The organism is Trichocoleus sp. AS-A1 (assembly GCF_039962015.1).
In the GTDB taxonomy this organism is placed as follows: domain Bacteria; phylum Cyanobacteriota; class Cyanobacteriia; order Cyanobacteriales; family FACHB-T130; genus FACHB-T130.
This window is the reverse complement of the sequence record NZ_JAMPKG010000014.1, coordinates 57,672-115,342: the sequence shown is the minus strand read 5'-3', so window position 1 is coordinate 115,342 and position 57,671 is coordinate 57,672. Positions and strand designations below refer to the sequence as shown.

Below are 57,671 nucleotides of genomic sequence, written 5' to 3'. Positions count from 1 at the left end.
GCAATTCTTTTATACATACAATTTGACTTGTTCTAAATTAAAAGTATTTTTTAAGCTAATTGCTCAAATTTTAAGTTTAAAATAAACAATCCATTTTTGCATATATTCTCTGTTTAGAGTTTTCTCGCTGAGTGTACTCAAAAGCACTTTTACGTAGGCGTTGTTGCAAATCTGAGTCAAGCCTTAACTTCTCTATGAGTGGTGCAAAGTCATATATGTCTTGAGCTATCAATACATCCAAATCAGTTTTAACAGCTAGACCACGAACTCCTTGTGGAGTTGAAATAACGGGTTTACCATAACTTAAAGCTTCTACTGCTTTTATTGAAACACCACTCCCATAGAATATAGGTAAGATAACAGCTTCAACAGAGGAATATAGTTTATCTATATCATCTACAAATCCTAGAAGGGTAACTTGAGGGTTTGTGATAAAGTCTAACTTTAGCGATACTCCGCCTGCGATTATAAGTTTTACATTAGGGCTTAATAAAGGTAATACATTAAAATAGAACTGGCTTATACCATGCACATTGGGATCGTATTGAGAACCAAAAAACAGTATGTCAAATTTATTCCACGTAGTTATGTCAATAATAGAATTTTGGGTGTTTATACTTGGATTGGCCTTGAGAGAGGATGCACTAGCTTTAGGAATTAGGGATAGTTTCTCGGAGATATCTGGGTACTGGCTTAAAATTTCAAGCTCTTCATAGGAAATAGTAATTATCTGATCGAACTTTTTAAGAAGTTTTATTTCTTTATTTAAACTAGCTTCATAATCGAATTTAGGGACTTTTTTTCTTATACTGCGTTGTATTTTACTTCCAGAAGACTTTATTCTCAAGTCTAAACTTTGAAGCGCGATTACCTCTTTGATTAAGTTGGAGTATATATCATGAGTATCAATATAAGTTTTACAGAAAGGTATACCAGCGCCTTCTATAAGCGCATTAGATACATAAGTATGGTTAAAGAAAATAAAGTCATATGAGTTTTTTTTCACTATTTTCCGAAACTTTCGGATCATGTTTGGTAAGGCATGAATTATAGATGCAACATCTGGAACTTGGTTACTAATTCTATAGAAACGCGACAACCATTTGTAATATAGTGAGTCGATATCTTTGCCCAATACTTCATGTATAAATATACTTTCGGCTCTGCTATTAACAAGATATAGAATTCCTGTATCATTCCATTGACTGTAATTGTAAAACCTATCAATCAAAAATAGGTCATATTTTATTCCTCGCGAATGGAAGTAATCAAGGTGATCTAAGGCTCTAGCTTCAGCCCCTCCGCGAACAGGGTAAAATGGACGATCAAACACAAAAAGACCTTTCATTTATGTCCGTTTTTTAACGTAGTACTTACAATATCAGTACGGGAAGCCAGTAATCAGTACGGTTAGATATTATGATGACTGCATGGCATCTAGATCATATAAATCCAAAGGATAGCGGTTTTGTACTCCGCTTACCTTTGTTCCAATGGCAAATATTGTATCTTCTCTATCTGTTACTGGTAAACCCCATTCTTCAAGGGTATTTATTAGCTTTTTTGAACTAGCTGTGTGATACACGTTCTTTGTCCAAACAGAACTTTGAAATCCAGCACTTTCTAAGAGAATGCTTACATCACGAGGTACATATTCATGTATGTGTCTTCCGTGTGGAACTCCGGGAATATACTTTCCATATGTATATGGGCTGTAATGAGTCAAAAGAGCAGTTAAAGACCTCCAAGAGGCTAAGTTAGGAGTTGATATAAGTACTTTACCTCCATCAACCAAAACTCTATTAACCTCTGACATAACGAACATTGGATCTTGACCAAAATGTTCAATAACCTCAAGAAGAATAACTAGGCTAGCAGAACCATCAGCTAATGGAATCGGATCAATTTCTAAATCAAAGGCACCATAGTCTACATTATTGAGATTCAAATTTAACCGATCGGCTTGGGTATTTAGATCGTCAGACATACACAAAAAAAACTTATTCCCGGGAAAAATACTTCTTAAAACTGGAACATAAGCTATCCAAGAGCCTAGGTCTACAATGGTTTTGTCTGTTGCTGACGATGTTAAGTTTTCTAGCAGTTCAAAGGTATATAGGAACCGCTTTTTATGGACTTTCATGTAGGGTAATTCGGAGATACCATTAATGAATTCATCCATCATTCTTAAATACTGAGAGTCGTCATTTGAGCTAATTTCTCGTAGTAACTCACAATCTGCCTGAATGGTCTTAAAAAAATCTCCAGCATTATTTATATCCTGCCTTATTGACAAATTATTTTTTGACTCGCTAATACCCAAAAAATCCCTAATGCGAATTTTTAGAATTTCCTTTAACTGTTGAATCGGTTTGACTTTGGACACTTTAAAGCTCTCCCTTCTATATGGATACTATGTTAACGTTATAAACCAAATTTTCAAGCAATGATTTTTTCTATAAGGCGCTCACATTTCAACTCACTCTGTTTAAACCAAGAATCTGTATTATATTCTTTCCATAGACCAAATGTATTATTTTTAGGCTTTATTATTTTCTTATCTTCTATTTTTAAAGTAACACCTGCAATTTTGGCAGTTATTTTCTCTAAAATTTTATAAGGAGCAGCTACTAATTCTTCATAATCAATAATCATATCTGCAAGAGAATCAGACCATAAATTACTAAGCCGATTCAGAATATAAATTTTTTCGTATTCATTTAACTCCTGTATAGCCAACTGGGGTCTTAAACGTCGGGATATTGCATTTATTTGATCCCGATCGCCAAAAAGGCAGTCGAATCCACTACCTTCTGGTAAGTTAGCTTTCTGGCTAACCTTACAGTAAGAAGCAAAAATATCTCTAGGGTTACGCCTTAAGTTTAGGATTAGAGCATTAGGGAAATTTGCTTTTAACCACCCTAACCTAAAGTCAACTCTATTAAACTGAAACACATTTAGTTGCTCAATATTACTCGAAATAAGAAATAAGAGATATTCTTTCAGCTCATTAAAAATATCTTCAGAAGTCATGATAATGTTTTTAGTGCTGAAATCTTTTTTATGAAGCAAACTTAAAATTGAGCGATCTAATGCCTTGTATTCCTCAAAATAGTTGTTTGAAATCGTATGCGACAGTAACTCTCGCTGTTGCTTATGCCATTTATCCTCCCTTGCTTCGGTTTCTAGTAAATGAGGATGTAGTGGCTCCAGAAAAGAGTTGGTATTTTGAATACTGGCAAATAGTGAATAAAGGTAAGTTGAGCCAGTTCTATACCTAGCAGTAATAAATATATATTTTTTTTCAGTATTTTTGCAATCTAGTTTTCTTAACTCTTCTTGAAAGTAAGCCGCTAAACTCAAAATTTTTCTGCTATTTATATGGTTTTCGTAAAAATTTAATTTTTCTTCAAGCGCTGAGTTTTGTTTACTTAAATTTGATACAACTGCTTGCAAACACTCCTGCTGAACGCTCAATTTTGATATGTGTTCTTTTAAGTTGTGAACTTCCAAAACAGCTTTTAAACGGCTTTTAATTATTTCTTTTAACTTGTTCATGTTCATGGGTTTCCTTGTTTTTACCTATTTTTGCCGATAAATAAATTTAATTTTCTTTAAAAAATTATGCTATGTTTGAGCAATAAGGTTAATGATTTTTTCTGGTTTCGTTGCTTAACTTAGATTTAATGATGATTCACAATCTCATGGTTTTGAATCCCTAACCTCTGCTTCTCTTCATTCAACTTTTTTTAGGCAATGTTTTTCTCGATAGGCAATATTTTTCTCGTGGATATTAATTTGAGTTGAGTAATTACCCATCACTTCCTAAATAATTTTAATTGGATAGTTTCATTGAATAAATATACATGAATCTTAGTTTTGCGAATAACACATTGCAGAATTCTAAACACCTATTAGTTCATTTATATAGTAATAAAGTTTTTCCAAGATTGCAATACCATCTCTTAGTTAGGTTAACTTTTATGGCTTTAGTGAAAATTTAGGCTCAATGATGATTTCATGGAGCTGGCACATAAACCTTGCTTCTGGGCTACAATACCTTCTAAATTGAGTTAAAGTTTAATCAAAATATTAAAACTTTAAGAATCAGCTTAGATTTTAATTAAATAACTTCTAAAAACCGCTCTAATGCTTTCCTACCTCTAAGTTCTACCGTACACATGAAAGATAATCACCCACAATTTTACCCGCATCCCCTGCCAATCTTATCTTCCCCTTATCTAACCAAATCACTTTTTTACAAGATTGTCTAACAAAATTTAGGTCATGTGATACAACTATAATCGTTGCATTAGCATGCCAAAACTTTTCAATCCGCTGCTTGCACTTATTCTTAAAACTCTCATCTCCTACAGATAGCACCTCATCCAAGATTAAAATATCCGGCTGCCTGTCTGTCGCAATAGAAAATCCTAACCGTGCAACCATTCCCGAAGACAACGCCTTTACCGGCACCAGCGCATACTCGTGCAACTCTGCAAAATCTAAAATTGACTGGGATCTTTCCGCCATTTCTGCTCTTGAAAATCCCAGTAGCACTCCGTAAAGAGCTATATTATCCATAACTGATATCTCTGGATCAAACCCTGCCCCCAGCTCAATTAACGGTGCAATTTGTCCTCGCACCCTTACAGAGCCACTTGTTGGTTGTAAAATCCCACAAACAACCTTCAAGAGCGTTGATTTTCCCGCTCCATTGGCTCCAATAATACCGATCTTTTCACCAGGCTCTACTACCAAATCAATTTCACTTAACACTAATTTTTTAGCAGGCTGACGGTATTTTCCCTCTAAGAAAGACAGTACTGTCTTCTTCAAATCATAAGAAAACTCCTCCTGCGTCCGTCTCCACAGTGAAACCCGATCCAGGCGAATTACTTCCATTTACAACAAATCCATAAACTGCGAACGCCAACTTTGAAAACATATCCATCCTATAGCCAAAAGTATGACGCCACTTAACAAAGCTCCCCAAATCAAGCTTAAATCAGGTACAGAGCCTGACAAGACAATCTGGCGAATGCTTTCAATAATTGGCGACAAAGGATTTAGACCCAAAAAAGGCTTTACTTGGTCTGGCACAATCGCTGCTGGATAAAATATAGGACTACTAATCCAAGATACAAATACAACGAATTCATAGAAATAAGGCAAATCTCGAAAAAATACATATAATGCGCTAACCAAAAAACCAACCCCTGTACATACTAAAGCCAAAGCCAAACAGGGTAATAATAAGGCGACTACATTCAATAAACTACTGGAAGTTAACAAAGCTACAGTCGCCAACAGCGGGAAAACTCCAACTGCGAATTGAAAGACATTTGCCGCAACCATTGACACGGGAAAAACACTTACAGGCAGACAAATCTTATTTAACAATGCTCCATTCCCTACTACGCTGCTTAATGCTTGGGCAGTTGCAGAAGAGAAAAAGTTGATCACGACTAAACCCGTAAACGCTGCCAACACATAATTGATAATCGAGTTACCATAATAAGACGCAAACGCTTTACCAAAAATTGCCCCATACAACCCCGTCATCATTAACGGATTCAACAACGACCAATACACTCCCAAAAATGAACCACGATAGCGCACCTTCAAATTTCGTCCTACCAATACGTATAGCAACTCCCAGTAACGCTGCACTTGCAACAAAGTTGGGTTAGCTTTGAGGGAAAGGGTCATATCCAAAAGCCGCTATAGGTGTAAGTCAATTTAACCAAGAATTGTACAACACAGATGCGTTACTGCCGCAACTACCGACAGTCGTTCCTGTTGAAGCAGTGACTGTACTTAATCAAGCGTTGTTCCTGAGCTGGTATGTAGTTTCTCCGAGGTTTTGCCCTAAACTGTGGAATGATTCGGAATGGTTCATTTGCATCGGAGCAGTAATGGAGATCGGTCAAAAAGTTAAAGTATACCGCCTCAGAGACAGGGTTTCTCCCGCCGTTGTTAATAAACTGGGGAAAGTCGGCACCATCAAAGGCTACAAAATGACGGATGGTAGTGGCGTTGGGGTCGTCGTGCAATTTGACGACAACTCGACCACTTGGTTTTTTGAAGATGAACTGAAACCCGCACAATAAGAACAGATGGCCCTGATTTTAACGTTTTTGGGCAAAGGCGGCACGGGTCGCACCACAGTCGCGATCGCAGCCGCCAAACAACTGGCAAGCAAGGGAGCGCGAGTGCTACTTGCCGGACAAGACCCCGGCCCCACTCTCGGATTGCTCCTAGGGGCGTCCCCTAGCGTTGACCCCCAGGAACTGGAGCAAAACTTACAGGTAGTCCAGTTCCAGTCTGCCGTGCTACTCGAACGCAGCTGGGAAGAAGTCAAAAAACTGGAAGCGCAGTATCTACGGACGCCTCTGCTGAAAAATGTCTACGGTCAGGAGTTGGGCGTTCTGCCAGGGATGGACAGCGCCCTGGCTCTCAACGCCATCCGCGAGTACGAAGCCAGTGGCAAGTATGACGTAATCATCTACGACGGCAGCGGCGACCAGACTACCCTACGGATGCTGGGGATGCCAGAGATACTCAGCTGGTATATTCGCCGGTTCCGAAAAGTCGTGGAAGATTCCGATCTGTGGAGAACTGTTTCGCCGTTCATTCAACCCATTAGCAGCGCTGTTCTCAATGTGTCATGGAGTGGGGATAACTTTGCCCAACAGCCCACCAATGAGGTGAACAATCTGCTGGAGCGAGGGAGAGCAGCCGTTGCTGATCCTAACCGCGTTGCTGCCTATTTGGTGACGACGAGTGCGCCAACTGCTGTTGCGACTGCCCAGTATTTTTGGGGCAGTGCCCAACAAGTCGGATTGACCGTGGGAGGCGTTCTGCTTAACCAAGAGTCGGACACAGAAGCCATTTCGGCAAACTTTACCCCTCTTGCAGTCAGCTCCCTTCCCAGCTCACCACCGGGTGACTGGCAACCGCTAATCGACGCCCTCCCGGATTTGCGTCAAGTATCGGGGCTGCCCAAACCTATCGAGATTGACATTCCAGCTCGTCAGGTACGTCTATTCTTGCCTGGTTTTGATAAAAAGCAGGTAAAACTCACCCAATACGGCCCTGAAGTTACTATCGAAGCCGGAGATCAGCGGCGCAATATCTCCTTACCCCCCCAGTTGAGCGGTCAACCCGTCAAAGGCGCTAAATTTCAAAATAGTTACTTGGCGATTTCGTTCTAATTGGTCATTGAGAATTGGTAATGGGTAATGGGTACTTGATAATGACCATTACCCGTTACCCATTACCTATTACCTATTACCCATTAGCAAATGACAACCGACAAACAACAAACAACCGATAACAACCCATCTGAGCGGAGTGCGAAAACTCGGCAACTGCTGGGCATGAAAGGTGCGGCTCCTGGCGAGACTTCTATCTGGAAAATTCGCTTGCAGTTGATGAAGCCGATTACCTGGATTCCCTTGATTTGGGGCGTTGTCTGCGGTGCGGCTTCTTCGGGTGAATACACTTGGACGTTGGAAAATGTCCTGAAAGCCGCTACTTGTATGCTGCTGTCGGGACCTATTTTAGTTGGGTATACCCAAACTTTAAATGACTTTTACGATCGCGATATCGACGCGATTAACGAACCCTACCGTCCGATTCCCTCTGGTGCCATTTCTGTTCCCCAAGTGGTGACGCAAATTTTCGTACTGTTATTTGCAGGATTAGGACTTTCCTACGTTTTAGATAAATGGGCGGGACATAATTTTCCTACCATCACCTGCATTGCCTTGGGCGGTACGTTTCTCGCCTATATTTACTCTGCGCCACCGCTGAAGCTGAAGAAAAATGGCTGGCTGGGCAATTACGCCCTTGGTGCGAGTTACATTGCTCTCCCTTGGTGGACAGGTCACGCGCTGTTTGGGGAGTTAAACCCTACGATTATGCTTCTGACGCTGTTCTACAGTTTGGCGGGGTTAGGAATTGCCGTAGTGAATGACTTCAAGAGTGTTGAAGGCGATCGCCAACTCGGTCTACAATCGCTTCCGGTGATGTTTGGCGTTAGTACGGCTGCATGGATATGCGTGCTGATGATCGATATCTTTCAAGCTGGAATTGCCGCGTATTTAATTAGCATCCACCAAAATCTTTATGCGGCAATCTTGATATTACTCATCATCCCCCAAATCACTTTTCAAGATATGTATTTTCTGCGCGATCCCTTGAAAAATGATGTGAAATATCAGGCAAGCGCTCAACCTTTCCTAGTTCTAGGAATGCTTGTTGCTGGTTTGGCATTAGGTCACGCCGCTTATTAGTAGTAGCGCGTCTAGGCTAGAATGCTTGGTTAAACAAATGTCTGAAAACTTACATTTCAAGCTTTTTAGGTCTGAGTAAGCCCACTAAATTAGACTGGACGCGCTACTACTTTTGCTTGTAAGAATTTGTTTGTAAGCTTTAATGGTTGTTTGAGCGATCGCTTTCCAACTGTAATTTTTCAAAGCGTACTCTTGGGCATTGATTCCCCGTCGCTGTCGTTCCGAAGCATCAACAAGTGAATCGCGCAATTGTTTAGTTAAACTATCCACATCACAGGTGCAAACCCAGCCAGCTTCCGCTTGTTGAATTTCCTCCCAGATATAAACTTGGTCAGAAATTACCACTGGGGTTCCGTTACACATCGCCTCGGCTACAGCAATGCCAAAGTTTTCGTAGTAAGAAGGGAGGACGAATAAATCGGCATCTTGTAGCAAAGCAGTTTTCGACTCACCAGTTACAAATCCGGTTATAGTGGTGCGATCGCGTAAAGGTGACGCTTGCAACTGTTCTCGAATTTTGTTCTCATAAGCTGGATCTTGCGGATTTCCACCTGCCAGCACAAAGTGAAAATCAGCACCCTCTTCTAAAAGTTTTTCCAAGGCTGGAATCAGTAAATTTAGCCCTTTTTTCGGGTCAATCCGAGACATAAACAGCAGCAAAGGCTGAGTCTCCGGAATGCCTAATTTCCTTCTAGCTTGACCTTTCGGGAGGATTGCTGGCTGCTTTACGCCCAAGGGAATCACCACGTCCGGCGTTGAAGTTCCGAAGCGTTCGGAAATCTTAGCTTCTTGGGGGCTGGTGAAGTGAATTCCCGCCGCGCCTGCTAAATTGGGACGTTCCAGCAACGCCGCATAAATCTGCTTGATTCTCTTCTTCTTGCGTAAGTCTGCGGGGTCTAGCGTCCCCAGAGGACGCATTAAATAGGGTAAATGACGCGATCTCGCCACCGTCGCCGCTGCTGTGGTTACAGGCGAAAATAAAGCATGAATATGAGCTAAATCAAATTCAGCCGCGTGTCCTGCTAACCAGCGCAACAAATCTAGGGAAAACTTATAGCGTCGGAACGGGGAACAGGGGAAATAACGCACTTGATAGCCGTTTTGTTCCACCGGACGGTCGAGAGGCACATCCAAGGGTGGCTGACCGACATCACCGTTGCTATTTGTTGTTAGTACCGTCACCTCTACCCCTTCAGACGCCAGTGCCTCTGATAGCCCCAGAACCATCTGACTGGGACCCCCATAAACTAAAGAAATTGAAGGGACAATTTGTAAAATTTTCATTTTGTTTGTCAGCTGTCAGTTGTCAGTTGTAAGCACTACTGACAACTGACTAACTGTTTATAAAAATCTAATTGCTGCTTAGCTAATGCAGTATTTGTATATTGCGCGATCGCTCGTTCATAACCCAGCTTACCCAACTTCTGGGCTAAATCTGGTTGTTCCATTAATTGCCGCAGGCAATTTTGCAAAGCTGCTACATCTTTCTCTGGAAAGATTAACCCCGCATCTCCAATGACGTGCGGAATTTCCCCGGAATCAGAACCAATTACAGGAACTTGGCAAGCCATCGCTTCAATCAGCACATGACCAAACTGTTCCTTCCAACCAGCGGCAGTCAAAGTTTTAAACTTATAAGTTGTTTCTGAAGGTAACACTAGCGTATTCATCAGGTTGATATAGCAGGGAACTGCGTCATGAGGAACGCTTTCCACCAAAATCAATTTATCTTTAATCCCCGCCTCAGCGGCTTGTTCTAGTAGTACCGATTGCAAGGGGCCGCGACCGAGTAAAAGCAATTTCCAGGGGCGTGACTGCAAGCCTTTCAACGCTTGCAACAGCGTCAGCAGACCTTTTTCTTCCACAAACCGCCCCACAAACCCGACTACAAATTCATCCGGTTGAATCCCCAGTTTTGCTGCCAATTCTGGCTGCGGTGTTGGTGAGAACAATCTCTCATCTACACCCAGCTGCGGCATCACCTTGCTAGGGCCGTCGTAGCCACGCTGCCGCAATATATCCACACCATCTTGATTTCCAGCAATCAGTCCGTGAGTGTGTCGTAGGTTATAAGCTTCTAGCAAGGAAACCGGAAATTTTAGTTCGTAGGGTAAGTTCCACCAGGTAAAAAACACATTTTTTGCCTTCAGCCCCAACAGTCGATTGAGCGTAATCAGCTGAGCATACCCTAAAGCTTTTGAACCCTGTTCCACTTGAATAATCTGGGGTCGAAACTGGCGCAACAATGAAATCAAGTCAGCCCCAAAGGTAAGCATTCCCTGGTTGTTCTGGCTGAAATTAGAAACTGGCACGATTTGAAAAGAGCCTTCTTGACGCAGCTGAGTTTCAATCGTCTTATTTTGGACACCCCCAGGCTGCCACTGGCGCGGCACAACGACAGTTACTTCAATTCCGGGTTCCAGTTGAGCTAACGCCCTTAGTTTCTCGCAGTTGAGGTCAACGATATAAGTGTGACTGGCAACCAAAATCCTCATCGCGCAACTCCTAGTAGCGAAAATCTTTTTTTAACGCAAAGGAGCGCCAAAAAGGTTCGCAGAGAAAATTTTTCTTTGCGTTTACTTTGCGTTCTTTACGTTGAAATTCCATCTTGACGAGTATAAACTTGACCGTCTTCCCAACTTGACTGGATAACTGTACCAAGTGCGTTGAAAAAGCCTAAAGTGTAGGAGACAAAGCGAGTCAAAATTTTTAACGGGGAGCCGCTTTTGTTGCATGGAGGATGCCCCAGTACGTGACAGTCAAAAAGCTTAGCGAAGAATCGCAGGCATTGACTTGGGGTAAGGTTTTTAAGTCCCAGCAGGAAGTGGTTGTGATAGAAGGTAAGTTGGTACTGGAGCGATCGCGTACTAATATCGTGACAGCCGCCAGTTTCTTCTCCTAGGTGAACTAAATCAGCATCAGGGTCATACCAAATCTGATACCCTGTCTGCCGCAACCTTAGGCAAAAATCTGACTCTTCGCGCACCGCACTCCCTCGAAACCGCTCATCAAAATGCAGTCCGTGCTTCGTAAAGATTTCTCGTCGGAAAGACATATTGCAGCCTCTGGCAGTGAGAACGCGCTGCGGCTTCACGGTATGCACTAAGTCAATGTGGTACCAAGCAATTCCAGGGTCCATTGCTTCTGGGGGCAAATCCTCAATCGTCAACTTATTCCCGGAATCTTCCAACTTCATCCGGTCAAATACTCGCCCTGCCACCGCACCCACTTCCGGGCGCTCTAAATAATTGCGAGCATGAGCCTCTAAATATCCAGGCTTTAGCTGAACATCATCATCCAGAAATAACACAATTTCCCCAACTGCCCGCCGTACCGCATAATTTCGGGCACCCGGTAAACTTGCCCAATCTACGCGAAACAGGCGAATTTTACCGCTGTTTGCCAACTCCTCAAGATACGCTTGAGTTTCTGGCTGGTGCGTGGCGGTTTGATCGACCACCAGCACTTCAAAGGCTGGGTAGTTTTGCAGCAAGACATCTTTGAGCGTGTCTCGCAAAGGTTCTTCACGTCCGTAAGTGGGGATAATTACCGAAATCAAAGGCTTCACGGTTTACTGCTCCGAAATGCAATTGAATACTGAGCGATCGCTGCCTTAATTATGTGGCAGGTACCGGGCTTGTTTTGCCGACAGTACGCCTTCCAGATGATTTGCGGCGTCCTTTCTTCTTCGTTTTAGCCTCATCATTTTCCTCCTCTGCCAATCGCTTCTCTTGTTCCTGCTTATCTATTTCCGGTAATTTAAAAATAACACCGGCAAAAAACCAGTAATAAATTGCCACCTCTGTATCCAAGGGATACCAGTAGGTGTTATAACTCAGTACTAAAACCAAAACCCAAAAACTGGCACCAAAACTGTGTAAACTTTTGTCTTTCACCGAGCGGTAAATTTTGAAAGTAATCGCTGTCAAGCAAGTCACGAAAACTAAGAACGCCAGCGTGCCTAACGGGCCAATTTCGTATAGAACCTTGGGGTAGTAAGTTTCAACCAGTGCTGTATCACCAAAAATCCGGGTGGAATTGGTAGCGGTTCCCAAACCGCGTCCCAAAAATCCCGCCTGTTTCTTCATTGCCCAATTAAATTGCTCAACGATAAAGGCTTGGGGGGGTGAAGCATTCCAACGGCTGACAAAACTATCGACCCGCTCCTGAATTAAAGCTGGGTTGGCGGCGGCGGCGATGCTCAACACTACACCTAGCCCGACGCCAACGGGGATAAACCGTTTGAGGTTCGCTACTTGTCCTGTAAGCACCAGCAGCAGTACGAAGACGACGGGAACCAGCGACAGGGCAATTCTTTGACCAGAGATCACCGCATTGGCAAAGACGAGTGCCATACCTACCAAACCGCCAATCCGCCAGAAAAACGAGGTGTCACAGAAGGCAGTCGCAAAGGTAAAAAAGGCGTTGGAAATCAGGAACCATGCCCAGTGCCAGGGGGATACAAACGTACCTGGTAAGCGAATCATCCCGACTTCTGGGCTGTAAACCAAAGCACCACCGACAAAACACTTGGCCTCCAGGGTTGCCTTAAACAAAGCATCCGCGACCAGTCCTCTGGTGCCAGCACACTTACCGCTGGTCAGCATCGAGTACTGAATAAAGCCAAGGATACAGCAGATGATGGCGAGAACCAGATGCATTCGCGTCAGGAAGAGCAATTCCTTTTTTGTACGGATTAGGTAATAGCCACAAAAAGCTAGGGGAACATACCCCAGAAAGACTTTGAAGCCCAAAATGCCCTGCAAAAAGGGTTGTCCCGATCTACCGCCGGAAAATTGCAGGAAGCCGTTAACAAACAGCAGCGTGAGTCCTGAAAAGGCCAACACAAGATACAAACTTGGCTTGATATCTTTGGAAATTAGGATGGGGAGCTTTTTCCGTTGGCAGTCCTTTACTAGAGCAATCAATGCGGGAATATAGATTCCATCTTTAGCCAGCTGGAATACAGGATTCCCGCCGCCAATCCAGTAGGTGACGGTGCCATTAATCGGTAGGTAAAGGAGGAATGCCCATAGGGCTTTGCGGGGATATTTGTAGGAAAATCCCAGAGCCGGAATTGCTAAAGAGGCTAAGGCGGCTTTTGGTCCAGCGGCAAGAAACAGGAAGATAGCAAGAACGGCGGCAATCCCCACGCTGGCAAAGGCAAATTGAGTGAATTCTTTTCGCGCCTGCTGCGCCTTGCGCTTTTGGGCTAACTGCTCCTTAAGACTTAGAGTTGGCGTTTGAGATTGCTGTTTTGAATTTTTGGACTTTTTGGATTTTAGCTTTGATTTCGGCATGGGGGAGCTTGAGCTGCCGGTACCCATCGATTTTGGCATACATGATTTGAGATAGGTGGATTAGCGATCGCATCCACCTATCCACGCATCTCTTTCTCAAAATCACGCCAGATGTTGTTCGACGGCGAGAACCAGCTGTTCTGTCCAGTGATTTGTTAAGTCGGCACTGGCGGCTTCCACCATAACTCGGATGACGGGTTCGGTGCCAGAGGCGCGAACTAAAATTCTTCCTTGGTCTCCCATCGCTGCTTCCGCTTGAGCGATCGCATTTGTCACAGCGTCGCACTCTTGCCAACGCCGTCTCTTTTCACGGTCTTCCACCCGCACATTCCGCAGCAGCTGCGGATAAGTCTGAAAGCTTCCATCGATCAGTTCCGAGAGGGATTGCCCAGTGCTATGCACCAGTGCCGCTATATGTAAAGCGGTCAGCAAGCCATCTCCAGTGAGACTGTAATGGTGGCAGAGGATGTGTCCCGATTGCTCGCCGCCCAGCTTTCCTCCAGTCCGGAGCATTTCCGCCTGTACGTACTGATCGCCGACGGCTGTCCGCACGAAAGAACCGCCTAGCTGTTTCCAGGCGCGTTCAAAGCCCAAATTCGCCATAACGGTCGCCACGATCAAATCTCCAGGCAACTGTCCAGCTTGCCTCAGGGTATTGCCCCAAAAATAGAGGATATAGTCGCCGTCAACGACGCGACCTTGGGCATCGACTGCCATGACTCGGTCGGCATCTCCATCAAAAGCAAAGCCTAAGTCGGCACCGTGCTGCTTGACGGCTGACTGGAGGGAGCTGAGGTGAGTCGAACCGCAATTTACATTGATGCGATCGCCGTCGGGACGATCGTGCAAGCAGATGACTTCTGCCCCCATCTCTTGAAACACCGCTGGTGCTAGATGAACCGCTGCGCCCCAAGCCAGATCCAGCACGACTCGCAACCCTTTTAGCCCGATCCCTGGTGCGAGCGATCGCTTCAGCAAGTCCAGATAATTTGTCACTAACTCCGGTCGATGATAATGCTGTCCCCAGCTACCATTCAACGTGGCGAAATTCGCCCTTCCTCTTAAAGCCGCTTCAATGTCCTGCTGCAACGCGGGGGGTAGCTTTGTACCATCCGATCCAAAAAACTTGATTCCGTTATCTTCTGGCGGATTGTGGCTAGCAGAGATCATCACCCCGCCTACGGCTTGGGAGGCGCTGGTGAGATGAGCCACGCAGGGAGTCGGGCATAGCCCTAGATTCCACACTTCCAGTCCCGCTGACGTTAAACCAGCGGCAAGCGCCATTGCTAGCATATCGCTGGAGTTTCTAGAATCCTGCCCTAAAATCACCGGCCCTGAGGTGGTTGCCGATGCCCGCAGCACTTGACCTGCCCAAAAGCCCACTTGCAAGGCTAGGGATGCACTCAGCAATTCTCCAGCTTTTCCGCGAATGCCATCGGTGCCAAACAGGGGAGTCGTTGGCAACGCGAGGAAACTGGAAGCAGGATTATTACCAATCCGGATGCCTGGTTGCTCTACCTCAGTCACAGGACTAGAGAGCTGAGGACGGCTTGGGGATGAAACCATATTTTTAAACCACTCCAACACACAACACACTTACAGTGGAGGATAGCACCTTCCGGAATAACCCAAACCTCTCTTAGGGTCTGCCGTTGGCTTGCTCTAGCTCAAGGCGGCTGCTGAGTGCGATCGCATTCGGATGTTTGCTGGGCAAGACCAGTGCAAACTCAGTTCCCTTCCCCGGCTGCGAATTCACCTCAATTTTGCCTTGATGCTTTTCCATAATTTGGGCGCAAATTGCCAGTCCTAGCCCGGTACCTTTTCCCGCAGGCTTAGTCGTGAAGAAGGGATCGAACAGTTTGTTTTGAATATCTCGGGGAATACCGAGACCGTTATCTCTAATCCGCACTCGTACAAACCCGGGATTTTCTGTTTCTATTTCCGTCTGAATCAAAATCTGCGGGCTGGTTTGCTGGCTTTGCTCAAGCAAGGCGTCAATTCCATTGCTCAAGATATTCATAAATACTTGGTTAAGTTGCGCTGGATAACACTCAACTAAAGGCAACTCTCCATATTGCTTAGTTACTTCAATGCCGCGTTTAAGTCGATGATTGAGAATCAATAAAGTGCTGTCAATTCCTTCATGAATATCAACAGGTTTCATTTCCGCTTCGTCTAAGCGAGAGAAATTTCGCAAAGACAGCACGATTTGACGGATGCGCTCAGTTCCCATCTTCATCGAAGAGAGTATTTTCGGCAAATCATCAGCGACAAAATCTATGTCAAATGCTTGAATTTGAGCTTGGATTTCTGGGGCGCTATTGGGATAATGTTGCTGGTAAAGATCGATCAGCGCGAGTAAATCCTGCGTGTACTCGCTGACATGGCTCAAGTTGCCGTAGATAAAGTTAACTGGATTATTAATTTCATGGGCGACTCCTGCTACCATTTGACCCAAGCTAGACATTTTTTCCGTTTGAATCAAACGGGCTTGAGTTTGCCGGAGATCGTGTAAAGTGTGGCTGAGTTCGGTAGCTTGAGACACTAACTCAGTATTCAGTTCTTGTAAATGAGCGCGAGCTACTTCTAGCTGCTGATTTTTGCCCTCAAGTTCTTCAGTCCGTTCTGCTACCCGTCGTTCCAAAGTCTGGCGAGCGAACTCCAATTCTTGAGTATAATTTGCAACTCGTTGAATGAGGGTGTTGAAGGAAATCGCTAATACTCCAACTTCATCTTGAGTAAGGACAGGAGCTTGCAGGTCAAAATTAGCTTCCTCATTCGCTTGAGTCACTACTTTAGTAACTGCTTCAATCGGATGAGCGATCGCGCGACTGGTATAAATGGCGATCGCGGTTGCGATCGCACTCGACACTAGCATGGCAGCGATCGTAACCTGGGTTCCTACCTTTTCTGCCTCTTCTAGACCCTCATAGGCTTCTTCTTCTGCCTTGTGAGCGTTTGTAATTAAGATTTCTACGTCTTCTGAAAAGTTGTCAAACTCAGTAGCTACTTTATTATTCGTAAAAGCGATCAGTACCTGCTGTGCGGCTGAAACATCCTGCGTTTTTAAATTCAACTCATTAATTTTTTTAAGGAGAAATTCTACTTGCTGAAAGTAACTTTCTACCGGATTCTGGTTATTTTGAAGAAATTGCTTCAAATCCCGGCGATTAGTCCTATCTGCTAAAGCTCTGATTTCAGATAGCCGATTCTCAACCTCCGCTTTATGCTCAATGAAATGAGCATAGTGTTCCCTAAATACCTCTGGTTGCGATATTAAAGAAATAAATTGTTGCTGGTGGTTTCGTGCCTCTAGGACGTTAAACCTCAAGTCATTGAAAAGAAGTGTTTCCTTATGTACCCTCTCTAGATTCTCCCTAGATTGATCTTCATAGTAATAATCTCCTACCGTACGTCCTATGGCGGTTCCTACAATCGCCACAGCAAGAGTTAGGGCATATCCAAAACCAATTTTCTTTCGGATACTGAGACGATGGAGCAATCGGTTTGCCCAGTCTGGAGAAGGTTCTGGGGGTCTGAGTTGGCTTTGTGGCTCAGACTTAGCAGCAACGACCCGTTCGTGTGGGGTAAAGCTAGCGTCTGGAGATGGCATAGTCGAAATTCCAGTGGGATACTCAATGATAGTTTTCCCTTGAAAATATTTAATCTAACAATAGATAAATATTAGATTTTGTCTGACCTAAGCCGCTAATGTTTATTTCTTACCTACTTTCTTAGCTTTCGCAAACCTAAACTAACTGGTTGATTAAACTCCCGCCTCTAACAACAAGGGTTGGATTGTCTCCCAAGTTAATCCTTGCTCTAGATAATGGGGAGCTTCCGGATTGTAAGGGGAAAGAATTCTATCAATAGAGATAATCGATGCCTTATCTGGTAGCACCGGCACATCCGGATCGAACGCTGTTGGGCGCATCAAAGAACTAGAATATCCTTTAAAGATGGCAATTTTGTCTTCTTCACCAGCAATTTCAGCCGTGACAACCAGGACTTCATGAGGGCGCTTGGCGGTGTATCGCTCTAGACGCTGCCCAACAGTATTACTCATATTTGATGCGGGGTGTAAAAGGTTAAGGACAAACAATTAAAAAGCCAAAATTAAAAATTAAAAAATATTGATTTTTTAATTTTTAATTTTTAATTGTTTTTACTGTTCCATTGCTGAGCGTCCCTCTTTGCCCAGCCGGATCAAGACAAAATAACTCAAGTAAAGTACATAAATCACCAATCCCACCATCGCCAAAAAGCCTAAAAATCGAGGTGTATAACTGGGATGGAAATACTGTTTGTACATCCTAGGTGCTTCTAACCAAACGCCACAAAATGGTTTCTGGATTGCTCCTGGGGAAAATGCACAAGACAGGAAAGGAAGGAAAGCTAAAGCGCCCAATGTTAAATAAACACTGACAGCCCAACGCCACGCTGTTAGCACTAGCTTTAGAGGACGCAGTGGTTGATCGTCAATTTCATCGTTGATATCTACCCAAAACCAGAGTGATATGGGAATCAACAGGCGGGCAAAGAAAGAAGACACGTAGGAAATAGGCCATCCAGCAATCATCAAGTAAATTGTAATCGCCAGTAGACTAGAAACCCGCCAGTAGATGATTAACAAGCGCACCATTGCATCCGCTTTCTGGATAAAAGCCCAGATCAGCAGAATCAGCGGAATGATAACAGTAAATAGTAGCGCTAGCCGGTAGTCCATCCAAACTAACGGTCGAAACCAGAGGTTGTCATTGTCCATTGGCTGTGTATGGCAGAAAGGGAAATTTTACCCACTCATTTTAACTGTCTAGGTGCGACTGCCACTCAACGAATCTCATTACTCTAATTGTCTGTAACAGCTCCCTACACTTGAGGAAAGGGAAATTTTACCTCTTTCCCTTATCTTTACTTTCCCGCTCCAAAACTGCTTCTCTTTTACTTGTGGGGGCAGGCAGCTTAGATTCGTTTCCCGATTGCTCAGTAGGGGCAGGGAAACCCCTCCGCTACTTTTTTGGCTTACGCGAGAAGCCGCTTCAGAGCGATCGCATCTGTCGCATCAAAACAAATATCGGTATAGATAGCTACGCAAAACGAAAAAACAAGCAACTCGAACGACTTCAATCAGGTTCTTGTTGCTTGTAAGTGCCAGAAATTTATCCGGTGAATTCGTGCAGCGAAAACCAGCTTGAACTGGCGGCATTTAGCACTCAATTAAGTTTATTCTTCGTAGACCCGGCACTCATCGGCTCCTGGATTAGCGTCACAATACCGCTCCAGAGAATTCTTCGGCTTGGTTTCCCGCTGATGGGATGCTTCTGCTTGCAATTCTTCAACGGCATCCCAGGCAGCCGCACACTCACCGGAACCTGCGCCCTTTGTATCGCACACAGTCCGGGCTTGCTCGCGCTCTTGTTCAATTTGGTCTTGGATGTTGCTCATAATTCTCGTCCCCGTTTCTTGTTTTAATTCAGGAAACCTGGTGAATTTCGACCGTTATCGGTAATCTCCAATCAGGTGTTCTGCTCGCTGACTCTAAGTTTTCAGTCGTTCTTTCTTTGTCATATCAGCAAGTGACAGCACCTGAACAGGATCGATCTTTATCTTTTAAGATTTGGTCGTTTCTGACTCACCGAGGTGCCAGTATACACTTAACCGGCTAATCTATGGTTATCTTCACCATATTAACTAATGTTAAGGCGCTACTGCCACTCGCCAACTCCTCCCCTAGGGTTGAAGTAAGGGACTCTACAACCTGTGCCTTGCGAGTGTTAGGGTAATGATAAGGCTTTGATACCCTGCCAATCCGCCCAAGAGCATTGGCTTACAAAAGCGCATTTTTGTGTAATCCCTATGGCTAAGCAGATCAAGTGGACGAACGCCTTATCAACCCGTCCGTCTTTAGAAGCGGCAGTGGCAGAAGTGGTTGAACGTACGACTCTGGCGTTGCAGGCACCGGCTGACTTGGGGCTGGTGTTCATCTCGTCTGCCTATGCGAGTGAATATTCACGGCTGATGCCATTGTTACAAGAACAACTTAATATCAAAGCGCTGATTGGCTGTGGTGGCGGCGGCATTATTGGCATGAATTCGCAGGACGAGGTGGAAGAAGTCGAACAAGAACCCGCATTAAGCCTTAGCTTGGCTCATCTTCCTGGAGTCAATGTTCGCGCATTTGAGATTTCTAGTGATGCTCTGCCTGACCTGGATAGCTCACCGGATAATTGGGTTGACCTGATTGGCGTATCACCCGCTGATGAACCCCAGTTCATCTTGTTAGCCGATCCTTTCTCTTCCAAGATTAATGACTTACTTCAAGGACTGGATTTTGCTTATCCAGGCTCGGTGAAAGTGGGGGGACTGGCTAGCACTGGCAGTTTGGGTAACAACACGGGTTTATTTTGTAACTACCAGCTCTACCGCGAAGGAACGGTTGGCGTCGCTTTAAGTGGCAATATTGTACTGGAAACAATTGTGGCACAGGGCTGTCGCCCGATTGGGAAGCCTTATCGAATCACGAAAGGAGAACGGAATATTCTTTTGGAACTGGCTCCCCAAGAGGATAGTGCCGAGGTGAATGACTGTGTCGGAAAGTCTGGGACGCCTCTGGAAATCTTACAGGATTTAATCGAGAATTTGAGCGAGGCAGACCGACAGTTAGCACAGCATTCGCTGTTTGTAGGCTTGGTGAGGGATGAATTTAAGTTAAACCTGGAGCCGGGAGATTTTTTGATCCGCAATTTACTGGGCGTAGATCCTAGAGTGGGGGCGATCGCAATTGGCGATCGCGTCCGCCCCGGTCAGCGCATCCAATTCCACCTCCGAGACGCCCTAACCTCCGCAGAAGACTTAGAACTCCTCCTCCAGCGCTATCAAAAACAGGCACCTAACGATTCTCCATCTGCCGGTGCTTTGATGTTCTCCTGCCTGGGGCGAGGAGAAGGGCTTTATGGGGAGCCTAACTTTGACTCCGAGCTATTTCGTCGCTATCTAAAAGACATCCCCCTGGCGGGTTTCTTCTGTAATGGTGAAATTGGCCCTGTAGGAGGAAGTACCTTCCTGCATGGATACACTTCAGTCTTTGGTATTTGTCGCCAAAAATAAATTGATTACAGTTTGGAAACTTTATACCTCAAGACGGGGAACAGGTAATTCCTGAAAAAACAATTACCGATTACCAGTTCCCAAACTATTTGTTTCACAATTCCGGCACAGTTAGATTAAATGTTGCTGGAATCGGTAAGTTTAAGACCCCCAACTTTTACTAAATTCTCAGCCGTACCATTGCGTTTGGAAACAACCTTAGCCGGTACACCTACAGCAACCGAATAAGGAGGAATATCTTTAGTTACGACTGCGCCTGCACCGATGACACTACCCTTACCAATCGTGACTCCATCCACGACGGTTACTTTGCTTCCCAGCCAACAATCATCTTCAATCACAATTCCCTTGGAGGTATCACCTTGGCTGACAATCGGACTTGTGGCATCGGCAAAGTTATGATTGCTAGCATAAATGGTGGTATGCGAAGAAATTAAACAGTCTCTGCCAACTTTGATTTGACTGCCAGATAAACAAGTGTATGGACCAACATATGTATTGTTTCCAATTTCAATACAACCTCCGGGCATAACTTTGATATCAACGCCACGGTCGAGCCTAACCCGCTTTTTCAGACAAATTTTACTGTTTTGATCACCAGCATATAAATAAATATTTCTTCCTAGGGACACCTCCTCTTCAAGATAAATTCGACTATTCTGGTCGCCGCTTTCTAAGAGAGTTCCCCGAAAAATTTTAACTTTATCTCCAATTTCAATACAACAAGCGCGAATAAACTCAACACCTGGTTGAATCAAAACAGACGTACCTATGCGTCCTAAAATACTCCGGTAAAAAAAGTTTCGCAGTTTTAAACCGATTGATAAGGGGAACCACCCAAAAAATGTAATGAATAAAGATTCTTTCTGACGGTTCCATTGGGAAGGATAACGGTAATTTTGAATGTCCATTGCTGTTTCTGTCAAATCTGATTTGGGTAATAACAGATATCAAGCGATCTGTAACAGGAATTGAGTTTTGCTCAGCAGCAGGAAGGCTATTTAAAATAGCCTTCTCTATTCAATTGTTAAGATTCTGCAACTAAAATTCCCTGTTTTATTTCGCGTTCGCAAACGCTATTTCGCTGAGAAATAACCCTAGCAGGAACGCCAACTGCAACTGAGTAAGGGGGAATATCTTTGGTTACAACCGCGCCTGCGCCGATGACGCTTCCCTTCCCAATGGTGACTCCATCGAGGACTTTGACTCCACTGCCTAGCCAACAGTCATCTTCAATCACAATTCCTTTGCAAGTGATACCTTGCTTCCAGATATAAACTGTAGGATCTGCAAAGTTATGATTGTTGGCATAAATTCCTACGTGTGATGCGATTAAACAGAATTTGCCAATTTTGATATGACCTGGGCCACCTAAACAGGTGTAGGGAGAAATATGCGTTCGTTCCCCAATTACAATATTGCAGTTACCTCGTTCGGTAACATTAATATCAACGCCTCGATCGAGGCATACTAAATCTCCCAGAGAAATCTTACTGTTTTCGCCGCTAGCGTTTAGGCGAACGTCTCGAAGAATTTTGACATTGTCTCCAACTTCAATAGAAGAAGCATTCAACAATTCAACTCCACTTTGAATGTATAGAGCTTTACCTACCCGACCTAAAATTGTTGGGTAGAGTAGTCTTCGCAGCATCGTACCCAACGGTCGCCGAATTCCTCCTATTAAGGTAATTAAGAGGAATTCGTTCACCCGCGACCACCGGGAATGTGATAAAGATTGAAATTTTTCAGCACTTATGTTGTTAGTCATGGTAAATGCACTCCAAAATCATCCTAAGGAAAACTAACATTTGATGATTTGTAGGAGTAACTATCTCTTGAGCGAAATCAGTACAGCTTCAGCAAGCTTGTCTTTGACTTCAAGCCATCAACCTAAGGCAACGATTAGAGGCAAGATTCTCCAAAAAAGCTGGAGTTGTTGTTAACTTACAGCCATTTCAAAAGTAATACCTGCTCGATACAACAGACTCTTACTCGTGTTGGTTTCAATGCCTCCAAACCCAAGGAAGCTTAGAAGCCTAAGCTATAGGCTTTAAAGATAGTTACTATGAGCAAGCAAAATTTTTACCTATGCTTGCCAAAATCCTGAAAATTTTAGGAAACTAGCTTAGTTTCTTTTCACTGCGATCGCCCACTCGTCTGGCTTCGCCTCTAAACCGCCTTAACTAAGGAGGAGTATCTCCAACTTCAGCCATCACATTAAATTCCACCATCGGTGCAAACAACATGGCACTTCCGCGATGGCTATGACGACTTTCTTCTATCCAGTTTCGTTGGTCTACTACTAAGGTCACGATGTAGAGCGTGGATTTAGAGACTTGTATCTAGACTGAGAATGAGCTTAAGCAATGCTATGGCACTTTAGAGACACTTTACTGAAGGTAAAGATTGAACAGCATCTTACTAAAGATAGATCAAAGAGCTGATGAATTAGGTTATAGAGATAAAGTTGTGTAATTGTCAATGAGGGCGGGGGTGCCATCGGGAGCGATCGCGCCAAATGACTCGAAATAGCGCTTTGCGACTGGGGGGAAGTGGGAGAAATCAAATAAAACATCCCCCTTGGCAACATCTGCCCAGAAATAGCGTAAATTGGGGGCGAGTCCCTCTGCCTCTGTAATCGGGATATTTAAGGGTGGCTCAGTCAGCAACTTGAGCATGAAGGGAAGCGAGCGATCGCCCATCCAATCTCGTGAGAATTGTGGCAGCGTTGGGAAATGGGGGACAGATTCCACCCGATGCGACTCAATCTGCAAGGATTTTTTGCCTTGGTTATCGGTGCGGAAGTTCAAGATCCGGTAGGGATGAGGATAGCTAACCAGAGAACCTGTGGTGATCTCGTAAACACCGCGATCGCAAGCAATATCCTGAATATGCAAATGCCCTGTAAAAATTAGATTTACCCCCGCCTCGCGGAGCATTTGCAGCAGCACTGGCGCATTCTCTAACATATACCGACGCCCTAGCTGGTGGGTGGATTGTCCGGGTAGATGCTCGACGACGTTGTGATGCACCATCACCATCACTAACTCATCATTAATCTCTTTCAGATGTTGTTGCAGCCATGCCAACTGAGCATCATCCAAACGCCCTATCTGTTTCCCGCGATCGCTAAAATTATTGGAATTCAGCCCAATTAAACGCACTCCGGGTAGAATTTGAGTCGTGTAATACAGTTGCTCCGGATGCTCGTAGCCAAACTGTTCGTAATAGCGGGGAAACTCTTGGAGTCCAATGGCGCTATCAGTGGGGAGTAAACTGGGTACATCATGATTCCCCGGTACCACGTAGGCTGGGAAAGGGAGCTTCAAGAGGCGTTTTTGCAGCCAAGCATGATTTTCTGGTTCCCCATCCTGCGTTAAGTCTCCCGGTATCAACAGAAAATCTAAGTTGAGTTGTTCCAGATGTCTCAGTACAATCTCCAATGCTGGGATGCTGACTTCTACCATGTGAAAACGGCTGGGATGATCCGTAATCGTGTCCGGAAGTGCAATGTGTAAGTCGCTGATGACAGCAAAACGAAAATTGAGACTCATAGCGCCAACGCAAAAATGGATGAGGGAATGTGATAATAGCAATCCCCGTCGATCATAACCTTTGGTACATTCTCTTCCGCACGCGAAGCAGTTAGTGCGCCAAGTTCGCATCAAAACCTAACCCCCAACCTCCTTCCCTACCAGGAAAGGGAGCGAAATGCGCTCTGGAGGCTAAAATATGCCTGTTTCTTCTCCTTGTAGGAGAGAGTTAGGGAGAGGGAAAAACTTTGTGTTGAATGATATTAGTTACTAAATCGCTAACATCCAAAAAAGGAGTTTCATATTGTCACCCGTCCGAGTTCGCCAACACGTTAATCCACTTTCCGCCAAGTATCAAACGCCGGTAAATCCTCCCGACTGGCAGACTATTTATGTCGATCCGACAAAGCCGCTGCATTTAGATATTGGGTGTGCTAAAGGGCGGTTTTTATTGAAAATGGCGACGGTAGAACCCGATTGGAATTATCTGGGTTTGGAAATTCGAGAAACCTTAGTAGAAGAAGCCAATGAATGGAAACAGCAGGCGCAATTAGAAAATCTTCACTACTTATTTTGTAATGCCAATAACTCATTAAATCCTATTTTGAGTTCTTTGCCAGTCGGCACCTTGCAGCGCGTCACCATTCAATTTCCCGATCCGTGGTTTAAAAATCGACACGCCAAACGCCGCGTGGTGCAGCCAGAAATGCTCGAAGTTTTGGCAAAGTACCTGGTTACTGGAGGAGTGGTTTTTGTTCAGTCAGATGTTGAGGCGATCGCAGTGGAAATGCGCGATCGCTTCTCCTGTTCCCCAGCCTTTCAAAGACAGGGAGGCGATGACTGGTTAGACACGAATCCCCTGCCAGTGCCAACTGAGCGCGAAATCAGTACCCTTTCTCGCGGCGAACCCGTTTATCGCGCTTTATTTATCAGGAGTTGAATTTTGAGGGTTGAGTTTTTAATGATGAGATTAATGGCGAGAAAATGAGGAAATTTTCAAAACTCATCACTCAACCCTCAACCCGCAAAACTTTCCTAAATCCAATTCGGCATCCACTGGCGTAACCAAGGTGGCACAGACCGAACATTGAAGCGCGGTATCAAGATTTGATAATCCCTTGGAGATAAGGGCAAACCTAAATAGATTGGCATCCAGAACACAAAAGCTGCCAAAATCGCAAAAATTACTGTCAGCGCGATCGCTCTTAATTCACGCGCCGGACTTTGCAGCCACCTATCAACAATCCAGGCAAGCGCCAACCCCGCAAACACAGACGCTCCCATGTAATGGTACAAAAACGTGCAGCGAGTTACCCGCACCCAAGGCAGCACATTCGCCAACCAGTTTAGAACCAAGTACAAGGCAATCCAAGTTGAAACGCTTGGAGTAAATTTCCACCCTTTCCCAGTCAAGAAGTATTGAGCTAGCAAAAACAGCAGCAGTAAAATTGCCGCCGTTGAAAGAATCCACAGCACTGGATTTCCCATCGCGTGGACATCGTAAATCACGTTACCCACCCCTTTCGGTAAAGGCGGAAGTGCGGGTACCGCCGTATTCGTATTTTGAGCCGTTTGGTAAAAGTACGCCACCGGGCGCAGCATCAACAGCCAGGTATACCATCTGGAGCAGTAAGGATGAATTTTCGGCCCATCACCCACTCGTTGATGGTATGCCAGAATTTGCCTTTGCACCTCCCAAAATCCAAATTCTGGGTTGAGTTGAATGTGAGGAATCCAGATAACGGCGTAAAAAAGGAATGGGATGATTGCTAAATTCACTAATATGTGCAGTAAATTTAGCTGGGTCAGGTTTTGTAACGGGGTCAGAGTCAGGGCTGAGGAGCTAGGATTTAGGACTGAGGAGCTAGGATTTAGGACTGAGGAATCAGGAGTCAGGACTGAGGAATCAGGAAAAAATCGCCTCTGCTCCTCCGATCCTTGAGTCCCAGGTTCTCCGGTTTTTTTGCTCCTTTTATCGAATACCTGTTGCGCCCATTGCAGCGCCCAGGCAAAACCCCACATAAAGTAGGCACCTAACAGAAACCACAAGCCATTCCACTTGATAGCCACGGACGCCCCGAAAAAAATACCGGCGAGCGCTAGCCAAAACCAGCGTCGCATCGCTTGATTCGCGAGACTTAATAAGAAAAACCACTGCCCTAGCAGTCCAAAAATAACCAGATAAACGTTATTCAGGGCATAGCGTGACTCTACCAGAAATAAACCATCAGCGGCAGCAAAGATAGCAGCGATTAACGCATAGCTGCGCCGATAAGTGAGTTGATAGGCAATTCCCCCTAGCACTAAGGGAATAAATGAGCCAGTCAGCGCATTTAGCCAACGGTAACTCCAAGGCGAATGCAGAGAACCCGTCAGCCCGTTCATCGTATCTTTCCCGAAGGGTAAGCGATCGCCTATCCACATCCCCACGGCGATGATGTACTTGCTCAAAGGGGGATGCCCATCAAAAAAGGGAGTCCGGGTTAAATAGTTGTTGGCAAACTTCGCATAGTAAACTTCATCAAACACTAAAGTATTAAATCGTTCCAGCCCCCAAAAACGCAGGGCAAGCGAAACCAAGAATACGCCAGCCATTCCAATCCAGAACCACCGTTGGCTGATAGAACGTTTGTTAAACAAGAACATAAAAACCTGCTCAAACGCTTCAAGGCATTTCCAAACTGTGTAGCATCATCCCAAAAATTTCTCAATAAAACTTTACTCTGAGTAGAGTGCGTGTCAGACAAAAAAATGAACAAGGATGAGTTGAGCAAAACTGAAGTCGTTGCCAGTCAAGGATCTTCGCCCCCGCCGACCGGGTGGCAGGGTGCGATCGCGCGATTTTTTAAATTTGAGGAATTCCACACCAACTTTCGCACCGAAGTGTTAGCAGGCGTGACCACGTTTATGACAATGGCATATATTCTGGCAGTCAATCCGGGAATTTTGTCAAATGCCATTTTTCTGGAAAAACCGCAAGATTTATTTGGGGAGTTGGCGATCGCAACCGCGATTTCCAGCGCGATCGCTACCTTAATGATGGGATTAACCGCAAATTATCCGTTTGCCCTGGCACCGGGAATGGGACTCAATGCCTTTTTTGCCTTTTCTGTCGTTTTGGCACTGAAAATTGATTGGCGAGTTGCCCTCAGCGCCGTCTTGATTGAGGGGCTAATTTTCATTGCTTTGACGCTATCAAGTATTCGCAGCCAAATTATCCGCGCAATTCCCGAATGTCTCAAACAAGCGACAGCGGCGGGAATTGGTTTATTTATTGCTTATATTGGCTTGGCTGGCGATCCGAAAACGGGGGGTGCGGGGATTATTGTGGCGAACCCAGTCACGAAAACAGCCTTGGGCAACTTGCAACAGCCGCAAACACTGGTAGCGATCGCGGGGATTCTCATCACCTTTGCTTTTGTCGCTCGCCGTGTCAAAGGAGCGCTATTATGGGGAATTCTCGCCACTGCCTTGTTGGGATGGATTCTTCGCATCGTACCCCCGCCCTCTGGAATTATCGCACTGCCCCAATGGCCTGGAGATTTGCTCGGTCAAGCTTTTCAGGGGTTAAGTCAGATTAACCAAACCAACATCTGGAATTTGCTCGCTGTCACCTTTGTTTTTCTGTTCATCGATCTCTTCGACACCATCGGCACTCTCGCCGGTGTTGGCATCCAGGCAGGCTACATTGATGAAAATGGGGAACTGCCCCGCGCAAGTGAAGCGCTGATGGCAGACGCCGTGGGAACCACCGTAGGGGCAATTCTGGGAACTTCCACCGTCACCACCTATATCGAGTCAGCCGCTGGCGTCTCGGAAGGGGGACGCACCGGGTTTACTGCCGTTGTCGTCGCCGCCTTATTTACTCTGTCAATATTTTTTATCCCTTTGTTGGCAGCAATTCCCGCCTTTGCTACAGCACCCGCACTGCTCGTTGTTGGCGTCTTGATGGCAGGAAATGTCCGTCTAATTCGTTGGGACGATCCTGCCGAATCAATTCCCTCTTTTTTGACGATTCTCCTGATGCCTTTGACTTACTCAATTGCCGAAGGTTTATCAATTGGTTTTATGACTTATCCACTGGTAAAAACATTTCAAGGAAAAGCGCACGAAGTCAGTTTAGCTGTGTGGATTTTAGCTGGAGTATTTGTACTGAGATTTGTATTTATGGCGGTAAACTCTGCTACGTAAAGTAACGACTTAGAAGCGAGCAGAAACTCCATTTCTAAATCCTTTTGCCAAAAAATTGCTTTTTTAAACCACAAAGGCACTCAGACACCAAGATGAAGAACTTCGTGTTTCCTGAATGTCTGAGTAGCTTTATGGTTCATCTTATCCAATCCCTTGCGTCATCAAGCTGGGTAGTGTGGAAATACTAACTTGTATGTCTGAATATTGAGCTTTATTTAGGATTCGAGAATTTGTAGGGGGGTTTGGGAACGATAAATCGACTGGCGAATTATCCTTATTTTTAGGGATTCCCATAAATTTATTCCCAATTAACGCTACCCACACTCTTATAAAAATGATTCTTCCCCTTCCCGGTTACGAACTCGTTGAAGCCCTCCATGAAGGCACCGATACCGTTATTTATCGTGCTTCTAGGCAGTTGGATAAAACACCAACGATCGTTAAAGCGATCAAAGCCGAGTATCCCACCTTAGAAGAGCTGACCCGGCTAAAACATGAATATAAAATTTTAGAAACGCTAGTAGATATAGAAGGAGTTGTCAAGCCCCTAGCTTTAGAAAATTATCAGAATGGTCTAGCACTTATCTTGTCAGATTTTGGGGCAATCTCGCTAAAAAATTATATTAGCGATCGCTCTTTAGACTTAAGCGAATTTTTAAACATCGCCATTCAGCTAGCATCCACTCTTGCTCAACTGCATTCATCCCAGATTATTCATAAAGATATTAAACCTCACAACATCATCATTAACCCAGAGACAAAGCAAGTTAAAATCATCGACTTTAGCATTGCATCGCGTCTAGAAAGAGAAAACCAAACCCTTGGCAACCCCACCTTACTCGAAGGCACTCTCGCCTATATGTCACCGGAACAAACCGGGAGAATGAATCGGTCGCTTGACTACCGCACCGACTTCTATTCTCTAGGTGTTACCTTTTATGAAATGCTCACAGGTGAATTGCCTTTTAATGCTACCGAACCTCTGGAATTGGTACACAGCCATATTGCTAAAATGCCACTTCCACCTCATCAACTAAATTCGGAAATTCCAGAGGCAATTTCCAATATTGTAATGAAACTGTTAGCTAAAAATGCTGAAGACCGCTATCAAAGTTCAGAAGGTTTAAAGTTTGACTTGGAAATCTGTCTAATGAAGCTACAGACTACCGGAAGAATTTCTGACTTTATTCCCGGTAGTGCTGACAAAGCAGGTCAATTACTGATTCCTCAAAAACTTTATGGTCGTGAGGCGGAAGTTACTACCCTGTTAAATACCTTTGAGCGCGTCTCCGATGGTACTGGGGAAATGATGCTTGTTTCCGGTTATTCCGGCATTGGTAAAACTGTTTTAGTCAATGAAGTTCACAAACCTATCGTTCGACAACGGGGATATTTTATTGCAGGTAAATTCGATCAGTTTAAGCGCAATATTCCTTATGCTTCCTTGATTCAAGCATTCCAATCCTTAACTCAACAACTTCTAACCGAAGGCGAAGCAGAAATTCAACTTTGGAGAGAGAAACTCTTAGGTGCTTTAGGCGTTAACGGGCAAATAATCGTTGATGTAATTCCCGAAGTTGAACTGATTATCGGCAAACAATCACCCGTAGCAGAACTAGGGGCGACTGAAGCTCAAAATCGTTTCAGCCGTGTATTTAAACAATTTATAGGCGTATTTACAACTGTTGAACATCCCCTAGTTATCTTCCTAGATGACTTGCAGTGGGCGGATTCAGCATCGCTGAAATTGCTCGAACTGCTAATGATCGATACCGATAACAAGTATTTATTGCTGATTGGGGCATATCGAGATAACGAAGTTTTCCCCACGCATCCAACAATTCAAACGATTGACAAGATTCGCAAAACTGGGGCGGCAGTAAATGATATTGTCCTTCAACCCTTAAACCTGGTTCATGTCGAAGAATTAATTGCCGATACTTTAAATGAATCAGTAGAAACGCGAAATTTAGCCTCTCTACTTTTCAACAAAACTCAGGGAAATCCTTTCTTCTTAAATCAACTGCTCAAAACCCTTTATCAAGAAGATTTATTAACTTATGATTTATATTCTAGAACATGGCGCTGGAATATTAAGCAAATTCAAGCGATCGGCATCACCGATTATAATGTTGTCGAACTGATCGCTAGAAATATTCGCAAGCTGCATTCAGACACCCAGAAAGTGTTAAAACTGGCTGCTTATATTGGCAACACTTTTAATTTAGAAGTTTTGAGCGTTATCAATGAAGAATCCTCCTTGGTTACAGCGGCACAGTTGTGGTCAGCGCTTCAGGCTGGTTTAATTTTACCTTTGAGCAATGAGTACAAAATTCCGTTGGTATTTAGTCAAGAAGAATCCGGGGAATTTACTTTAACTGATGTCAAAGTTGACTACAAGTTTTTACATGACAGAGTGCAGCAAGCTGCCTATTCTTTGATTCCAGATGAAGAGAAGAAAGCAACACACTTGAGGATTGGTCAATTACTGCTACACTCCACAACGCCAGAAGAACGAAAAGAAAATATCTTCGCTTTAGTTAACCAACTCAATTACGGTACTGACTTACTAAAAACTGAAGCAAAAAAATATGAACTAGCCCAACTCAACCTGATTGCAGGTCAGAGAGCCAAAGCAGCTACAGCGTATGACTCGGCTGTTAAATACTTGCACGTAGGTTTGGGACTGTTGGCAGATTCTAGCTGGAAGAGTCAGTATGACCTAACATTAGCGCTGCATACCGAAGCAGCAGAAGCAGCATACTTAAGCGGTGACTTTGCTCAAATGCAGAGATTGGCTGAAATCGTGCAAAACTGCGCCAAAACGCTATTGGACAAAGTGAAGATATCCGAAGTCCAGATTCAAGCTTATATGGGGCAGAACAAGCTGCTAGAAGCACTGAATACGGGGCTGCAAGTCTTAAAGCATTTGGGGGTAGAGCTTCCTGACTCGCCAAACCCGTCTGATATTGGGCAGGCTCTGGGGGAAACTGCGGCAATTTTGAGCGGAAAGCGAACTGAGGAATTAATCGATCTCCCTGAAATGACCGATCCTCATCAACTAGCAGCGATAAGGATTCTGTCAAGTATATTTTCTGCTTGCTATTCTGCGATGCCCTCACTGGTGCCTTTAACAGTATGTAAACAGGTCGATTTATCCGTTCAATATGGCAATGCTTCTGTGTCTCCCTTTGCATATGCCGTATATAGTCTTCTTCTTTGCGGGGCTGTAGGAGATATTGAAGGGGGTTATGAATTCGGTCAATTAGCTTTGCGTTTAGTATCTAAGTTAAATGCTAAAGAAATCGAGGCCAAGACGTGCCACTTGGTCTATGCTGCCGTTCAACATTGGAAGGAACACGTCAGGAATATTCTAGAACTTTTCCTGTCAACTTTCTCTAGCGGGTTGGAAACCGGAGATTTAGAATATGCTGGCTATGCCATCATGGTGTGGAGTCATTACTCGTTTTTTGTTGGCAAGGAACTAATGCAACTCGAACGAGAGATAGCAACTTACACGGATGCCCTTCATAAAATTAGCCAAAAAACAGCACTTAATAATACAAAAATTTGTTGGCAAGCCGTCTTAAACATGATGGGAATAACCCAAAATGTATACCAGTTAAAGGGGGAAGCCTATGACGAAGATAAAATGCTACCGCTATATCAGCAAACCAACAACCAACTAGCAATTCATTACTTATACTTGCACAAGCTTGCGATTAGTTATGTTTTTGAAAATTACGCGGAAGCCTTAAAAACTATTCCTCAGATAGAAAGTTCTTTCGGTTCGTCTACAGGACAGCTAACTGTTGTTATCTTCTATTTCTATGATTCCCTAGTACGGCTAGCTGTATATTCTGATTCACAGTCTGAACAACAGGATATTCTTAATCGAGTACAAGCTAATCAAGAAAAAATGCAAAAATGGGCGCATCATGCCCCAATCAATCATCTGCACAAATTCTATCTAGTAGAGGCAGAGCGGCTTCGGATTTTAGGCGGAAAAATAGAAGCGATGGAGATGTACGATCGGGCGATCGCACTCGCTAAAGAAAACGAGTATATCAACGAAGAAGCATTGGCTCACGAACTAGCTGCTAAATTCTATCTGTCATGGGGTAAAGAAACTATTGCTCAAACTTACATGACAAATGCCTACTACGCTTATATGCGCTGGGGAGCAACAGCCAAAGTTGAGGATTTAGCAAAACACTACTCCCAATTACTCGCCTCTGTCCTTAACCAAAAATTGAGCAAAAAGACAGGCACTACGATTAAACAGACGCGCCAGAAAACCATTAGTTCTAGCACTTCCGGTGTTTCAGAGGTTCTAGATTTGGCAACAGTGATGAAAGCATCCCAAGCGATTTCTAGCGAAATTGTGCTAGCCAACTTGCTCGATAAGTTGATGAAAATTTTGATAGAGAATGCTGGTGCAGAAACTGGAGCGTTGATTTTATCAAGAGACGGTCAATTCTTCCTAGAAGCATTGGGGACTAAAGATGAGATACAAGTGCTGGAATCCCAGGCAGAATTAACCAGTCAGCAGTTGCCTATTTCAGTACTGAATTATGTTTCCAGAACCCAAAAAGATGTTGTTTTAAATGATGCAAGCCACGAGCAAATCTTTAACGCCGATCCCTACATTAGCCAACATCAACCCAAGTCACTGCTCTGTACTCCGATTCTCAATCAAGGTAAGCTCGCTGCTATTCTTTATCTAGAAAATAATCTGGTTGTGGGAGCTTTCACTCAGCAACGGGTGCAAGTATTGCGGATGTTATCGGGACAGGCTGCGATCGCTCTAGAGAACGCACGACTCTATGCTCATTTAGAATCTGCCAACCAACAACTAGAAGAATACAGCAATACTCTGGCGGCGAAAGTAGAAGAGCGAACGCTGGAGTTGCAGGAAAAGAATGTCCATTTACAAAAAGCCCAGGAAATCGCTCAATCAGCCAACCGCGCCAAGAGTGATTTTCTTGCCAACATGAGCCATGAATTGCGAACACCGCTCAATGGCATTTTAGGTTATGCTCAAATCCTCAAGCGGGACAAAAATTTAACCGATTTACAAAAAGAAGCTTTAGGTATTATTCACCAGTGCGGTGACCATCTGCTAAACCTGATTAATGATATTTTAGACCTTTCCAAAATTGAAGCTAGGAAAATGGAACTCCACCCAACAGATTTTCATTTTCCAGAGTTTCTAGAAGGCATTGCCGAAATCTGTAACATCCGTGCCGAACAAAAAGGCATTTCTTTAATTTACGAGCAGATTACTCAACTTCCCACAGGTGTTAGGGCTGACGAGAAACGATTGCGGCAAGCTTTGCTAAACTTACTCGGCAATGCTGTCAAATTTACTGAAACTGGAGGCGTGGCTTTTAAAGTCGGCTATTACAAAGGCAAAATCCGGTTCCATGTGGAAGATTCAGGAATTGGCATGGCACCAGAGCAATTAGAAGAGATATTTTTGCCGTTTCAGCAGGTGGGAGAAAACCATCGCAAATCTGAGGGGACCGGATTAGGATTGGCAATTACCCGCCAATTAGTTCAGATGATGGGTGGCGAAATTCAAGTCCAAAGTATTTTAGGAAAAGGCAGTATTTTCTTCTTTGATTTAGATTTGCCTGAAGTTTTTCAATATGCTGAAGGTGTCAAACAAGATCAAAAAAATATCGTAGGATTTAAAGGCTATAAGCGGAAAATCCTCGTAGCAGACGATAAGCGAGAAAATCGCTCAATTTTGCTCAAGATGCTATTGCCTTTAGGGTTTGAAATTTTGGAAGCGATAGATGGCAAAGACTGCCTGAAGAAAGCGGCTGAATTTAATCCCGATTGCATCTTAATGGACTTGATGATGCCTGAAATGAATGGCTTTGAAACGACTCGGCGCATTAGGCGATCGCCCGAACTAAAAGATGTGATAGTGATTGGAACTTCTGCCAGCGTTTTTGATTTCGATCAGAACAAAAGTAAGGAAGCAGGCTGCAATGATTTTTTACCCAAGCCAATCCGAATACCAGAGCTTTTAGAAAAGTTACGACTTCACTTAAGGCTGGAGTGGGTTTATGAAAAAAACGAAAATCAACTAGAAAAAGACAATAAAGAAGAAAATTATCAGCCCAAAAACCGAAGCAATCAGCATTCATTAGTTACTCCATCAGCAGAGGAAATTGCAGCTTTATTTGATTTAGCAATGAAGGGCGATCTCAAAGGCATTCTGGATCGAAGCGATGAACTAGAAAAATTTGATATAAAATATGCACCTTTTTTAGGCGAATTGCGTCAATTAGCTAAAAGCTTTCAAGTTAAAAAGCTCCGCGAATTTTTAAGGGCTGTAGGAAAAAATTAATGAATCCTTCAAATATTGAAAATGGGGTAATTTTAATCGTTGATGACAACCCTACAAATTTAGGAGTGTTGTTCGATTTTTTAGTGAATTCAGGCTTTCAAGTATTGGTAGCGCAGGATGGCGAGGATGCAATTGCTCAGGTTGATTATTCCCCGCCCGATCTGATTTTATTAGACGTACTTATGCCCGGTATAGATGGGTTTGAAACTTGTCAGCAATTGAAAGCGAAGGAATCAACGAAAGACATTCCCGTAATTTTTATGACGGCGCTTTCTGAGACGGTGGACAAAATCCGGGGATTGAATCTTGGGGCGGTTGATTACATTACTAAGCCGCTTCAGTATGAAGAAGTTTTATCCCGCGTTCAAATCCATTTAAGCTTGCGAAATCTGACTAAAAGATTGCAGAAACAAAATGTGCATCTGGAACAGGAGATTGAGGAGCGAACTAAGGCAGAGAAAGCACTTTTAAAACTTACATCTGAGTTAGAAGGGCGGGTAGAAGAAAGGACGGCTGAACTTTGCCTATCCAATCAGCTGTTGACCCAATCAAATCAGCATCTGCAACAGGAGATCCAAGAGCGTATTTCTACTGAAGCAGCCTTGCAAGAATCAGAAGCACGCTATCGAGAACAAGCGCATCAGCTTAAACTTTCCTTCCGCCAACTTCAAGAAACTCAAAGCCAACTGGTTCATAGTGAAAAAATGTCTAGTTTGGGGCAACTGGTAGCGGGTGTCGCCCATGAAATTAACAATCCCGTTAACTTCATCTATGGGAATCTCACTCACGCCCATCACTATAGCCAAGATTTGCTCGACCTCTTGAGCCTCTATATGAAGTACACTCCTGCACCGCCACCTGAAATTAAGGAACACGCTGAGGCAATAGATTTAGAATTTTTAATTGAAGACCTGCCCAAATTGCTGAGTTCGATGAAAGTTGGATCTGACCGCATCCGCGAGATTATTTTGTCGTTGCGGATTTTTTCCCGCATGGATGAAACCCAAATGAAGCCTGTGGATATTCATGCTGGGCTAGATAGCACGCTGCTGATTTTGCATAGTCGGTTCAAAGATAGCGCTAACCATCCAGGTATTCAACTTGTCAAAGAATATGGCAATCTGCCTCTGGTGGAGTGTTATGCAGGTCAACTCAACCAGGTGTTTATGAATCTACTGGCGAATGCAATTGACGCTTTGGAGGAGTATGACAAAAAGCGATCGCCTGAGGAGATTTTCTTTTGCCGCAGTACGATTCGGATTCGCACCGAAGTAACGGACAATGAGTTTGTGACAATTTGGATTGGGGATACTGGCCCCGGTATAGCAGAGGAAGTACGCGATCGCCTATTCGATCCCTTCTTTACGACGAAAGCAGAGGGTAGAGGTACGGGTTTGGGATTATCGATTAGCTACCAGATTGTAGTCAACAAACATGGTGGTCAGATGACGTGTATTTCAGCACCAGGACAGGGGGCGGAGTTCATGATTAAAATTCCGGTTCGGTCGTGCCCTCCAGAATTAGGTTGCCAATGCGCCATTTTGGAAGAAAGCGGAAATTCGGTCTAATATCAGAACCCGTCAGGTGTCAACTTAAGATTGGCTTAGCGGTTGAAACCACCGCGATACAGACAAAACCTGCCTTCTCCGGTTCAAAACTTATGATTCCATGAGTCCCCGCAAGCCGGACTTAGTTTATTTAGCCGTGGCTTCCAGTCGCTAGGGCTTCAGTAAAACTAGCAGTATCTTCAATTAAACACTATCAAACTTCCACTTTTTCAACGCTAAACCGTAATATTACTGAGATTTAATAAAAGATGGATTGGCGTATATACTGCTAAATCCCTTACCTGCCTGTAGCTTAGACAACACTTCACTAAGTCTTTGTTATTTGCTAGGAAAAGATGAATTTTCTGTAAAGATTCTGTAAAGACTCTCTGGAGAGTCAGTATTTCCCCTAGGGGATTGCTTAGGATATAGCGGAAGCACTCCTAAAAAGCTGGGTATTTTTACTTAATTTTTGGCTTATATCTACAAAACGAGCAAGAAACTGATTTCCACAAGTTACGTGTTTTTACGAGAACCTTAAATTTTCATCTACAAAATTAGATGGCTTGTGATTCTGAAAAGCGTGCAGAGGCTAATCAAAAGAACATAGAGCTTTTTGAAACTGGGTTTAAGTACTTGATATTTGTGGATTGGAAGAGGATATAGGAAAATCTATATGCCAAAAACTGGGACTCAGGCTAAAACTAATACTAAACTAAATAACCGAGGTTTCCACTCCTGGGAACTTCCTCCAACTTGGCTACAATTTTTAGTCATCAGCGTACTGGTTTTAGGCATATTTTTTCGATTTGCAAATTTGGATCGAAAAGTTTACCAACACGACGAAGCTTTTACCTCAATGCGGATTTCTGGCTATTCCAAACCAGAAGTGCAACAGCAACTTTTTGATGGTCGTGTCATCAGTGTTGAAAACTTACAAAGGTATCAGCGTCCCAATTCAGAAAAAGACTTAATTGATACCATGCAGGTGCTGGCGCAATACCCAGAACATCCGCCGCTATATTACGTGATGGCACGATTTTGGGTGCAGTGTTTTGGTAGCTCGGTGGCAGTGACAAGAAGTTTGGGTGCCCTAATTAAGTGCTTATGTAAAATAAATTACACATAATAAAAAGTAGAATAAGCTAAAACAAAAGTCAAGAAAACAAGAGACTTATGAGATTTATTAGAGATTTAAGCCGAGAAACTCAAAGGATTCTCAAAAGAATTTATAAAGAAAGTAGACATCATCAAGTGAGACAGAGGGCGCACTGTATACTTTTAAGCTTTCAAGGCTTGACGATGAACGAATTAATAGCAATATTTAAAGTCAGCCGTAAAACCCTGTATAACTGGTTGACAGCCTGGGAAGATGAAAAGTTAGTAGGATTATACGAGCGAGCAGGAAGAGGTAGAAAGCCTAAACTGAAAGAAGAACAAAAAGAGCAAATAAGAGAGTGGGTCAAAGCCGAACCCAAAAATTTAAAGAAAATTTTAGGGCAGGTAGAACGAGAATGGAATATTAGGATCAGCAAAGATACTCTAAAAAGAGTATTGAAAGAGTTTCAAATGACGTGGAAAAGACTGAAGCGGGGAGTAAGCAGAAGCCCGTGGGATTGGGAGTATGAAATCAAGTTGGAAAAACTGGAGTCCCTAAAAGAACAAGAGAAGCGCCAAGAAATAGATTTGAGATACTTAGATGAATCTGGATTTTGCCTAACGCCTTATCTCCCGTATGGATGGCAGGAAAAAGGAGAAACAATTTTGGTAAAAAGTGGGAAAAGTCGAAGAATTAATGTCTTGGGAATACTCAACAGAAAAAATGAATTAGACTGGGAAGTTTATTTAGGAAAAATGACGAGCGAGCGCTTGATTAGGTATTTAGACAAATTCAGCGAGCGGTTGGAAAAGAAAACTGTAGTCGTTATGGACCAATCCCCGGTTCACACAAGTGATGCGGTGATGAAGAAACTGGAAGAATGGGCCTCAAAGAACTTAGAGATATTTTGGCTCCCCCCTTATTCACCCGAACTCAACTTAATTGAAATCTTATGGAAGTTTATGAAATATGAATGGATAGAGATAGAGGCTTATCGGGACTGGAAAAGTTTAGTAAAGTATGTCAAAAATGTGCTAAAAAAAGTCGGAACCGAATATGTAATTAATTTTGCTTAAGCACTTAGTTTACTCGCGTTTCCTGGCATTTATTGGCTGTGCAGAGAATTATTGGAGTCATCGTTAACGGGATGGATAGCGATCGCTATCATCGCTATTTCACCTTTACACGTACTGTACGCGCAGGAAGCGCGGCAGTATAGCTTGTGGACGGCTATTGTCTTGCTATCGAGTGCAGCACTGCTACGAGCTATCCGGGTTAAAACTAAGCTAAGTTGGGCGATCTATGCAGTTACTGCGGCATTGGGACTCTATTCAAACTTATTTTTTGGGCTGACTTTAATCGGTCATGGGATTTATGTCATCTTAACTAAAGCCCATCGAGAAAATAGAACAGTTATTGCTTATTTACTGGCATCGATAGCAGCATTTCTAACTTTCGTACCCTGGTTTTGGGTGGTTTTGAGTAGCGATCGCATCATTGACAGAGTGGCATCAGCTCCAAAACCACCCAATTTATTTACTTTAGTTAAATGGTGGACTCGGAATCTCAGCAACATTTTCTTAGATGTAGATCCTAGCGGTTACTGGTTCGATCCGATTGGTTATGACGATCCTTTTTCCATTCCGCTTGCTTTAATCTTGGTTGGTTATTCGATTTATTTTCTCTATCGCCATACCCCAGCGAAAGTTTGGCTATTTATTTTTACTTTTACTGGGATTGCGGTTATCCCCCTCATGCTACGAGACTTAATGACTGGGGGATTTTTATCTACAGCACCGCGATATTTGATCCCATCTTATTTAGGAATCCAGATAGCTGTTGCTTACCTCCTGGCTAGTAAAATTACTTGGAGTTTTAATTCCATCCGGCAACAAAAACTGTGGCAGTTTGTGATAGTTGTTCTACTTTCGGGCGGAGTTTTGTCCTGTGCAATCAGCTTTCCAGCAGAAGTATGGTGGAACAAGTTTATGGACACTTATAATCCTCAAGTGGCTCGCATCGTTAACCAAGCTTCTCATCCACTTGTAATTAGCGATACTAAGATTCCGGGAAGTGTATTATCTCTCAGCCGCCTACTCAGTCCGAAAGTGCAGCTACAGTTGGTGAGCCAACCAAAAAATTTTCTAGCTGCTGATGGTTTCAGCGAGGTATTTTTATTCGATTCCTCAGATACTTTACGAAACCAACTTGAGAAAACACAGGGTTACAACTTAAAAATAGCTTTCAAAGGCTACAAGTTTGAACTTTGGGAAGCAAAAAAATAGCGGAGGCAATCCTATTTTATGCCTAAACAAGAATTTGTGAATAATTGGTAATTAGGGATTAGGATAAAACTCAATAATCTATTCTTTATTCAGTAAACGGACAAACTGAATTATTTATAGCCTGAAGAAAGTGTTTGTCGTTCTACCTTAAACCCTTGTCAATGTTGCATTTTTTACCTCAAGAGCGCCGACAAGATAACTAGCGATCGCAATCTCCAATGCCGCTATCCTGATGCTCAAACTTTAAGCGATAGCCTTTGTCGTAGACGCTGTAAATCACTTGTCCGCCCATCTCCCATTTTTGCCAATCGCCGCTTCTTAACCTCTACTTAGTCCAAAAGGGAGATTAAGTCAAAAAGGAAGATTAGTAAATATTGAAGCAAAGGATTCAATACGCTAGTTTTTAGGGCGTCTTATGCAAACTATTTACGGAAATCTTCAAGGATTACAATCGAGCCATATCAAGCAACTACAGCGGCTTTACGAACAGCGCCAACCAAGCGATCGCCTGACGACTCCGGAATTCGCTCAAGCACTAGCCGAAATTAGTACGTCCATTCATCACCCTGTATGCTGTTACATCAATCGACGCGGACACCCAATCCGAATCGCCGTCGGGACTCCCAGCCAAACGCAAATTCCGCCCCAAGAGTTGCCCCGGCATAAGGGCGAACACTTGAGTGGAATTCGCTGTCTTGCCACTCAACTCAAATCCGATCCACCAGATACAGCGGCACTCAGGGCAATGGCACAGCAGCGCCTAGACGCCTTAGCAGTGTTAGTTCCAAAGGGCGATGGAGCGCGACGAAATGGTGAAGCCGCAGGCGATGTCAAGGAAGCTTATCTTGCTCACCTGGTTCCCGAAGCAGAAAAGCCCTGGGTTATTTCTCGTCCCCTTAGCTTAGATGACCTGACAGAGCAAGGCTTTGACGACTTAGTAGATGAATGGGAGAGTGAGTTCTCCGAGTCAGGCTTTGAAACATCGCAATTCCACGAGAATAACTCAAAAGGCGATCGCGTTCTGCTGGTTGGGTTGATGACAGAAGACGTCTCTCCCCAGCGGTTTCAAGATGGTCTGGAGGAACTCGTTCGCTTGGTTGAAAGTGCCGGAGGACAGGTATTAGAGACAATGCAACAAAAGCGATCGCGTCCTCATCCTCAAACGGTCGTCGGTCATGGAAAAGTTGAAGAAATTGCCCAACGCGCTCATCAACTGGGAGCCAATATCATTGTCTTTGATCGAGATATCTCTCCCTCTCAAGCTCGTAACCTAGAAACCGAGATCGGTATCCCTGTCGTAGACCGGACTGAAGTAATTCTCGATATCTTCGCTCAACGCGCTCAATCCCAAGCGGGTAAATTGCAAGTGGAATTGGCGCAACTGGAATATATGCTGCCTCGACTGAGGGGTCGGGGTCGGGAAATGTCCAGACTAGGAGCCGGGATTGGTACGAGAGGACCGGGTGAAACCAAGCTAGAAACAGAGCGGCGAACCATTCAGCGCCGAATTGCCCAACTCCAGCAGGAAGTCAACCAATTACAAGCGCATCGCTCCCGGATTAGACAACAACGGCAAGAGCAAGAAATTCCCTCGATTGCTGTGGTTGGTTATACCAACGCTGGGAAGTCCACCCTGCTGAACGTGTTAACCCACGCCGAAGTTTATACGGCAGATCAACTATTTGCCACCCTCGACCCCACAACTCGAAAGCTAGTCATTACAAACCCCGAAACCCAAGAGCGGCGGACGATTCTTCTGACAGACACGGTCGGGTTTATTCACGAACTCCCGCCACCGCTCATGGATGCCTTCCGAGCCACTCTGGAGGAAGTCACGGAGGCGAATGCCATGCTTCATGTCGTCGATCTATCCCATCCCGCTTGGGAAAGCCACATCCAGTCGGTCATGGAAGTGCTTGGAGAAATGCCTGCCCTTCCAGGTAAAGCTTTGATTGCCTTTAACAAGGTCGATCAAGTAGATAGCGAAACGCTAGCCTTCGCTCAACAACAGTATCCCGAAGCTGTGTTTATTTCAGCTACTCAACGCTTAGGTTTAGAGACCCTACGCCAGCGGATGGTGCAACTGGTTGATGAAGCAGTTTCACAACCGCACTAATAAAAATGTGACAAGAAGCCAGTAATTACGGTGTCTATTTTTGGCAATGTCCCCCGCTTAAAAAGGGGTTATAAGCATTTTCCCCCTTTTTAAGGGGGATTCGGGGTTCCCTCTGGGGAGAGGGGGATCGAGTGTATAGGACACCCAGTTAAGTCAAGAATCAGCAAGCTAAGCAAACAAGAATTCACACACTATTTGCAATGATGAACAATCCAATAACGTGGAAGTACGTATTTCAAACCAAAGCTATCATTAACTGGATCGAATCTGTAGCTTTGTTGTTATCTGACCAATGGATTCGCCAAATGCTAGGTCAAGAACCGCTCACCAATCCTGAATATTTACATCTGTTTGGCGCATTGGTATTTACAATCGGGATTGGTTATTGGTGGGTTGGTAAAGATATCTCTCGAAATCACGATCTTATAAGATTTGGAATTTGCGCCCAAGTTTCTGTCTTTATCGTTTTGGCTTATCACACCTTAATCGGTGGTCTTCACCCATTTTATTTAGTTCCGGGTGTCATTGACCTTACCTTTGCGATTCTCTTTAGTTTATTTCTCTCCTCTTATGAGCGGATTAAACCAGCTTTAGAGTAATTAGAGTCGAGTATATGCAACTTAGAACCCACCCCTACCCGTTCACGGGGAGGGAGAAATCTTACCTTCCTATGTCAACGGGAAATTATAGCAATCATAAATGATTCCTGAACGCAAGATACCCGACTTCTCCAAGAAGTCTGGTATCTGATCTCGCATCTGACAACTCAAATAGGAGAGAACGCAACATGACCCAAAAACATGGCCCTTGGACAATCCAAGAAACGAATCGAAAGTACCAAAATTCATTTATAAATGTTCGTGAAGACCAAGTTCTCCAACCTGATGGACAACCGGGTACGTATGCTATCGTCACAATGAAATCTGGCGTTGCTATTTTGCCAATCGATAGCGATCGCGTAGTCTATCTTACCCGGCAATTTCGTTATGCGCTTGGCAAAGAAAGCATTGAAGTTGTCGCTGGTGCTATTGAGGAGGATGAACCGCACCTGGAATCTGCACAACGAGAAATTGAAGAGGAACTGGGAATTAAAGCTTCGGAATGGCTCGATTTAGGAGTTTTTGACTTAGATACATCAATTGTCTGCTGTCCGGTGCGTCTATTTCTAGCAAAGCAATTAACATTCACCCAATCCCATCAAGAAGGAACGGAAACGATAGAAACAGTTCGGATTCCCTTAAGTGAAGCGGTGCAAATGGTCATGGATAGCGTAATCACACACGCGCCAAGCTGTGTGCTGATTCTGAAAGCGAATAAGGTACTTGGCGAATAATAGGCGATCGCGCTGACACTGGCTAAACATATCACCAAAAACTTTGGAACTTATGAATAAGTCTCACGGTTGGGACGTACTCAAACTCAGCTAATGGCAAATGTGGCTGGCAAATGTGACTCGCAATAGTAGCTATGACTTTGGTTGCGGCTTCCTTTTCAAGCACTTTTAGTCACTTGGGCTTGGTGATTTGCAAGAGATAATGATTCAGTTCAAATGGAACAACTGAATGAGTGAAGAACAAGAGCAGGAATCTCAACCTTTTACGGCAGCTCCGCTGCTGCAAATCGGTACTAGCGGTTGGGTTTATAAGCACTGGATGGAAATCTTCTATCCAGCGCAGATGCCTGGAAATCAACAATTACCATTTTACGCACAGCACTTTCCGACTGTAGAAATCAACTTTTCTTTCTATCGTCTGCCAGAGCGGTCTGTATTTGAAACGTGGCGAGAACAAACACCTGAAGGGTTTCTTTTTGCTGTGAAAGGTAGCCGCTACCTTACCCACATGAAAAAGTTAAAAGATCCAGATGAACCGCTATCTCGCTTAATGGAACGGGCGGGTGGTTTGCAAGAGAAACTAGGTCCAATTTTGTTCCAATTTCCTCATACCTGGCCTCTGAATATCGAGCGGCTTCAGCCGTTTTTAGAATTACTTTCTTCCTATCCAGAACAACGTTATACATTTGAATTTCGGCACCAAAGTTGGCTGATTCCACAGGTGTACGAACTATTAGAACGTGCGGGTGCAGCCCTTTGTCTACCAGTCAGTCCCACGGTTCCGCTAGACATTCGTTTGACTGCGCCCTGGACTTATATCCGTATGCACAGCGGACAATGGGGCGTTGGTTACAGCGATGAAGAATTGTCTACTTGGGCTTCTCATATCCGCTCATTTCTTCAAAAAAAGATTGACGTGTACGTGTATTTCAACAACGACCCAGATGGTCATGCTATCCACGATGCTGAACGCCTGAAAGCATTACTGTCCATGAATTGTTCAACGTTTTAGTGATGAGGAAAAGCAAATAATACCTGGCGATTTGAAATCGCGGCTACACAAACAAAGTCCGCCTGCGCGGACTATTGAACTCTGCTTCTGTCAGGTTTAGCGTGTAAGGACGCGATCGCTCGTTTTCTGTGATGCAGGGAAATTGTTAGCGCTAGCTGCGGCGTGGGAATACTGAGAAAGGATGCGATCGCGCTGCTTAAGTTTTAGCAACCAGGAGACAATGATGAATTTAACGGTTACAGCAACGTTTATGCTGACTGATTGGATCGCCAAAAGCTTAGCAGATGGAAGCGCTGTGCGTATGGGGGGTGTAATTCGGGATGTAGCGACAGGGCAAATACTTGCTTTCTTGAAGGAGTCTGGCTCAAATCCTTCCCAAGCGCTAACGCCAACAGGTTCTTCTCCCAATTTACTCAACCTTATTTTTTCAGGGGGAAATCTAGCTGGTTCAGTTGCTAATGCAGCAGTGACAGGGAAAGGATTAGGTGTTGTTAACCAGTGTCTGGGTGGACTTGTACAAGCCAGTTTCGGTAATCTCGCTGTTTCAGGGGCAACTTTGATTGCTTCAGTAGCTAACGCCGCTGTTACAGGGAAAGGATTAGCTGATGTGAACCAGCGGCTAGGTGGAATTGAGCAGCAAGTAGGAAATATTCAGCAGGGTTTACAACAAGCTCAAGGAATTTTGCAAGTGGCTTCTGCTGCTAGCGTACTGAATCTAGGTATTGCGGTGATGGGATTTGCTGTATTAAACCAGCGTCTCAACGAACTGGAACAACGCCTAAAACAGAGTGAGAAACTGTTAAACAAAATTAACCGCAAAATTGACATTGGATATTATGCTAACTTCAAAGCTGCTATTGGTCTGGCAATGAATGCCTTTACGATGACCAAAGCGGAAAATAGAGAACGGATGGCGATTGAAGCTATAAATCGCTTTCTAGAAGCTGAACATATTTACACTGACTACACAGACAAAGAACTGGAACTAGGTAGCCAAATCGCTGATGAATATCTTTTGACATTATCTCTAGCTTATATTGCTGAAGCGCGTTGCCATCTTGAGTTAGGAGAACCCGAAACAGCACTAAGTCGCTTCCAAGAAGGTGCGAAAGTTGTCCGTTCTCGTATTCATAAATATGTTGAACTTCTACTTACTTCTAACCCAGCCGCCTATTTACAGCCTCAGTTTAAAGGTCAGATAGATTTGCGGCGGCTAACCCGAATTTACCAGTGGATAGATCCCGCTTTGGATGAAAATGCTGTTTTTGAGCTTCAACGTGAGAATTTGCTCAAGATGGCGCAAGACCCTAATAAATGGGCTGAATCTTTACCAGCGGCAATTCTAAGTCGCGTTGAGGTTGCAGGAGGTTGGTTTGGGCCAAATGCAGGAGATTTAAAGCGGGAGGCTGATAAACGGCTCCTCGAAGTGCTGGAAGTCATGGAATCTATGGTGGAAACCAATCGCCGTTTTGAAGCGTATCAGACAGAAATACAAGCGATCGCACAATTGGGAATTACCTTCCATGACTGGCTGAAATTAACTCCCTCCATAGACTCTAAACCCGACGGTGCAGAATTAATGTACATCATTCCATCCCAGCCGTTAGAGTTGCAATTCTCTGTTTAAAGTGGTTTCTCTTCCAGAAAAGAATAGCCAGCAAATATCGCCTGACAATCTCTTCCCAAGCACAGGCGATATGCTGAGCATTAAAATTTAAAAGTAAAAAAAGCTAATCCGTGATTATTGCGCGTAACCAATAAGAAGATAAATGTCAAGATAGCACCAGAAAAAATAGCCCATAAAACATATCGATTTTTTCGATTCAACCAACTAAAGAAGAATACTAAAAGGAGAAAAAGAATAGTAGTAGCAATTCTTTGTAAGTTTCTTAAATCCCAAGCTATCAAGGGGTCTTCCAAATCTCCAAGCATCATATAAAATAGCTCCTTGTAATTTAGGCTTATTCTAAGCAATATCAATAGACAGCTCAACAGCTAAACACATAGTTTTGTGTAGACGATACCAAGCGATCGCTACTGTTAGGAAAGCGAATATAGACAATGGTGTTGAAATACTACTAATGATAGTTGACAAATATCAAAAGATTGCCTTTTGAATATCGCCACTGAAAGTTAGAAAGCAAGTCAGAAAGCCGCCTTAGCCGCCATCTCCAAAGCGATAGCCTTTGCCATAGACAGTGTGAATCAAAGTTGTCTCTCCAGATGCCTCAATTTTGCGCCGCAAAAGGCGAATCAAAGCGGCTAAAACGTTACTGCTGGGTTGTTCGTCTGGGTTCCACAAATGTTGATGAATTTGGGCGTGAGTGAGCAACTGCCCCGCGTGACGCATAAAATATTCCAGCAGATGAGTTTCTTTCTCCGATAACTCAATGGTGCGTCCGTGACGATAGGCTAGCTGGTTTTCACAATCTAGTTCTAAATCTCCAATCTGAAGTAAGTGAGGATGGTAGTGCGCTTCTATCGTCGCGCTAGCAGGCGCATCAGTCGCGGAACGACGCAGCAAGGCGCGGACTCGTGCGAGTAACTCTCGCAATTCAAACGGCTTCACTAGGTAGTCATCCGCACCGGCGTCCAAACCCAGCACGCGGTCGTCTAGGGTATCTTTGGCAGTGAGAAAGAGAACGGGTGTAGCATCTTTGCGCGATCGCATCTGCTGACAAATTTCCAACCCGCTGATCTGCGGCAGCATCCAATCCAAAATCAGCAAGTCATAGCCTCCTTGCAGCGCCATCTGGTTGCCAGACGCCCCATCATAAGCCAACTCAACGCTGTAGCCTTCACGACTTAGCACGCGACTCAGCGGTTCAGTCAGCTCAACTTCATCATCCACCAAGAGAATTCGCATCACAAAAGTTATGAATTATGAGGTATGAGTTATGAGTTACCTTTTAACATCCAAAACTCAACACTCAACACTCAGAACTCTATTCTATGCTTACCGTTGCATTGCCCAAAGGCGCACTCTTATCTGATAGCATTCGTCTACTGCAAAGTGTCGGACTCGACTTTAGCGCCTTCAAAGATTCTGGCAACCGCCAACTGCAAATACAAGACCCCACCGGCACCGCCCAAGCCCTACTGGTAAGGGCGCAAGATGTCCCAGTTTATGTGGAATATGGGCAAGCACATTTAGGGATAGTCGGTTACGATGTTCTGCGGGAGAAAAACCCCCAGGTTGCTCATCTAGCTGACCTCCGATTTGGTTCTTGTCGGCTGTCAGTGGCGGTAAAGTCTTCTAGCCTTTATCGGTCAGTCTTACAACTGCCGCCCCACGGTCGAGTCGCGTCTAAGTTTGTTCACTGTGCCTACGAATACTTTGAAAGCTTAGATTTACCCGTAGAAATTGTGCCTTTGTCTGGTTCCGTAGAACTAGGGCCGATTACCGGGATGTCCGAGGCGATTGTGGATTTAGTTTCCACAGGTCGCACCCTGAGCGAAAATGGCTTGATCGAGATTGATACACTATTTGAAAGTACAGCGCGGTTAATTGCCCACCCTCGGAGTTATCGCCTGAATACGGGCGATATCCATCAATGGGTCGAAGATATCAGAAGCGCTGTTCTAATTAATTGCTAGCGCAAGGCGATCAAATGGACGAAACAATTAGGATTTGCTCGGTTGATAAAAATGCTTGGAGTTCAGTTGTGCAAGGTTTTGACCCGAATATTCTCCAAGACGTGCTAGAAGTCTATGGCGCTGATGGCGAGAAAGTCGGAACTCTGTGCGAATCGGTAGATGGCAAATCCTACATCAACGGGCAACCTGAAACGGCTTACCTATCTCTACAGGCAGCTGCTACAGCACTGGTAAAAGGGGAACAATGAAATAAGTAGAAAGAAGATAGTGGCAGCATGACTCAATCCCCGCCTCTGACGGAAACTAGAGAGCGATCGCGCGTTCGTGAAAGCGACTGGCGACTCTTCCTGCGCTTAGTCCCCTACGCGCGGAAAAGCAGTCGTCTGCTGATAATTTCCATCCTGTTGTTGGTGCCGCTGTCAGTCGCCGGGGCAATTCAACCGATCATCGTGGGGCAAGCAATTTCGCTGATTCGCGGGGAAGAAGTCTGGTCTTTTCTTCAAGGTAAAGGCTTGTTGGAAGGAATCAATCTTCTCGCCGTTTTACTGCTGCTAACGATGATCGTTCGCATGGTGTTCACCGCCGCCCAAGGTTACACCGTGCAGAAGGTGGGGCAGCAAATTACCGCCGAGATTCGCACTGACTTATTTCATCACGTCACGTCCTTAGCGGTGCGATTTTTTGACCGCACCCCTGTAGGACGATTGATTACCCGCCTCACCAGCGATGTCGAAGCACTGGGGGATGTCTTTTCCACAGGTGCCATTGGCATTGTCAGCGATCTGGTGTCGATTTTAGCGATCGCTGTCACCATGTTTTTGCTGCAATGGCAGCTGGCATTGATGCTGACACTGATGTTGGTGCCAGTCACGGCTTTGATTATTTACTTCCAACAGCAGTATCGCAAAGCCAATTACAAAGCCAGAGAAGAACTGTCTGCACTCAACTCAACGCTGCAAGAAAACATCGTAGGGGTGAACGTCGTGCAGCTATTCCGGCGAGAGAAATTCAACTCAGAACTGTTTCGGGTGACGAATCAGCGGTACATCGAGGAAGTGGATAAAACCATTTTTCACGACTCAGCCGTATCAGCCACCTTGGAGTGGATTGCACTGGTAGCGATCGCGGGCGTACTCTGGTTAGGCGGACAAATGATTATGGGCAAAGCCCTCAGTTTTGGCACCCTCTCTGCCTTTATCCTGTATGCCCAGCGTCTCTTCGATCCCTTGCGACAATTTGCTGAAAAATTCACCTCCCTGCAATCTGGTTTCACCGCCGTCGAACGCATCACCGATATTCTCAACGAACCAATTGAAATCCGCGATCCTGAAGGGACACAAAAACAGCTTATAGACAGGGGAATTATCCCGTCTGTAGCAGAGGAACCCAGGAGAATTTCCCATTCCCCATCCCCAACCGCCAAAGGTGAAATTCGCTTTGAAAATGTCTCCTTTGCCTACAAAAATGATGAATACGTCCTCAAAGACCTAAACTTCACCATCCATCCCGGCGAAAAAGTCGCTCTCGTTGGCCCCACAGGTGCCGGTAAAAGTTCGATTATTCGCCTGCTGTGTCGCCTTTACGAAACCACCGAAGGTCGCATTTTCCTCGATGGTGTCAATGTCCGGGACTTACCCCAAAGAGAACTGCGGGAACACCTAGGCGTCATCCTTCAAGATGGCTTTCTGTTTGCCGGTGACGTGAAGAGCAACATTACTCTAGGAGATACTTACTCCTTTGAAGAAATTCGACAAGCCGCCGAAAAAACCAATGTTGCCAGTTTTATCGAACAACTGCCTCAAGGCTACGATACCCAACTTAGAGAACGAGGCACTAATATCTCCAGCGGACAAAAGCAACTCTTAGCATTTGCCCGTGCCGCTATCCGCAATCCCCGTATTTTAGTGCTAGATGAAGCAACAGCCAGTCTAGACGTAGGTACAGAAGCCTTAATTCAAGATGCCCTCGACAAATTGCTGGAGGGACGCACCGCCATTATCATCGCGCACCGTCTCTCAACCATCCGCAATGTAGACCGGATTTTGGTGCTGAAGCGAGGGCAACTGGTAGAGTCGGGCAGCCACGATCAATTGTTGCGCCAAGGCGGATTGTACGCCAGTTTGTATCAGTTGCAAATGTTAGGCGCTTAAGCAGGCAAAAGTAAAAAGGTAAAAGAAAGATTCTTGTCTCTTTCTTTTACCTTTTGCCTTTTTACTTAATTAAACGCGATGTGCGAATTTTTTAGCCCCCCTTTTTAAGGGGGGTTGGGGGATCGAGACACTTAGATAGCAACGGCAGATTCCTTAAAAAGGGGGGAATTACCTGAAAAGTTGCACACGGTATTAATTAAACAAACGTGCCATTTGACTGCTTGCGTTGAATGCCAATCACTGAAGGACGCGGTGGTCCTTGAGGATTTCCCTCAATATTGCTAGGCCAATTACTACCACGCGGAACCGTGCGTTGTTGGTTAAAGAGAGTGCCATTTAAGTCCAGCATCTCAATCGTTCGGCTCAGAGTTTGCTGAGGATTGAACGGGCAATCTTCACCAGGGTGCTGCACCGAAATAATCAGCGTATCCCCGATAAAAGTAGGCCCTGTCAACTCGCAACGTGGAGGACCGTAGGCAAAGGGGACGATTTCTCCAGCATCCGGGCCAGTGGTGGGAATGAAAAAGAGCCAGTTATTGCCAAAAACCCCAATCAGGTTAGAAGTTTGAACATTGAGATTAGAATCATCCACACTAGGAGAGTTAGAACCCACGACCCTGTGGTCTATCGCTAATGGCGTTGCGGCAGCACCAACATCGAAACCATTGTGAGCGCTAGTAGACATATCCGTGACGCCCCAAATATTTCCTTGGGGGTCAAATGCCAAGTTATCTACATTGGCAAAACCCGAACCCGGTTCTGCTCCCGCTTCCCCACCTTTAGCAAATCGCTGCCAGCGGAAAGTTGTACCCGTAGCATCTGAGCTGTTTTCCATAATCTTGAACAGCTCGCCCGAAGGCTGTCCAGCGGTGACAGCAGGGCTGTACTTAGAAACCACAAAGATTCGAGAATCGGGGTAGCCATCGCTTCCCGCCGCACCATCCGTGTAAGCAATAAATACATCCTTGGTGCGGGGATGAACTTCGATATCTTCGGGACGTGCGGTAGGCGTTCCGCCAACTAAGTTAGCAGCTAAGAAAGCATCCACGAGGACAGCCCCTTGGCTAGTGTAGAAGTTGGACAGCTTCTTGCCTTGATAACCTGGCAGAGCTGTGGCTTCATTGGTGGTATCTAGGTTGAATGCACCGCCATCTGTAGTTTGACCTGCAATACCGTTCCGTCTGGGTAATTTAATCAAACCATTCCGGCTCGCTTTGCCCAAAGCGGCAATTTCTTTTGAGCCAAGAACGGAGGGCGGAATCGGATTGGTAGTAGCATTCAAATCCAGGGGAATCCACGTTCCTGTCCCGTCAGGATTGTAACGGGCGACGTACAGCGTCCCCTCCTCAAATAATGCGCTGTTATTCTTGCTATTCGGGGCAGAAACAGTGCCTTTGCTAACAAATTTCCAGGTGTGTCCGCCGCGCCGGTCATCACCCATGTAGGCAACTAATTTTTTCCCAGCTTCCGCCCGCATGGCGATGTTTTCATGGCGATAACGACCTAATGCAGTGTGCTTGCGCGGGCGGAAATTTGGGTTACTGGGATCGATTTCCACCATCCAGCCGTATTTCTCGCCAACCAAGCCAAATTTTTCCCCACTGGTACCAGCGGTGTAGCTAGTCTGAGTACCATCAGATTTTACAGATTCTGTGACTCCTACAAAAAAGGCTGTGCTTGCCTGAAAGTTTTCTTCCGCTGAGAGGATGGTTCCCCAGGGAGTAGTGCCGCCAGAGCAGTTGTAGGCAGTGCCAATGATTTTGTTACCCAGCCCATCTACGCTGAGAGGAAATACTTGGGTGGCAGCGGGTCCCGTACTCAACAGGTAGTTTTGATCGCCTTTCTGGTAGCTCTTGGAACCCCAAGAAGTAATAGTTTTATACTGATCGGAACGCTGGCTGTTAATCCCTAAACCGGAAAGACCATGAATGCGTCGATTGTTGGGGTCTTTAACAATCGAATAGCGTCCGGCGCGATTTTGGCGTGCCATTCGCAGAACCGAACCGCCCATGTTGTACATGATTTCGCCCAACAGGAGAAGATCGGTTTTGTCAGCCGGTAAACTCTGCCCAACGACTAAGGGATAAGACTCAGGTAATCCTGCTAAATCCTCTGGGACTTCAGGGAGTGTAAAAGTAAACGGGTAGGAGACATACTCGTGATTTACCCAAAGGTAGCCGTCGTTAGGATTTCTGCCATCCAGGGGAACAAAGCCGGTGTAGTCGTTGTTGTAGCCAAAGTATTCTTCTGGGTTGGGATAAACGCGATCGCCCCAACGTACAATCACATAACGTTCGTACTCTGGGGGCACCACTACATCATCAACGATGTTGTAGGTGCTTAACCGAGTATCGGTAGAAGCATTAATTACGCTTCCTTGATAATTAATGGCTGTGGCGTAAAAACTTTTTTGCTCTTGATAAATCGGTAAAGGATGCGGCAATCGCACTGGGGTAAATTTCAGTGGTAGAACCGCTTGGGCAACGTTAGGATTGCTGCCAAAATGCTGTCTCCCCAAAGTAGGAGCTAGTACAGCAGTACCGGCACTCGCCCCAAAAAAAATTAGTAGCTGCCTCCGACTGAACTTAGACATTAAATTCCTCTCTTTTTGCGATCGCAATAATCAAAAATTTTGAGTCATTATTTGACAGGAATTTAGCCGAGCTAACCTCTATAAAGCTTAAACAGTCAACCAAAAATGCTGCGACAGCTAAGCCACAGCATTCATGTCAACGGCTAGTCAACGCAGCATTACCTCAAGCCATCGGCATAAGTATCTATACCTGTAGCATCCTGCCTGCTTTTTGTTCTCTTTAGTCGAATGGACGGCTCCCTCATACTCGACTTCCACCGCCAAATCTGAGTGTTTCTACGCACCCTCTGGAATACTACTGACGTAGAATTAAGCTTCTTTAATCTCTGGGTTAATAAAAGATTAATAAAATATAAATTTATCAAGAAGTTGTCAATAAGATTGTTAAGCCAAATTTTAGCAGGTCTTATTCCTCTATTAATGTTCGCTTAACCAAAAATGCTTTTAATAGAGATATTCAGTGAAAATACTTAAAAAGCTAAACTAAGCCTGCTTTTAAAAATTAGCAGAACTTTAAAAATGACCTTTTTGTCAAAAAAAATTAGGAGTTAACTTAATGATAAAAACAATTAGTCTTGCAGCACTGGCTATCAGTGTAAGTGTAGTTTTTCCATCTACAGTAAAGGCTGCTGTTCTGAATAAAGGATTTGAACAAGGGTTTCAGAGTTGGAAAGCCCTAGGCGATTATCGAATAGAAACTTCAGATTTTGGAATTAAGTCATTCCAAGGAAAAAACCAGGCTTTTCTCTCAACTGCATACCAAGAAACTTTTAGTCTCGACAATAATTCTAATCCGATTATTGGCGGTAATGCTGCTCCCGTCACTTTCATTTCTGGCTTTGCTGAAGAAGAAACTTTAGAAGGATTCTTGGGTTTCTCAACTTTCTTGGGCGATCAATCTTTATACGCTCTAGCGACCGCAGAGCCGATTGAGGGATCTGCCATTAAGCAAACTTTTAAAGGCAGTGCTGGGCAAAAGTTATCTTTTTCTTGGAACTTCCTCACGAATGAGGCTGTTGAGCAATCTGCGGTTGATGACTTTACCTATCCTGATTTTAATGACTTTGCTTTTGTAAGTCTTCAGTCAGATTCTGGTACTCAATTCTTTAATTTAGCGGATACGATTTCAAAATTCAGTAGCTCTTCAAGTGTCTTTAATAAAGAAACTGGATGGCAAACTTTTTCTTATATTCTTCCAGCCTCAGGGGAATATACTTTAGGGATTGGAGTTGTGGATGTTGGGGATGGAACACGGATTTCTGCCTTAGTGGTTGATGAGGCAGAGGCAGCAGTCGTTCCTGAAACTACTCCTACATTGGGTATACTTGTTTTTGGAACTTTAGCAGCAGTAACCAGGTTAAAGGGTAGAAAGAAAAATTCAGGTTTGTTGTCTTAAAAAAATTATTTTAGCGTTTTTTATACTTAGAGACGCAATGAATAATTTTCGGTTACTGCTGTAATTCTTAGATTCCCTCCAATGCTCATTAAGTGGGAGCAAAAAAGCAGCTTAGAGGATGTCTGAAAAGTCATAATCGAGACGCTGAAACAGTAGAGATCCCCCTAAATCCCCCTTCAAAAGGGGGACTTTGAAAAAATTCTCCCGCTTAAAAAGGGAGGCTAAGGGGATCGAAGCAACTTCTTACGTTTTCTTGCACTTTGGGAAGAGCAAGATTGAGAGATGCTGAAGTTTTGTCTTTAAACTTTAACTGAAATGTACTAGATGCGCGAATAATTGCGCCGTGTATATTTACCTGTAGATTAATCATCCCGAAAACCCGGATCGTCTTCGCGGCTGAAGGTGGATGTCGGTGGAATCGGAGGTGACGAGGAATTAGATGAATTATTATAAAAGCCTAGTAGCAATCCAGAATTATCAAAATATCGAATCCAACGATCAATTTTAGGTTCTGTCTGCCAATCAGAACGATACACTTTTGAAAATAGAAGCGGGGCTACTTGTCCTTTGACATCACCGAAAATTCTGATATAAATTTGTGTAACCTCCGGATTTTGTGCGAATCCCTGCTCAACAGAATTGCTAGCAATCGATTCTGCTTGCTCAAGCACGTCTTCAAAACTTTGATTAGTGTTCGGGCTAAAAATTAGATCGATTTGTTGGCGTTCCGGTTGTTGAGTTGTAAACTCCTGAATTTGAGAGAAAACAGGGGGAGCGATCGCGCTCAATCCTGTAAAAATTAAAAATGTGGCTGAAACGATGCCGCGATGGATACCCATTGCTGTTACTCGTTAAAATTTTATCGCTTTATTCCTTCTACTGAAAGTCCTTTTTGACACAGCTTATCTTTGCGATCGCACTTCAGCACTAACAGACTAACACTCGTAGAATTAATCAGCCACTAAGCGAAGGTTAATTCTCAGTAAAGACGAAAAATAGAAGCGGGTAGTTAGGTATAGTGAATTTAAGTAAAAATCTTCTCCAATGGAGCCTAACTGTGCTGCTGAATGGGAATTGCGATCGCAAACTCTGTACCTTGCCCCGGTTCGGAAAGATAATGCAATTGACCTCCGTGTTTTTTTACCACAATTTGATAGCTGATCGATAAACCTAACCCCGTGCCTTTGCCTACGGGTTTGGTTGTAAAAAAGGGATTGAATAGCTGTTTTTTCATGGCTTCCGTCATCCCTAGACCGTTATCGGCAATGCTAATTAATACCCGATCGGAGTTGACAACAGAGGTGCGAATGCAAATTTTAGGGATGTAGGACTTAGTATTTTCTTCCCCACGTTCCATTCTCTCTTCTAAGGCATCGATTGCATTCGTCAGTAGATTCATAAAGACCTGATTCAATTGTCCGGCATAGCATTCTACTTGCGGCAAGTCGCCGTATTCCTTCATTAGTTGAATGCCAGGATGGTCAGGTTTTGTCTTCAGGCGATTTTGTAGAATCAGGAGGCTGCTTTCAATCCCTTCATGAATATCAACCGCCTTCATTTCTGCTTCATCCAGACGGGAGAAGTTCCGTAGCGATAAGACAATCTGACGAATCCGCTCAGCACCTACTTTCATGGAAGTTAGCATCTTAGGAAGGTCTCCGATCAGGAAATCTAGATCGATAGCCGCCATTTCGTCTTGAATCTCAGGGACTGGATGGGAATAGTGCTGTTGGTAGAGCTTTAGTAGATTCAGGAGGTCTTTGGTGTATTCGTCTGTGTGAGCTAAGTTGCCATAGATAAAGTTGACGGGATTATTGATTTCATGGGCAATACCGGCAACCAACTGCCCTAAACTCGACATTTTTTCTGTCTGTACCAATTGAGCTTGGGTTTGTTGGAGTTCGGAGAGGGTTTGTTCGAGTTTGGCGGCTTGTTCTTGGAATTGTTTGGCAGTGGTGCGGGTGGCGGCGTAGAGTTCGGCTTGGTTAATCGCGATCGCAAGTTGGTCGGTTATAGCGTGCAGCAGTTCGACTTCCCAATCTCTCCAAGGTCTGGGTGCAGAACTCTGGCAACAGCTCAGGATACCAATGGTACCCGATCGAGTTTGAATGGGCAGCACCAAGATAGAGGCGAAGCCCATCGAACGCAGGAATCTACGCCACAGGCGATCGCTAGCGTATGCCACGCTTCGCGGCTCCTGGCTTGGCTGAGCTGCGCTTCGCGGCTTCTGGCTCAGTTTCTCGATATCATCTATCCGCAGCATTTCCAGGTTCAAAAGTTTTTGCCCCATCGATCCGACAGCAGCAATCGGGTAATAACCTCTGAGATCGGAAAGCTCCGAATTGCGAGCTTCCTTGACAATTGCCCAACCGGGTTCCTCTCTGTCAGGGTAATACCAGGCAAAATGACACCGCTCAATCTGCAACAAATTGCGGATCTCTTGCACGGTTGTTTCCAAAACTTTGTCTAAGTTAAGACTGTTACGGATTTGGCTAGCGAGACGGTTGAGCAAGTTTTCCCGCCTTGCTTGTTCTCTCAGCCGCGCCTCACTTTCGCGCAGTGCTTCTTCCGCCTGTCGGCGATCGGTGATATCCGTAATCATCGCAAAGGCTCCAGCATAATTCCCTGCTGAGTCGAAGATGGGAGAGGTCGAAACAATTGCCCATCGAAACGAGCCATCTTTGCGACATAATTTAAAATCAATCTTGGCCTCGATACCTTGGCGGCGAAGCTCGACTTGGCGAGCCGCGATCGCTTTCCCTTCATCATCCATGAAATCAAATAGCGGCTTCCCCTGCATCTCCTCAATGCTGTAGCCAAGCATTTCTGCCAGTGTGCGATTGACAAAAATCGTCTTGCTTTCAGCGTCGATCACCCAAATTCCTTCTAAGGCAGTCTCAATAAAGTGACGATAATGCTCTTCGGATTCTCGTAGCGCCTCCTCAGCAGCTTTACGCTCGGTGATATCCCGCGAGACGCCGACTAGACCTATGACATTTCCAGAAGCATCACGCAAAACGCTTTTTGTAGAGAGATAAGTTTTGGTAACGCCCTTGATAATGAGAACTTCCTCAACTATCTCAGGTTCACCTGATTCCATAATCCGGCAGTCAGTTTCGGTTATCTGACAGGCAATCTCAGGTGGCAACAACTCGGCATTATTCTTACCGATAATTTCCTCTACCTGCCGATTGAAAATCGTGCCAACACCTGAATTCGCCATCACCACCCGGCATTGTAGATCTTTGACAAAGATGGCATCGGGTGTTCCTTCAATAACTGCCTGCAAGAGGCTATAGCTCTGTTCGAGCGCCACCTCGGTACGCTGGCGCTCTAGCATCTCTTCCTGCAATTGCTCGTTGGCTTTCCTAAGTTCAGCCGTCCGCTCTTCGACCCTGATTTCTAGCTCAGCCTTTGCCTTTTTTAGGGCTTGCTCTGCCTGGTGACGCTCGGTAATGTCAATCCCCGTACCGATGATGTACTTGACCCCACCAGAGGAGTCGAGCAGCGCCGTATTCGACCAAGCAATCAAACGGCGATCGCGATCGCGCGTTAACCAATAGTTGTCATACTGGTTTGGAAACTGACCCGCTTGAAGATTTTTGAAGACCGCTTTGACAGATTCCACTTCTTCTGGCAGCAGAAATAAATCCCAGAATGGTCTGCCTTTGACTTCCTCCGCCGAGTAAGCAGTGGTTTGCTGGCAAGCTTGATTAAAAACGACAATTCGCCCCTGGGTATCGAGAACCAC

General features: G+C 44.5%; 43 protein-coding genes and 1 pseudogene (2 of these 44 cut by a window edge). 20 read left to right on the top strand and 24 right to left on the bottom strand.

What is annotated here, in order from left to right; translation table 11 throughout:
- The 6 genes from NC994_RS13025 to NC994_RS13000 form a co-directional block, all read right to left on the bottom strand.
- Positions 1-17, bottom strand: the 5' portion of a protein-coding gene (locus tag NC994_RS13025; protein WP_190433599.1) for a hypothetical protein. It extends 1,036 nt beyond the left edge of the window; only the first 17 of its 1,053 coding nucleotides appear in the window; the start codon lies at positions 15-17; the stop codon falls past the left edge of the window.
- Positions 18-76: 59 nt separating this feature from the next.
- Positions 77-1,348 carry a glycosyltransferase family 4 protein gene (locus tag NC994_RS13020; RefSeq protein ID WP_190433597.1) on the bottom strand — a complete coding sequence of 424 codons (1,272 nt, stop codon included), beginning with the start codon at positions 1,346-1,348 and terminating at the stop codon, positions 77-79.
- A 69-nt stretch (positions 1,349-1,417) separates the two neighbouring features.
- Positions 1,418-2,386: a class I SAM-dependent methyltransferase gene (locus tag NC994_RS13015; RefSeq protein ID WP_190433596.1), complete on the bottom strand. Its 969-nt coding sequence runs from the start codon at positions 2,384-2,386 to the stop codon at positions 1,418-1,420.
- Between the two features lie 53 nt (positions 2,387-2,439).
- Positions 2,440-3,558 (bottom strand): sulfotransferase, encoded by a 1,119-nt coding sequence (locus NC994_RS13010; RefSeq protein WP_190433594.1) that lies wholly within the window; start codon positions 3,556-3,558, stop codon positions 2,440-2,442.
- 612 nt (positions 3,559-4,170) lie between these two features.
- Positions 4,171-4,905, bottom strand: a complete 735-nt coding sequence (locus NC994_RS13005) for an ABC transporter ATP-binding protein (RefSeq protein ID WP_190433592.1) — start codon at positions 4,903-4,905, stop codon at positions 4,171-4,173.
- On the bottom strand, positions 4,906-5,712 hold the full coding sequence (locus NC994_RS13000) for an ABC transporter permease (RefSeq protein WP_190433590.1): 807 nt from the start codon (positions 5,710-5,712) through the stop codon (positions 4,906-4,908).
- Positions 5,713-5,918: 206 nt separating this feature from the next.
- Between NC994_RS13000 and NC994_RS12995 the strand changes: the two genes are divergently transcribed.
- The 3 genes from NC994_RS12995 to chlG all read left to right on the top strand — a co-directional run bounded on the left by NC994_RS12995 (position 5,919) and on the right by chlG (position 8,300).
- Positions 5,919-6,113 (top strand): DUF2862 domain-containing protein, encoded by a 195-nt coding sequence (locus tag NC994_RS12995; RefSeq protein WP_190410406.1) that lies wholly within the window; start codon positions 5,919-5,921, stop codon positions 6,111-6,113.
- Between the two features lie 6 nt (positions 6,114-6,119).
- Positions 6,120-7,217: an ArsA family ATPase gene (locus NC994_RS12990; RefSeq protein WP_190410407.1), complete on the top strand. Its 1,098-nt coding sequence runs from the start codon at positions 6,120-6,122 to the stop codon at positions 7,215-7,217.
- 90 nt (positions 7,218-7,307) lie between these two features.
- Positions 7,308-8,300, top strand: a complete 993-nt coding sequence (gene chlG, locus NC994_RS12985) for a chlorophyll synthase ChlG (RefSeq protein ID WP_190433588.1) — start codon at positions 7,308-7,310, stop codon at positions 8,298-8,300.
- Positions 8,301-8,384: 84 nt separating this feature from the next.
- Here the strand turns inward: chlG and hpsP are convergent, their stop codons facing one another.
- The 9 genes from hpsP to NC994_RS12940 form a co-directional block, all read right to left on the bottom strand.
- Entirely contained in the window at positions 8,385-9,584 is a 1,200-nt protein-coding gene (gene hpsP / locus NC994_RS12980; protein WP_190433587.1) for a hormogonium polysaccharide biosynthesis glycosyltransferase HpsP, read from the bottom strand.
- 35 nt (positions 9,585-9,619) lie between these two features.
- The gene (gene hpsO / locus NC994_RS12975; RefSeq protein ID WP_190433584.1) at positions 9,620-10,795 is read right to left on the bottom strand and encodes a hormogonium polysaccharide biosynthesis glycosyltransferase HpsO; all 1,176 of its coding nucleotides are present in this window, start codon (positions 10,793-10,795) and stop codon (positions 9,620-9,622) included.
- A gap of 95 nt (positions 10,796-10,890) precedes the next feature.
- Positions 10,891-11,868, bottom strand: coding sequence for a hormogonium polysaccharide biosynthesis glycosyltransferase HpsN (gene hpsN / locus NC994_RS12970; protein ID WP_190433582.1), 978 nt, complete (start codon positions 11,866-11,868; stop codon positions 10,891-10,893).
- Positions 11,869-11,917: 49 nt separating this feature from the next.
- On the bottom strand, positions 11,918-13,600 hold the full coding sequence (gene hpsL / locus NC994_RS12965; RefSeq protein ID WP_190433580.1) for a hormogonium polysaccharide biosynthesis protein HpsL: 1,683 nt from the start codon (positions 13,598-13,600) through the stop codon (positions 11,918-11,920).
- Positions 13,601-13,702: 102 nt separating this feature from the next.
- A complete protein-coding gene (glmM, locus tag NC994_RS12960; RefSeq protein ID WP_190410413.1) occupies positions 13,703-15,166 on the bottom strand; it encodes a phosphoglucosamine mutase in 1,464 nt (487 codons plus the stop codon).
- 73 nt (positions 15,167-15,239) lie between these two features.
- Entirely contained in the window at positions 15,240-17,213 is a 1,974-nt protein-coding gene (locus tag NC994_RS12955) for an ATP-binding protein (RefSeq protein WP_190433578.1), read from the bottom strand.
- Between the two features lie 153 nt (positions 17,214-17,366).
- Entirely contained in the window at positions 17,367-17,666 is a 300-nt protein-coding gene (locus NC994_RS12950; protein WP_190433576.1) for a hypothetical protein, read from the bottom strand.
- Positions 17,667-17,765: 99 nt separating this feature from the next.
- Entirely contained in the window at positions 17,766-18,365 is a 600-nt protein-coding gene (locus NC994_RS12945) for a DUF3177 family protein (RefSeq protein WP_190433574.1), read from the bottom strand.
- Between the two features lie 458 nt (positions 18,366-18,823).
- Entirely contained in the window at positions 18,824-19,045 is a 222-nt protein-coding gene (locus NC994_RS12940) for a Calvin cycle protein CP12 (protein WP_190410417.1), read from the bottom strand.
- A gap of 411 nt (positions 19,046-19,456) precedes the next feature.
- Between NC994_RS12940 and NC994_RS12935 the strand changes: the two genes are divergently transcribed.
- A complete protein-coding gene (locus NC994_RS12935; RefSeq protein ID WP_190433572.1) occupies positions 19,457-20,707 on the top strand; it encodes an FIST N-terminal domain-containing protein in 1,251 nt (416 codons plus the stop codon).
- Between the two features lie 116 nt (positions 20,708-20,823).
- On the opposite strand, the gene NC994_RS12930 is transcribed toward NC994_RS12935, so the two are convergent.
- From NC994_RS12930 to NC994_RS12915, 4 genes are all read right to left on the bottom strand, one after another.
- Positions 20,824-21,633 (bottom strand): acyltransferase, encoded by an 810-nt coding sequence (locus NC994_RS12930; protein ID WP_206753514.1) that lies wholly within the window; start codon positions 21,631-21,633, stop codon positions 20,824-20,826.
- Positions 21,634-21,734: 101 nt separating this feature from the next.
- Entirely contained in the window at positions 21,735-22,475 is a 741-nt protein-coding gene (locus NC994_RS12925; RefSeq protein ID WP_190433568.1) for an acyltransferase, read from the bottom strand.
- A 415-nt stretch (positions 22,476-22,890) separates the two neighbouring features.
- Positions 22,891-23,019, bottom strand: a complete 129-nt coding sequence (locus NC994_RS12920) for a hypothetical protein (protein ID WP_277877460.1) — start codon at positions 23,017-23,019, stop codon at positions 22,891-22,893.
- 141 nt (positions 23,020-23,160) lie between these two features.
- Entirely contained in the window at positions 23,161-24,261 is a 1,101-nt protein-coding gene (locus tag NC994_RS12915; RefSeq protein ID WP_190433567.1) for a metallophosphoesterase, read from the bottom strand.
- A gap of 283 nt (positions 24,262-24,544) precedes the next feature.
- On the opposite strand from NC994_RS12915, the gene trmB reads away from it, so the two are divergent.
- Complete coding sequence (trmB, locus tag NC994_RS12910; protein ID WP_190433565.1) at positions 24,545-25,180, top strand: tRNA (guanosine(46)-N7)-methyltransferase TrmB; 636 nt, start codon at positions 24,545-24,547, stop codon at positions 25,178-25,180.
- 95 nt (positions 25,181-25,275) lie between these two features.
- On the opposite strand, the gene NC994_RS12905 is transcribed toward trmB, so the two are convergent.
- Positions 25,276-26,886 (bottom strand): phospholipid carrier-dependent glycosyltransferase, encoded by a 1,611-nt coding sequence (locus NC994_RS12905; RefSeq protein WP_190433563.1) that lies wholly within the window; start codon positions 26,884-26,886, stop codon positions 25,276-25,278.
- A 105-nt stretch (positions 26,887-26,991) separates the two neighbouring features.
- Between NC994_RS12905 and NC994_RS12900 the strand changes: the two genes are divergently transcribed.
- From NC994_RS12900 to NC994_RS12850, 11 genes and pseudogenes are all read left to right on the top strand, one after another.
- Positions 26,992-28,431: an NCS2 family permease gene (locus NC994_RS12900; protein WP_190433672.1), complete on the top strand. Its 1,440-nt coding sequence runs from the start codon at positions 26,992-26,994 to the stop codon at positions 28,429-28,431.
- 334 nt (positions 28,432-28,765) lie between these two features.
- On the top strand, positions 28,766-34,792 hold the full coding sequence (locus tag NC994_RS12895; RefSeq protein ID WP_190433554.1) for a hybrid sensor histidine kinase/response regulator: 6,027 nt from the start codon (positions 28,766-28,768) through the stop codon (positions 34,790-34,792).
- Positions 34,792-36,360: a response regulator gene (locus NC994_RS12890; RefSeq protein WP_190433552.1), complete on the top strand. Its 1,569-nt coding sequence runs from the start codon at positions 34,792-34,794 to the stop codon at positions 36,358-36,360. The genes NC994_RS12895 and NC994_RS12890 overlap by 1 nt, the downstream gene beginning before the upstream one ends.
- Positions 36,361-37,015: 655 nt before the next feature.
- A complete protein-coding gene (locus NC994_RS12885) occupies positions 37,016-37,468 on the top strand; it encodes a hypothetical protein (protein ID WP_190433550.1) in 453 nt (150 codons plus the stop codon).
- Between the two features lie 47 nt (positions 37,469-37,515).
- Positions 37,516-38,514 (top strand): IS630 family transposase, encoded by a 999-nt coding sequence (locus NC994_RS12880; protein WP_190433548.1) that lies wholly within the window; start codon positions 37,516-37,518, stop codon positions 38,512-38,514.
- An 18-nt stretch (positions 38,515-38,532) separates the two neighbouring features.
- Positions 38,533-39,723 (top strand): annotated as a pseudogene (locus NC994_RS12875) (glycosyltransferase family 39 protein); the annotation flags it as partial.
- Between the two features lie 415 nt (positions 39,724-40,138).
- Positions 40,139-41,839, top strand: a complete 1,701-nt coding sequence (gene hflX, locus NC994_RS12870; protein WP_190414814.1) for a GTPase HflX — start codon at positions 40,139-40,141, stop codon at positions 41,837-41,839.
- Between the two features lie 200 nt (positions 41,840-42,039).
- Entirely contained in the window at positions 42,040-42,438 is a 399-nt protein-coding gene (locus NC994_RS12865) for a hypothetical protein (protein WP_242030578.1), read from the top strand.
- A gap of 188 nt (positions 42,439-42,626) precedes the next feature.
- A complete protein-coding gene (locus NC994_RS12860; protein WP_190433545.1) occupies positions 42,627-43,172 on the top strand; it encodes an NUDIX hydrolase in 546 nt (181 codons plus the stop codon).
- A 229-nt stretch (positions 43,173-43,401) separates the two neighbouring features.
- Positions 43,402-44,184 carry a DUF72 domain-containing protein gene (locus tag NC994_RS12855; protein ID WP_190433543.1) on the top strand — a complete coding sequence of 261 codons (783 nt, stop codon included), beginning with the start codon at positions 43,402-43,404 and terminating at the stop codon, positions 44,182-44,184.
- A 220-nt stretch (positions 44,185-44,404) separates the two neighbouring features.
- Complete coding sequence (locus tag NC994_RS12850; protein WP_199299513.1) at positions 44,405-45,811, top strand: NC domain-containing protein; 1,407 nt, start codon at positions 44,405-44,407, stop codon at positions 45,809-45,811.
- Positions 45,812-46,342: 531 nt separating this feature from the next.
- On the opposite strand, the gene rppA is transcribed toward NC994_RS12850, so the two are convergent.
- Positions 46,343-47,050 (bottom strand): two-component system response regulator RppA, encoded by a 708-nt coding sequence (gene rppA, locus NC994_RS12845; RefSeq protein ID WP_190425964.1) that lies wholly within the window; start codon positions 47,048-47,050, stop codon positions 46,343-46,345.
- Positions 47,051-47,136: 86 nt separating this feature from the next.
- On the opposite strand from rppA, the gene hisG reads away from it, so the two are divergent.
- The 3 genes from hisG to NC994_RS12830 are packed head-to-tail and all read left to right on the top strand — an operon-like array spanning position 47,137 to position 49,931.
- A complete protein-coding gene (gene hisG, locus NC994_RS12840; protein WP_190414808.1) occupies positions 47,137-47,781 on the top strand; it encodes an ATP phosphoribosyltransferase in 645 nt (214 codons plus the stop codon).
- Between the two features lie 14 nt (positions 47,782-47,795).
- Complete coding sequence (locus NC994_RS12835) at positions 47,796-48,029, top strand: hypothetical protein (RefSeq protein ID WP_190414807.1); 234 nt, start codon at positions 47,796-47,798, stop codon at positions 48,027-48,029.
- A gap of 27 nt (positions 48,030-48,056) precedes the next feature.
- Positions 48,057-49,931: an ABC transporter ATP-binding protein gene (locus NC994_RS12830; protein WP_190425955.1), complete on the top strand. Its 1,875-nt coding sequence runs from the start codon at positions 48,057-48,059 to the stop codon at positions 49,929-49,931.
- 196 nt (positions 49,932-50,127) lie between these two features.
- Here the strand turns inward: NC994_RS12830 and NC994_RS12825 are convergent, their stop codons facing one another.
- Complete coding sequence (locus NC994_RS12825; protein WP_190433541.1) at positions 50,128-52,524, bottom strand: PhoX family phosphatase; 2,397 nt, start codon at positions 52,522-52,524, stop codon at positions 50,128-50,130.
- A 556-nt stretch (positions 52,525-53,080) separates the two neighbouring features.
- Between NC994_RS12825 and NC994_RS12820 the strand changes: the two genes are divergently transcribed.
- Entirely contained in the window at positions 53,081-53,920 is an 840-nt protein-coding gene (locus NC994_RS12820) for a hypothetical protein (protein WP_190433539.1), read from the top strand.
- A 362-nt stretch (positions 53,921-54,282) separates the two neighbouring features.
- Here NC994_RS12820 and NC994_RS12815 read toward each other — a convergent pair whose 3' ends face one another.
- Together NC994_RS12815 and NC994_RS12810 are read right to left on the bottom strand one after the other, a co-directional pair.
- The gene (locus NC994_RS12815) at positions 54,283-54,759 is read right to left on the bottom strand and encodes a hypothetical protein (protein ID WP_190433538.1); all 477 of its coding nucleotides are present in this window, start codon (positions 54,757-54,759) and stop codon (positions 54,283-54,285) included.
- Positions 54,760-54,971: 212 nt separating this feature from the next.
- Positions 54,972-57,671: the 3' portion of a PAS domain S-box protein gene (locus tag NC994_RS12810; protein ID WP_190433536.1), read on the bottom strand. 96 nt of this gene lie beyond the right edge of the window; the window shows 2,700 of its 2,796 coding nt (coding positions 97-2,796); its start codon lies beyond the right edge, outside the window; it ends in the stop codon at positions 54,972-54,974.

What these genes read in the sequence shown, in the direction of transcription:
- NC994_RS13020 (WP_190433597.1), bottom strand. Translation starts at nt 1,348, where the DNA reads ATGAAAGGTCTTTTTGTGTTTGATCGTCCATTTTACCCTGTTCGCGGA.
- NC994_RS13010 (WP_190433594.1), bottom strand. Translation starts at nt 3,558, where the DNA reads ATGAACAAGTTAAAAGAAATAATTAAAAGCCGTTTAAAAGCTGTTTTG.
- NC994_RS13005 (WP_190433592.1), bottom strand. Translation starts at nt 4,905, where the DNA reads ATGGAAGTAATTCGCCTGGATCGGGTTTCACTGTGGAGACGGACGCAG.
- NC994_RS13000 (WP_190433590.1), bottom strand. Translation starts at nt 5,712, where the DNA reads ATGACCCTTTCCCTCAAAGCTAACCCAACTTTGTTGCAAGTGCAGCGT.
- NC994_RS12995 (WP_190410406.1), top strand. Translation starts at nt 5,919, where the DNA reads ATGGAGATCGGTCAAAAAGTTAAAGTATACCGCCTCAGAGACAGGGTT.
- NC994_RS12990 (WP_190410407.1), top strand. Translation starts at nt 6,120, where the DNA reads ATGGCCCTGATTTTAACGTTTTTGGGCAAAGGCGGCACGGGTCGCACC.
- chlG (WP_190433588.1), top strand. Translation starts at nt 7,308, where the DNA reads ATGACAACCGACAAACAACAAACAACCGATAACAACCCATCTGAGCGG.
- hpsP (WP_190433587.1), bottom strand. Translation starts at nt 9,584, where the DNA reads ATGAAAATTTTACAAATTGTCCCTTCAATTTCTTTAGTTTATGGGGGT.
- hpsO (WP_190433584.1), bottom strand. Translation starts at nt 10,795, where the DNA reads ATGAGGATTTTGGTTGCCAGTCACACTTATATCGTTGACCTCAACTGC.
- hpsL (WP_190433580.1), bottom strand. Translation starts at nt 13,600, where the DNA reads ATGCCGAAATCAAAGCTAAAATCCAAAAAGTCCAAAAATTCAAAACAG.
- glmM (WP_190410413.1), bottom strand. Translation starts at nt 15,166, where the DNA reads ATGGTTTCATCCCCAAGCCGTCCTCAGCTCTCTAGTCCTGTGACTGAG.
- NC994_RS12955 (WP_190433578.1), bottom strand. Translation starts at nt 17,213, where the DNA reads ATGCCATCTCCAGACGCTAGCTTTACCCCACACGAACGGGTCGTTGCT.
- NC994_RS12950 (WP_190433576.1), bottom strand. Translation starts at nt 17,666, where the DNA reads ATGAGTAATACTGTTGGGCAGCGTCTAGAGCGATACACCGCCAAGCGC.
- NC994_RS12945 (WP_190433574.1), bottom strand. Translation starts at nt 18,365, where the DNA reads ATGGACAATGACAACCTCTGGTTTCGACCGTTAGTTTGGATGGACTAC.
- NC994_RS12940 (WP_190410417.1), bottom strand. Translation starts at nt 19,045, where the DNA reads ATGAGCAACATCCAAGACCAAATTGAACAAGAGCGCGAGCAAGCCCGG.
- NC994_RS12935 (WP_190433572.1), top strand. Translation starts at nt 19,457, where the DNA reads ATGGCTAAGCAGATCAAGTGGACGAACGCCTTATCAACCCGTCCGTCT.
- NC994_RS12925 (WP_190433568.1), bottom strand. Translation starts at nt 22,475, where the DNA reads ATGACTAACAACATAAGTGCTGAAAAATTTCAATCTTTATCACATTCC.
- NC994_RS12915 (WP_190433567.1), bottom strand. Translation starts at nt 24,261, where the DNA reads ATGAGTCTCAATTTTCGTTTTGCTGTCATCAGCGACTTACACATTGCA.
- NC994_RS12905 (WP_190433563.1), bottom strand. Translation starts at nt 26,886, where the DNA reads ATGTTCTTGTTTAACAAACGTTCTATCAGCCAACGGTGGTTCTGGATT.
- NC994_RS12900 (WP_190433672.1), top strand. Translation starts at nt 26,992, where the DNA reads ATGAACAAGGATGAGTTGAGCAAAACTGAAGTCGTTGCCAGTCAAGGA.
- NC994_RS12895 (WP_190433554.1), top strand. Translation starts at nt 28,766, where the DNA reads ATGATTCTTCCCCTTCCCGGTTACGAACTCGTTGAAGCCCTCCATGAA.
- NC994_RS12890 (WP_190433552.1), top strand. Translation starts at nt 34,792, where the DNA reads ATGAATCCTTCAAATATTGAAAATGGGGTAATTTTAATCGTTGATGAC.
- NC994_RS12885 (WP_190433550.1), top strand. Translation starts at nt 37,016, where the DNA reads ATGCCAAAAACTGGGACTCAGGCTAAAACTAATACTAAACTAAATAAC.
- NC994_RS12880 (WP_190433548.1), top strand. Translation starts at nt 37,516, where the DNA reads ATGAGATTTATTAGAGATTTAAGCCGAGAAACTCAAAGGATTCTCAAA.
- hflX (WP_190414814.1), top strand. Translation starts at nt 40,139, where the DNA reads ATGCAAACTATTTACGGAAATCTTCAAGGATTACAATCGAGCCATATC.
- NC994_RS12865 (WP_242030578.1), top strand. Translation starts at nt 42,040, where the DNA reads ATGATGAACAATCCAATAACGTGGAAGTACGTATTTCAAACCAAAGCT.
- NC994_RS12860 (WP_190433545.1), top strand. Translation starts at nt 42,627, where the DNA reads ATGACCCAAAAACATGGCCCTTGGACAATCCAAGAAACGAATCGAAAG.
- NC994_RS12855 (WP_190433543.1), top strand. Translation starts at nt 43,402, where the DNA reads ATGAGTGAAGAACAAGAGCAGGAATCTCAACCTTTTACGGCAGCTCCG.
- NC994_RS12850 (WP_199299513.1), top strand. Translation starts at nt 44,405, where the DNA reads ATGATGAATTTAACGGTTACAGCAACGTTTATGCTGACTGATTGGATC.
- rppA (WP_190425964.1), bottom strand. Translation starts at nt 47,050, where the DNA reads ATGCGAATTCTCTTGGTGGATGATGAAGTTGAGCTGACTGAACCGCTG.
- hisG (WP_190414808.1), top strand. Translation starts at nt 47,137, where the DNA reads ATGCTTACCGTTGCATTGCCCAAAGGCGCACTCTTATCTGATAGCATT.
- NC994_RS12835 (WP_190414807.1), top strand. Translation starts at nt 47,796, where the DNA reads ATGGACGAAACAATTAGGATTTGCTCGGTTGATAAAAATGCTTGGAGT.
- NC994_RS12830 (WP_190425955.1), top strand. Translation starts at nt 48,057, where the DNA reads ATGACTCAATCCCCGCCTCTGACGGAAACTAGAGAGCGATCGCGCGTT.
- NC994_RS12825 (WP_190433541.1), bottom strand. Translation starts at nt 52,524, where the DNA reads ATGTCTAAGTTCAGTCGGAGGCAGCTACTAATTTTTTTTGGGGCGAGT.
- NC994_RS12820 (WP_190433539.1), top strand. Translation starts at nt 53,081, where the DNA reads ATGATAAAAACAATTAGTCTTGCAGCACTGGCTATCAGTGTAAGTGTA.
- NC994_RS12815 (WP_190433538.1), bottom strand. Translation starts at nt 54,759, where the DNA reads ATGGGTATCCATCGCGGCATCGTTTCAGCCACATTTTTAATTTTTACA.